61 protein-coding genes and 4 pseudogenes (1 of these 65 only partly in view) are annotated in these 54,245 nt (G+C 69.9%); 29 read left to right on the top strand and 36 right to left on the bottom strand.

What is annotated here, in order from left to right; translation table 11 throughout:
• Positions 1-78 carry the 3' portion of a hypothetical protein gene (locus tag M878_RS72695; RefSeq protein WP_023549488.1) on the top strand. 207 nt of this gene lie to the left of the window's left edge, so only the last 78 of its 285 coding nucleotides appear in the window; its start codon lies off the left edge, out of view; the stop codon is at positions 76-78.
• A 53-nt stretch (positions 79-131) separates the two neighbouring features.
• Here M878_RS72695 and tgmC read toward each other — a convergent pair whose 3' ends face one another.
• From tgmC to M878_RS72675, 4 genes are all read right to left on the bottom strand, one after another.
• Positions 132-1,256 carry an ATP-grasp peptide maturase system methyltransferase gene (tgmC, locus tag M878_RS72690; RefSeq protein ID WP_023549487.1) on the bottom strand — a complete coding sequence of 375 codons (1,125 nt, stop codon included), beginning with the start codon at positions 1,254-1,256 and terminating at the stop codon, positions 132-134.
• On the bottom strand, positions 1,253-2,221 hold the full coding sequence (gene tgmB / locus M878_RS72685) for an ATP-grasp ribosomal peptide maturase (RefSeq protein ID WP_023549486.1): 969 nt from the start codon (positions 2,219-2,221) through the stop codon (positions 1,253-1,255). The genes tgmC and tgmB overlap by 4 nt, the downstream gene beginning before the upstream one ends.
• Complete coding sequence (locus M878_RS72680) at positions 2,221-2,484, bottom strand: putative ATP-grasp-modified RiPP (RefSeq protein ID WP_023549485.1); 264 nt, start codon at positions 2,482-2,484, stop codon at positions 2,221-2,223. Before M878_RS72680 ends, tgmB begins: the two co-directional genes overlap by 1 nt.
• A 427-nt stretch (positions 2,485-2,911) precedes the next feature.
• Complete coding sequence (locus M878_RS72675) at positions 2,912-3,343, bottom strand: ATP-binding protein (RefSeq protein ID WP_031225533.1); 432 nt, start codon at positions 3,341-3,343, stop codon at positions 2,912-2,914.
• Between the two features lie 320 nt (positions 3,344-3,663).
• Here M878_RS72675 and M878_RS72670 point away from each other — a divergent pair, with 320 nt between their 5' ends.
• On the top strand, positions 3,664-4,842 hold the full coding sequence (locus M878_RS72670) for an NsdA family TPR-like regulatory protein (RefSeq protein ID WP_245238176.1): 1,179 nt from the start codon (positions 3,664-3,666) through the stop codon (positions 4,840-4,842).
• Positions 4,839-5,360 carry an NUDIX domain-containing protein gene (locus tag M878_RS72665; protein WP_023549482.1) on the top strand — a complete coding sequence of 174 codons (522 nt, stop codon included), beginning with the start codon at positions 4,839-4,841 and terminating at the stop codon, positions 5,358-5,360. Before M878_RS72670 ends, M878_RS72665 begins: the two co-directional genes overlap by 4 nt.
• Before the next feature lie 31 nt (positions 5,361-5,391).
• On the opposite strand, the gene M878_RS72660 is transcribed toward M878_RS72665, so the two are convergent.
• The 3 genes from M878_RS72660 to M878_RS72650 form a co-directional block, all read right to left on the bottom strand.
• Entirely contained in the window at positions 5,392-5,922 is a 531-nt protein-coding gene (locus tag M878_RS72660; protein WP_023549481.1) for a secondary thiamine-phosphate synthase enzyme YjbQ, read from the bottom strand.
• Between the two features lie 115 nt (positions 5,923-6,037).
• On the bottom strand, positions 6,038-6,520 hold the full coding sequence (locus M878_RS72655; protein WP_023549480.1) for a nitroreductase family deazaflavin-dependent oxidoreductase: 483 nt from the start codon (positions 6,518-6,520) through the stop codon (positions 6,038-6,040).
• On the bottom strand, positions 6,520-7,863 hold the full coding sequence (locus M878_RS72650) for an acyl-CoA dehydrogenase family protein (protein ID WP_023549479.1): 1,344 nt from the start codon (positions 7,861-7,863) through the stop codon (positions 6,520-6,522). Before M878_RS72650 ends, M878_RS72655 begins: the two co-directional genes overlap by 1 nt.
• A gap of 75 nt (positions 7,864-7,938) precedes the next feature.
• Here M878_RS72650 and M878_RS72645 point away from each other — a divergent pair, with 75 nt between their 5' ends.
• The 3 genes from M878_RS72645 (at position 7,939) to M878_RS72640 (ending at position 10,383) form a co-directional block, all read left to right on the top strand.
• Positions 7,939-9,111, top strand: coding sequence for a thiolase C-terminal domain-containing protein (locus M878_RS72645; protein WP_023549478.1), 1,173 nt, complete (start codon positions 7,939-7,941; stop codon positions 9,109-9,111).
• Between the two features lie 83 nt (positions 9,112-9,194).
• Entirely contained in the window at positions 9,195-9,620 is a 426-nt protein-coding gene (locus tag M878_RS48560) for a pyridoxamine 5'-phosphate oxidase family protein (protein ID WP_031225530.1), read from the top strand.
• A 97-nt stretch (positions 9,621-9,717) separates the two neighbouring features.
• Positions 9,718-10,383: a pyridoxine/pyridoxamine 5'-phosphate oxidase gene (locus tag M878_RS72640; protein ID WP_023549476.1), complete on the top strand. Its 666-nt coding sequence runs from the start codon at positions 9,718-9,720 to the stop codon at positions 10,381-10,383.
• Between the two features lie 66 nt (positions 10,384-10,449).
• Here the strand turns inward: M878_RS72640 and M878_RS72635 are convergent, their stop codons facing one another.
• From M878_RS72635 to M878_RS72625, 3 genes are read right to left on the bottom strand one after another with little or no spacing between them, the layout of a single operon-like run.
• The gene (locus tag M878_RS72635) at positions 10,450-11,316 is read right to left on the bottom strand and encodes a GNAT family N-acetyltransferase (RefSeq protein WP_023549475.1); all 867 of its coding nucleotides are present in this window, start codon (positions 11,314-11,316) and stop codon (positions 10,450-10,452) included.
• Positions 11,317-11,332: 16 nt separating this feature from the next.
• Positions 11,333-11,728, bottom strand: coding sequence for a Zn-ribbon domain-containing OB-fold protein (locus tag M878_RS72630; protein ID WP_031225529.1), 396 nt, complete (start codon positions 11,726-11,728; stop codon positions 11,333-11,335).
• On the bottom strand, positions 11,728-12,177 hold the full coding sequence (locus tag M878_RS72625; RefSeq protein ID WP_023549473.1) for a DoxX family membrane protein: 450 nt from the start codon (positions 12,175-12,177) through the stop codon (positions 11,728-11,730). The genes M878_RS72630 and M878_RS72625 overlap by 1 nt, the downstream gene beginning before the upstream one ends.
• 208 nt (positions 12,178-12,385) lie before the next feature.
• On the opposite strand from M878_RS72625, the gene M878_RS72620 reads away from it, so the two are divergent.
• The 3 genes from M878_RS72620 to M878_RS72610 all read left to right on the top strand — a co-directional run bounded on the left by M878_RS72620 (position 12,386) and on the right by M878_RS72610 (position 16,700).
• Positions 12,386-13,582, top strand: coding sequence for a flavin-containing monooxygenase (locus tag M878_RS72620; protein WP_031225528.1), 1,197 nt, complete (start codon positions 12,386-12,388; stop codon positions 13,580-13,582).
• A gap of 95 nt (positions 13,583-13,677) precedes the next feature.
• Positions 13,678-15,900, top strand: a complete 2,223-nt coding sequence (locus M878_RS72615; RefSeq protein ID WP_023549471.1) for an acetate--CoA ligase family protein — start codon at positions 13,678-13,680, stop codon at positions 15,898-15,900.
• The gene (locus tag M878_RS72610; protein ID WP_023549470.1) at positions 15,897-16,700 is read left to right on the top strand and encodes an enoyl-CoA hydratase/isomerase family protein; all 804 of its coding nucleotides are present in this window, start codon (positions 15,897-15,899) and stop codon (positions 16,698-16,700) included. The genes M878_RS72615 and M878_RS72610 overlap by 4 nt, the downstream gene beginning before the upstream one ends.
• Before the next feature lie 3 nt (positions 16,701-16,703).
• Here M878_RS72610 and M878_RS72605 read toward each other — a convergent pair whose 3' ends face one another.
• The gene (locus tag M878_RS72605; protein WP_031225527.1) at positions 16,704-17,633 is read right to left on the bottom strand and encodes a hypothetical protein; all 930 of its coding nucleotides are present in this window, start codon (positions 17,631-17,633) and stop codon (positions 16,704-16,706) included.
• Between the two features lie 82 nt (positions 17,634-17,715).
• Between M878_RS72605 and M878_RS72600 the strand changes: the two genes are divergently transcribed.
• Positions 17,716-18,315 (top strand): flavin reductase family protein, encoded by a 600-nt coding sequence (locus tag M878_RS72600; protein WP_023549468.1) that lies wholly within the window; start codon positions 17,716-17,718, stop codon positions 18,313-18,315.
• A gap of 28 nt (positions 18,316-18,343) precedes the next feature.
• Here the strand turns inward: M878_RS72600 and M878_RS72595 are convergent, their stop codons facing one another.
• Both M878_RS72595 and M878_RS72590 read right to left on the bottom strand, forming a co-directional pair.
• Positions 18,344-19,192, bottom strand: coding sequence for a helix-turn-helix domain-containing protein (locus M878_RS72595; RefSeq protein WP_023549467.1), 849 nt, complete (start codon positions 19,190-19,192; stop codon positions 18,344-18,346).
• Between the two features lie 18 nt (positions 19,193-19,210).
• Complete coding sequence (locus tag M878_RS72590) at positions 19,211-19,963, bottom strand: DUF6879 family protein (RefSeq protein WP_031225526.1); 753 nt, start codon at positions 19,961-19,963, stop codon at positions 19,211-19,213.
• 183 nt (positions 19,964-20,146) lie between these two features.
• Between M878_RS72590 and M878_RS72585 the strand changes: the two genes are divergently transcribed.
• The 4 genes and pseudogenes from M878_RS72585 to M878_RS48550 form a co-directional block, all read left to right on the top strand.
• Positions 20,147-20,356 carry a hypothetical protein gene (locus M878_RS72585; protein ID WP_023549465.1) on the top strand — a complete coding sequence of 70 codons (210 nt, stop codon included), beginning with the start codon at positions 20,147-20,149 and terminating at the stop codon, positions 20,354-20,356.
• A gap of 99 nt (positions 20,357-20,455) precedes the next feature.
• Positions 20,456-20,689 (top strand): DUF397 domain-containing protein, encoded by a 234-nt coding sequence (locus M878_RS72580; protein ID WP_023549464.1) that lies wholly within the window; start codon positions 20,456-20,458, stop codon positions 20,687-20,689.
• Between the two features lie 103 nt (positions 20,690-20,792).
• On the top strand, positions 20,793-21,266 hold the full coding sequence (locus M878_RS48555) for a hypothetical protein (protein WP_031225524.1): 474 nt from the start codon (positions 20,793-20,795) through the stop codon (positions 21,264-21,266).
• Positions 21,267-21,273: 7 nt separating this feature from the next.
• A pseudogene (locus tag M878_RS48550) lies at positions 21,274-21,732 on the top strand (flavin reductase family protein); the annotation flags it as partial.
• Between the two features lie 54 nt (positions 21,733-21,786).
• Here the strand turns inward: M878_RS48550 and M878_RS72575 are convergent.
• Positions 21,787-21,966, bottom strand: coding sequence for a DUF397 domain-containing protein (locus tag M878_RS72575; protein WP_023549461.1), 180 nt, complete (start codon positions 21,964-21,966; stop codon positions 21,787-21,789).
• Positions 21,963-22,832, bottom strand: a pseudogene (locus M878_RS72570) (helix-turn-helix domain-containing protein). Before M878_RS72570 ends, M878_RS72575 begins: the two are co-directional and overlap by 4 nt.
• 137 nt (positions 22,833-22,969) lie before the next feature.
• Here M878_RS72570 and M878_RS72565 point away from each other — a divergent pair.
• Positions 22,970-23,392, top strand: a complete 423-nt coding sequence (locus tag M878_RS72565) for an ATP-binding protein (protein WP_023549458.1) — start codon at positions 22,970-22,972, stop codon at positions 23,390-23,392.
• On the top strand, positions 23,373-23,669 hold the full coding sequence (locus M878_RS97650; protein WP_158692728.1) for a hypothetical protein: 297 nt from the start codon (positions 23,373-23,375) through the stop codon (positions 23,667-23,669). The genes M878_RS72565 and M878_RS97650 overlap by 20 nt, the downstream gene beginning before the upstream one ends.
• 20 nt (positions 23,670-23,689) lie before the next feature.
• Here M878_RS97650 and M878_RS72560 read toward each other — a convergent pair whose 3' ends face one another.
• The 3 genes and pseudogenes from M878_RS72560 to M878_RS72550 all read right to left on the bottom strand — a co-directional run bounded on the left by M878_RS72560 (position 23,690) and on the right by M878_RS72550 (position 25,334).
• Entirely contained in the window at positions 23,690-24,541 is an 852-nt protein-coding gene (locus M878_RS72560) for a helix-turn-helix domain-containing protein (protein WP_023549457.1), read from the bottom strand.
• Between the two features lie 23 nt (positions 24,542-24,564).
• The gene (locus tag M878_RS72555) at positions 24,565-25,098 is read right to left on the bottom strand and encodes a DUF6879 family protein (protein WP_023549456.1); all 534 of its coding nucleotides are present in this window, start codon (positions 25,096-25,098) and stop codon (positions 24,565-24,567) included.
• A pseudogene (locus M878_RS72550) lies at positions 25,073-25,334 on the bottom strand (hypothetical protein). The gene M878_RS72555 and the pseudogene M878_RS72550 overlap by 26 nt, the downstream one beginning before the upstream one ends.
• Positions 25,335-25,561: 227 nt before the next feature.
• On the opposite strand from M878_RS72550, the gene M878_RS72545 reads away from it, so the two are divergent.
• The 3 genes from M878_RS72545 to M878_RS72535 all read left to right on the top strand — a co-directional run bounded on the left by M878_RS72545 (position 25,562) and on the right by M878_RS72535 (position 26,708).
• On the top strand, positions 25,562-25,804 hold the full coding sequence (locus M878_RS72545; RefSeq protein WP_158692727.1) for a hypothetical protein: 243 nt from the start codon (positions 25,562-25,564) through the stop codon (positions 25,802-25,804).
• A 99-nt stretch (positions 25,805-25,903) separates the two neighbouring features.
• A complete protein-coding gene (locus M878_RS72540; protein ID WP_023549453.1) occupies positions 25,904-26,137 on the top strand; it encodes a DUF397 domain-containing protein in 234 nt (77 codons plus the stop codon).
• Positions 26,138-26,234: 97 nt separating this feature from the next.
• Entirely contained in the window at positions 26,235-26,708 is a 474-nt protein-coding gene (locus tag M878_RS72535; protein WP_023549452.1) for a hypothetical protein, read from the top strand.
• A gap of 29 nt (positions 26,709-26,737) precedes the next feature.
• On the opposite strand, the gene M878_RS72530 is transcribed toward M878_RS72535, so the two are convergent.
• Positions 26,738-28,057 (bottom strand): MFS transporter, encoded by a 1,320-nt coding sequence (locus M878_RS72530; RefSeq protein ID WP_209445553.1) that lies wholly within the window; start codon positions 28,055-28,057, stop codon positions 26,738-26,740.
• 71 nt (positions 28,058-28,128) lie between these two features.
• On the opposite strand from M878_RS72530, the gene M878_RS72525 reads away from it, so the two are divergent.
• A complete protein-coding gene (locus M878_RS72525; protein ID WP_023549450.1) occupies positions 28,129-29,136 on the top strand; it encodes a GlxA family transcriptional regulator in 1,008 nt (335 codons plus the stop codon).
• Here M878_RS72525 and M878_RS72520 read toward each other — a convergent pair.
• The 3 genes from M878_RS72520 to M878_RS72510 all read right to left on the bottom strand — a co-directional run bounded on the left by M878_RS72520 (position 29,126) and on the right by M878_RS72510 (position 32,501).
• Positions 29,126-30,178 (bottom strand): Zn-dependent alcohol dehydrogenase, encoded by a 1,053-nt coding sequence (locus M878_RS72520; RefSeq protein ID WP_031225522.1) that lies wholly within the window; start codon positions 30,176-30,178, stop codon positions 29,126-29,128. The two genes, M878_RS72525 and M878_RS72520, sit on opposite strands and share 11 nt — an antisense overlap.
• Complete coding sequence (locus M878_RS72515) at positions 30,178-31,326, bottom strand: acyl-CoA dehydrogenase family protein (protein ID WP_023549448.1); 1,149 nt, start codon at positions 31,324-31,326, stop codon at positions 30,178-30,180. Before M878_RS72515 ends, M878_RS72520 begins: the two co-directional genes overlap by 1 nt.
• Before the next feature lie 263 nt (positions 31,327-31,589).
• The gene (locus M878_RS72510) at positions 31,590-32,501 is read right to left on the bottom strand and encodes an SDR family NAD(P)-dependent oxidoreductase (protein WP_023549447.1); all 912 of its coding nucleotides are present in this window, start codon (positions 32,499-32,501) and stop codon (positions 31,590-31,592) included.
• A gap of 86 nt (positions 32,502-32,587) precedes the next feature.
• On the opposite strand from M878_RS72510, the gene M878_RS72505 reads away from it, so the two are divergent.
• Entirely contained in the window at positions 32,588-33,514 is a 927-nt protein-coding gene (locus M878_RS72505) for a cyclase family protein (protein ID WP_023549446.1), read from the top strand.
• Between the two features lie 257 nt (positions 33,515-33,771).
• Here M878_RS72505 and M878_RS72500 read toward each other — a convergent pair whose 3' ends face one another.
• The 5 genes from M878_RS72500 to M878_RS72485 all read right to left on the bottom strand — a co-directional run bounded on the left by M878_RS72500 (position 33,772) and on the right by M878_RS72485 (position 38,219).
• Positions 33,772-34,341, bottom strand: coding sequence for an ATP-binding protein (locus M878_RS72500; protein ID WP_023549445.1), 570 nt, complete (start codon positions 34,339-34,341; stop codon positions 33,772-33,774).
• Between the two features lie 18 nt (positions 34,342-34,359).
• A complete protein-coding gene (locus tag M878_RS000000101085; protein ID WP_023549444.1) occupies positions 34,360-34,494 on the bottom strand; it encodes a hypothetical protein in 135 nt (44 codons plus the stop codon).
• A gap of 397 nt (positions 34,495-34,891) precedes the next feature.
• On the bottom strand, positions 34,892-35,830 hold the full coding sequence (locus tag M878_RS72495) for an acyl-CoA dehydrogenase family protein (RefSeq protein WP_031225521.1): 939 nt from the start codon (positions 35,828-35,830) through the stop codon (positions 34,892-34,894).
• A gap of 62 nt (positions 35,831-35,892) precedes the next feature.
• Entirely contained in the window at positions 35,893-37,026 is a 1,134-nt protein-coding gene (locus tag M878_RS72490) for an acyl-CoA dehydrogenase (RefSeq protein ID WP_023549442.1), read from the bottom strand.
• On the bottom strand, positions 37,026-38,219 hold the full coding sequence (locus M878_RS72485) for an amidohydrolase family protein (protein ID WP_023549441.1): 1,194 nt from the start codon (positions 38,217-38,219) through the stop codon (positions 37,026-37,028). The genes M878_RS72490 and M878_RS72485 overlap by 1 nt, the downstream gene beginning before the upstream one ends.
• 124 nt (positions 38,220-38,343) lie before the next feature.
• Between M878_RS72485 and M878_RS72480 the strand changes: the two genes are divergently transcribed.
• Entirely contained in the window at positions 38,344-39,858 is a 1,515-nt protein-coding gene (locus M878_RS72480; protein ID WP_031225520.1) for a class I adenylate-forming enzyme family protein, read from the top strand.
• Positions 39,859-40,783: 925 nt separating this feature from the next.
• Here M878_RS72480 and M878_RS000000100105 read toward each other — a convergent pair.
• The 3 genes from M878_RS000000100105 to M878_RS72465 form a co-directional block, all read right to left on the bottom strand.
• Positions 40,784-41,176 (bottom strand): hypothetical protein, encoded by a 393-nt coding sequence (locus M878_RS000000100105; RefSeq protein WP_023549439.1) that lies wholly within the window; start codon positions 41,174-41,176, stop codon positions 40,784-40,786.
• 96 nt (positions 41,177-41,272) lie between these two features.
• A complete protein-coding gene (locus M878_RS72470; RefSeq protein ID WP_031225519.1) occupies positions 41,273-41,743 on the bottom strand; it encodes an NUDIX domain-containing protein in 471 nt (156 codons plus the stop codon).
• A gap of 2 nt (positions 41,744-41,745) precedes the next feature.
• On the bottom strand, positions 41,746-42,489 hold the full coding sequence (locus M878_RS72465; RefSeq protein WP_031225518.1) for a helix-turn-helix domain-containing protein: 744 nt from the start codon (positions 42,487-42,489) through the stop codon (positions 41,746-41,748).
• 107 nt (positions 42,490-42,596) lie between these two features.
• Here M878_RS72465 and M878_RS72460 point away from each other — a divergent pair, with 107 nt between their 5' ends.
• The 3 genes from M878_RS72460 to M878_RS72450 all read left to right on the top strand — a co-directional run bounded on the left by M878_RS72460 (position 42,597) and on the right by M878_RS72450 (position 44,439).
• Positions 42,597-42,839 carry a hypothetical protein gene (locus M878_RS72460; RefSeq protein WP_031225517.1) on the top strand — a complete coding sequence of 81 codons (243 nt, stop codon included), beginning with the start codon at positions 42,597-42,599 and terminating at the stop codon, positions 42,837-42,839.
• Positions 42,840-43,088: 249 nt separating this feature from the next.
• The gene (locus M878_RS72455) at positions 43,089-43,532 is read left to right on the top strand and encodes a glycine-rich domain-containing protein (RefSeq protein ID WP_031225516.1); all 444 of its coding nucleotides are present in this window, start codon (positions 43,089-43,091) and stop codon (positions 43,530-43,532) included.
• 70 nt (positions 43,533-43,602) lie between these two features.
• Positions 43,603-44,439, top strand: a complete 837-nt coding sequence (locus M878_RS72450) for a protein kinase domain-containing protein (protein WP_031225515.1) — start codon at positions 43,603-43,605, stop codon at positions 44,437-44,439.
• 101 nt (positions 44,440-44,540) lie between these two features.
• Here the strand turns inward: M878_RS72450 and M878_RS72445 are convergent, their stop codons facing one another.
• On the bottom strand, positions 44,541-44,930 hold the full coding sequence (locus tag M878_RS72445) for an ArsR/SmtB family transcription factor (protein WP_023549432.1): 390 nt from the start codon (positions 44,928-44,930) through the stop codon (positions 44,541-44,543).
• Between the two features lie 112 nt (positions 44,931-45,042).
• Between M878_RS72445 and M878_RS72440 the strand changes: the two genes are divergently transcribed.
• Entirely contained in the window at positions 45,043-47,019 is a 1,977-nt protein-coding gene (locus M878_RS72440) for a heavy metal translocating P-type ATPase (protein WP_023549431.1), read from the top strand.
• 144 nt (positions 47,020-47,163) lie between these two features.
• On the opposite strand, the gene M878_RS72435 is transcribed toward M878_RS72440, so the two are convergent.
• Positions 47,164-48,675 carry a zf-HC2 domain-containing protein gene (locus M878_RS72435; RefSeq protein ID WP_023549430.1) on the bottom strand — a complete coding sequence of 504 codons (1,512 nt, stop codon included), beginning with the start codon at positions 48,673-48,675 and terminating at the stop codon, positions 47,164-47,166.
• On the bottom strand, positions 48,672-49,241 hold the full coding sequence (locus tag M878_RS72430; protein WP_023549429.1) for a sigma-70 family RNA polymerase sigma factor: 570 nt from the start codon (positions 49,239-49,241) through the stop codon (positions 48,672-48,674). Before M878_RS72430 ends, M878_RS72435 begins: the two co-directional genes overlap by 4 nt.
• Before the next feature lie 336 nt (positions 49,242-49,577).
• Between M878_RS72430 and M878_RS72425 the strand changes: the two genes are divergently transcribed.
• Both M878_RS72425 and M878_RS72420 read left to right on the top strand, forming a co-directional pair.
• Entirely contained in the window at positions 49,578-49,958 is a 381-nt protein-coding gene (locus M878_RS72425; protein WP_023549428.1) for an STAS domain-containing protein, read from the top strand.
• A 191-nt stretch (positions 49,959-50,149) separates the two neighbouring features.
• Positions 50,150-50,662: an EF-hand domain-containing protein gene (locus M878_RS72420; protein WP_023549427.1), complete on the top strand. Its 513-nt coding sequence runs from the start codon at positions 50,150-50,152 to the stop codon at positions 50,660-50,662.
• Between the two features lie 12 nt (positions 50,663-50,674).
• Here M878_RS72420 and purU read toward each other — a convergent pair whose 3' ends face one another.
• Both purU and M878_RS72410 read right to left on the bottom strand, forming a co-directional pair.
• Entirely contained in the window at positions 50,675-51,556 is an 882-nt protein-coding gene (purU, locus tag M878_RS72415; RefSeq protein WP_023549426.1) for a formyltetrahydrofolate deformylase, read from the bottom strand.
• 41 nt (positions 51,557-51,597) lie between these two features.
• Positions 51,598-52,098 carry an SCO4402 family protein gene (locus M878_RS72410; protein WP_078630344.1) on the bottom strand — a complete coding sequence of 167 codons (501 nt, stop codon included), beginning with the start codon at positions 52,096-52,098 and terminating at the stop codon, positions 51,598-51,600.
• Positions 52,099-52,215: 117 nt separating this feature from the next.
• Between M878_RS72410 and M878_RS72405 the strand changes: the two genes are divergently transcribed.
• On the top strand, positions 52,216-53,541 hold the full coding sequence (locus M878_RS72405) for an ABC transporter substrate-binding protein (protein WP_023549424.1): 1,326 nt from the start codon (positions 52,216-52,218) through the stop codon (positions 53,539-53,541).
• Positions 53,542-53,556: 15 nt separating this feature from the next.
• On the opposite strand, the pseudogene M878_RS72400 reads toward M878_RS72405, so the two are convergent.
• Positions 53,557-54,245, bottom strand: a pseudogene (locus M878_RS72400) (hypothetical protein); the annotation flags it as partial.

The following is a 54,245-nucleotide window of genomic DNA, read 5'->3' as shown; positions in this document are numbered from 1 at the left end:
CAACAGCCCCAGAACTCCGGCAATGCCCACTCGGTCTCGCAGTACGACGTGGCCTGCACCCAGGTCTCGTCGCACTGACCGGGGACCGACCGAGGGAGAAACCTGTGTTACGGGCTCCCTGCTGGTAGTGCTCAGCCGGGCAGGTCCCAGGAGGGACCGTCAGGGGTGCCGATCCATACCCGCTGGGTGTTGTCGGTCTCCACGGTCATGCCGAAGTCGGACTGTGAAGGTGAGCCTGCACTCCGCCACGTGGTCAGGGCGTCTTCCACCTGGTCCCAGAGGTTGAGAGGGCCGTGCTGGTGCACGGTCCACCCGTCGGCGGCGGGTTCCGTCCATGCCTGGGATCCGGTGGCGACGTCGACGAGGATCACTCCGTCTCCGGTGGCCATGAGTTCGGCCGAGGGCGCGGCGAGTTGCGCGAGGAAGTGACCGGTCCAGTCGTCCAGGAGGGCCGGGTCCACGCGAGTGGCGCGGGTGTGGCCCGGGTGCTGGTGGAACGTGGGGCGGGGCGGTCGCTCGTGGGGGCGGGCGAGCATGTAGCCGATCTGGTCGTCGGCGAAGCGGCCGGTGGCGGTCCCGTCCTCGTTCATGGTGAGGCGGATGAGGCCTGAGGCGAGCATCCATCCGCCGATGGTGGTGGTGATGGTGCCACCGTCGCGGATCTGGTAGAGCCAGGCCGGGGGAATATGGCGGACGGCGCAGGTGGCCACGATGTGATCGTATTCGGCACCGCCCTTGTAGCCGGCGAGTCCGTCTCCGGTGATGAGGATGGGGTGGTGTCCGGCGGCGTGGATGCGGTCTGCGGCGAGAGCGGCCAGGTGGGGGTCGTACTCGATGGAGTACACCGCCTTGTCGCCGAGGCGGTGACACAGGATGGTGGTGGAGTAGCCGCTGCCGGTGCCGATCTCCAGCACCTTGTCCCCCTCGCGGATGCCTGCGAGGTCAAGCATGCGCACGATCAGGGACGGCAGTGTGCTGGACGAGGTGGGGCGACCGGTCAGAGGGCCAGGGGCGTCGGTCGCGGCGATGCCGTCGATCTGGGTGACCCAGGTGGTGTCCTGGTAGACGAGGCTCAGCCATTCGTCGTCGCCGAGCTGTTCGCGGTGGACGGGTTCCCACCCGGCGGTGGAGGGCCGGAAAACGGCCTCACCGAGGAAGAGTTCGCGCGGAACCGCGGAGAGGGCCCGTCGCCATACGGGATCGTCCACGTGGATGGCGCCGGCGAGTTCACGGCGCAGGGCGGCTGCGGTGGTCATGCGCTTCCTTCGCGGTGCTGGAGCTGATCGGCGATGGCGTGGGTGATCGGGGTGGTGATGTGGTCGGGAAACCAGGCCCATTGGCCGTTGGGGTTGCACTCATACCAGTGCCAGCCCCCGTCAGGGGCCAGGCCGAAGTCGAAGGCGCCGAAGACGAGGCCGAAGGCGTCGAGGTAGGCGCGTACGCCGTTGGCGATCTCCGGGGGGACTGGCACCGGCGAGTAGGTGAGCGCGTCGTAGTGGCGGCGCCAGTCCACGCCTGGTGAGCCGTCGATACGGACAGCGGTGAGGTGGTCGCCGACGGCGGTGAGCCGGATGTCGGCCGTCTTGCTGACCCGCTGCTGGAAGAGATGGGCGGTGTGCCGGATCCTGGAGTCGATCTGGTCGGGGGTGACGTCCTCGATCCACACGGTCAGGGAGCGCCCGGTGTCGTCGGTGCACTCGGTCTCCCTGAGCGGTTTGTAGATCACCGGCCCGTGGTTCGTGATGAAGTCCCGTGCCTGGATGGAGTCGTTGGTGATCAGGGTCGGGGGGACGGTGAAGCCGCAGCGGGCGGCGGTGGCGAGTTGTGCAGGCTTGTACTCTGCATCGCGGTTGCGCCAAGGATGGTTGACGTAGTGGGTGTCGGGGAGGGCGGCAAGGATGCCGCCGAGCCCGTAACGGGCCTCTTCGACCGCCCAACGGGCGGCCTGCGCTTCCAGGGCGAGGTCGGCGGTGTAGGGAGTGGGCCGCCGCCAGTACACCGAGCGGACGTTCCCCACGTCGAGGGTGCGGGACGCGGTGACGAGGGTGCCTCCGGGTCCGGTGCCGCCGAAGGTACAGGACAGGGTGATCTCGCGGGGGAAGTCGCCGGGGTCCAGGCGGACCACTGGTACACGGCGCCGGTTCAGTTCGGTGATCACTTCATCCGCGGTCACGTCGTCCAGGCGCGTGACGACGAGGACGGGCGGCCCACCCGCGGCCATCAGTCAGAGTCTCCCTGCTGGTCGCTGCCCTGGTCCGGGGTACCGTCCAGGCTGGTCTTCGTGCTCGTCTCCTGCGAGGTCTCCGACCTCTTGTGCCTGGCCCCCACAGGGATGGGCGCGCCGTCGGGGTCGACCCAGGTGACGATCTGCGTGTGCAGGTCGAGGACGGGCTGGGCGGCGGGCAGGACAGCCGCAGCGGGGTAGGCCCGCATGCGTCCGAGGCCCCAGGGCTTGACCTGATCCAGTGACGCCAAGGGCTGCATGAGTCTCCTCGTCTCTCAGTTGATCCAACAGTGGCAGCCGCCGTCCGGGGTTCCAGACGGCGAGAGGGGCCCGGGACCGACAGGGACAGTGCGGCCCATGGGCCAACCCGCCCGGGTGGGCGGATGGTTTGCGTGCCCACAGGCGGGGGCCGTCGGGGGCACACGGCTCGGATTCACTCCCCGCCCCGAGGCGGTCAGGGGGTGGTGTGCTGTGCGCGGCGGCATGCGGGTCTGTGAGGTCGGTCCGGTGCGGCGAAGGTCGTTGCATCCGGCTCCGCGCCCGGAGCCGAGTGCACGGCCAGCTCGGGCTTCGCGCGGATGCCGGTAGACAACATCGACACCACCAGCCCGAGCCCGGCGGCGACAGCGCCCAGGAGTCCAGCTCCGGCGACCACGCCATCGAACGACGGCATCCGGTGGCGGCCGGTCACCGGCCGTCCTCCACCTTCACCACGATCTCGGCCCACATTCGTTTCCCCCAGGGCAGGAGGTCGCTGCCCCATCGGTCGGAGAGCGCATCAACAATGAGCAGGCCGCGGCCGGAGACGTCCTCCACGGCCGCCTGCCGGAGTTCTGCCAGGCAGCGTGACCTGTCGACGACGGACACCCGTACCCGGTCGGTGCAGGGGCGCTCGACCTTCACGCGGATCGAGCAGCTGCGCCCATGTTTGAGGGCGTTGGTTGCGATCTCGGAGATAAGGAGTTCGGCCGTGTTGGCGGCTTCGTCGGAGAGGTTCCACGCGGCGCATGCGGTGCGGGCGAGGCGCCGGATTTCCGGGACGGCGGCTGCCTCGGAGCTCAACGTCACGTTGTAGCCGGGGTGGTCATTAACATGCGGCTGTACGGTTGCCATGGTCATCGTCAACGCCTTGGTCGGGGCGGAGGGGACCCCCCGCCGTCGTGCCTCGGGGAGAGACCTGCGGCAGGGCGGCCAGCAGGGAGGTGTCCACGGGTGCGTTTCCCTGGCGGCTGACAGACAGTCAACGACTCTGGGGACGGGCGGGGAGACTCCACAAGGTGACTCCAACCCGGAGTCACCCAGGGCCGTTGGGCATAGCATCGACTCGCCGCTACTCGTGGGAGTCGCAGATGAACCAGCAGTCACCGCCGGACCCACGCGCGATCACGGCTGGGCTACTCAGTGATGAGCGACTGCTCCGCGCCTGCGCCGAGCGGGACATGGGTGCCGTCTTCCGCATGCTCAACGGGAGAGGCGTAAGCACCCGGCGGATCGCTGCGGCCGTCGACATCACGCAGGGTCGGCTGTACGAGTACATGAACGGCAAGAGTCGGGTGGAAAGGCTAACGGTGTTCGAGCAGATCGCCGACGCCTTTCACATCCCCGGTCACCTGCTCGGGCTGGCGCGCCGGTCTTGGGAGCCGCCGCCGGCGAATGCCGAACATCAGCGGGCGGCCGATCATCCGCCGGATGGTGACGACTTGGAGGCGGTGGAGCATTTCCGCAGCGCGGACCGGCTGGCCGGCGGCGGCCGGTTGTACGGAGCGGTCGTGCGGCACCTCAGTGATCGGGTGGCGCCGCGCCTGGTCGACCTGCGCAGCGGGCCGCAGGTCTTCGCGGCAGCGGCAGCGCTCACGGAGATGGCCGGATGGATGGCCCACGACTCCGGGCACGACGACCGCGCCGCAGCGCACTTCGCCCGCGCCCTTCCTCTGGCCCGCGCCTCCGGTGACCTTTCGCTGGCCGCACACATCGCCGCCAGCAGCAGCCACCTCGCGCTGGAGACTGGCGACGCGACCGGGGCCGCGGGCTGGGCCCGGACCGGGCTCGCCCTCGCCGAACAGGGGCCACGAATTCCAGAGCTGGGCGCCCGGTTACACACCAGGCAGGCCCGCGCCCTGGCCGCCGCAGAGCAGCACACTCCGGCCGCCCGTGCACTCGAAGCTGCCCGGCGGGACCTGGACGGCGCATCCGACGCCGGACACCCGTGGTTGAGCCCGTTTGACGGCGCCGCCCTGGCCAGCGAGTCAGCGCTGATTCTGCGCGACTTGGAGCAGTACGACCAGGCGCTGACGCAGGCCGAACAAGCTGTCGCGCTGCGGGAGGCGGGCCGGGTCCGGTCACTCGCCCTGAGCCGGATCACGCTGGTGGACATCCACGTGCGCCGTGGCGATCTGGACGCCGCGGTGATCACCGGTCACGGCCTACTGAGTACCAGCCCGACCCTCGGGTCTGTCCGGGTCATGCAGCAACTCGATGAGTTACGGCGACTGTTGGTGTCGCATAAGGCATATCAGCCGGTACGTGAGTACCTGGTGAGGTTCGACGATGCGCGCAGGGCCAGAATGCTGCTGCTGGCCGATCTGATCCCGCTGTCACCGGGAGGCACCCCATCGTGAGGCCCACCGCTCCCGACCCCGCCGACACCGACGCCTGGAACGCCTATCTGGCCGAGGGCAACGCCAAGCAGGCCCGTAAGCGCGTCGCGGCTGACATACTGCTGCGCGATCCGGCGGGGCGTGTGCTCCTGGTGAACCCCACCTACAAGCCCGGCTGGGACCTGCCCGGCGGGATGGCTGAGGCGAACGAGTCACCAGAGGACACGGTGAGGCGCGAGCTGATCGAGGAACTCGGCCTACGGGTGACCGTACGCGGGCTGCTGGTGGTGGACTGGGTGGCGCCGCACGGCCCTTGGGACGATCAGATCGCCTTCGTTTTCGACGGCGGAACCCTGTCCCAGGACCAGGCCGACCTGCTGCGCCCCAGGGACGGGGAGCTGGCCGAGGCCGCGTTCGTCGCGCCCGACGAGGCCGGCGGCCGGCTCGGCGAGCGCATCCGGCGCCGCTATACAGCGGCGATGACGGCACTCACCTCCGGTCGAACGCTCTATCTCCACAACGGCGTGGTCCTTGACTGACCCACTGGACAGGCCCGCGACCGAGGTTGGGTCAGGCAGGGTGGCTCAGGTCGTCGTTGACGCGGACGAGGAGTTCACGGGTGCGGGGGCCGTCGTGTTCCGCCAGCATGATCGCCTGCCACTGCCCGAGGTAGAGCGCACCCTTGGTGACGGGGACGTGCAGTTCGGGGTGGGTGGCGATCACGGCGCGCAGGTGGGCGTGGCCGTTGTCCCGCTCGCCGTGCAGGGCCCGTTCTTCGGGGGTGCGGTCCTTGTCGTGGCGGTAGGGGTGGCGGCCGCTGTGCGGGAGGAGGCGTTCGAGGGCCTGGCCGGTATCGGTCTCCAGGCCGGCGTCGAGTTCGTTGACGAGCAGCCCGCAGGTGGTGTGCCCGCAGTACACGTGCACTGTCCCCTCGGTCACATCGGCCTCGGACACGAGCCGGTGCAGTTGCCCGGTCAGGTCCACCGTGCTCTCGGGGCCGTTGGTGGTCACCTTCAGCCGGGCCGTGAGCATGAGGCGGCTGCCCGGAGGCATGACCTGCCGGGAAATTACATCGATGCCGGCATCTGACACGGTGGTCATGAAGCCTCCAAAGCGACGGGGTTCGGGTCTCCTCCGTCCAGGTTGGATGCCGTCACGCTCACCGTCGCGGGCAATGGTCCGAACAGGTGAACCCCCATGACCCGTCGGACACACCTCAGCCGTCCTCGCGCGTCAGCCGGAAGACCCGGATCTCCCGGTCCACCCGCGCCTGGTACGTGGCGTACGGCGGCCAGAACGACAGGAGTGCCGTCCAGGCGGCGGACCGTTCCTGCCCCTCCAGCAGCCGGGCCGTGACGGGGATGTCCCGCCCCTTCCAGCTGATCGAGGCGTCCGGGTGGGTGAGGAGGTTGCGGGTCCAGGCTGGATGGCCCGTGCGGCCGAAGTTGGAGCCGACCAGGATCCAGCTCTTGCCGTCCTCCTCCGGCATGCAGGCCAGCGGGGTCCGGCGGGGCAGGCCGCTGCGGGCGCCGGTGGAGGTGAGGAGCACGCCGGGGAGCATCTGGGTGCTGAGCAGGAAACGGCCCCGGGTCAGCCGGTGCACGGTCCGGTCGAGTGCCGGGACCACATGCGGGGCGACCTTCGCGAAGGCGCGGGTGGATGACATCCGCTGCACGAGGCGGACCCCGAGGCCGGCCATCAGACGGCCACCTCGCCGCCCGCGAAGAGACCGGCAACCTCGGCGGCCCGGTCCCGCAACCGGTGCACCGGCCCGAACAGCAGCTCGTCCCCGGCCGCCCGCTTGAAGTACAGATGCGCGTCGTGCTCCCAGGTGAACCCGATCCCACCGTGCAGCTGAATCCCCTCGGCAGCGGCTCCCCGCAACGCCTCCAGCCCCTGGGCAAGCGCCAGCCCACCGGCCCCTCGCGCCTCCAGCCCCGGGGAGAACGCCTCCCCGCCGGACGCCGACGGCGAGAATGCCCCGCCGGGGCCACCCGCACCCGACGACGGAAGTAGTGCGGATGGTGCAGGTGGGAACGGCTCGGACGGCGAAGGCGAAGCCGAGGCGGAACCGGCCCCCACCCCAACCGCCCACGCCGCGTAATACGCCGCCGACCGCGCCGCCCGCACCCCCACATACACGTCGGCCAGCCGATGCTTCACCGCCTGGAAGGAACCGACAGGCCGCCCGAACTGCTCGCGCTGCCCGACGTACTCCACCGTCCGCTCCAGCACGCGCTCGGCCGCCCCGACGGCCTCACAGGCGAGCACGGCGGCGACCGACTCCCCCAGAGCGGCCAGCGCCGACAGCACAGCCTCGCCCTCCACCCCCTCCTCACCGAGCAACTCAGCCCGTACATCCCGGAGTTGGACCCGCCCCTGCGGCCGGGTGGCGTCGAGCGCGGTCTGTCGGGTCCGTACGACACCGGGCGCATCCCCCGCCACCAGGAACAGCCGGGTCCGGGACCGGGCGAAGCCGCCGGTGTGCGCGGCGACGAGCAGCAGTCCCGCGCTGTGCCCGTCCAGCACCTGGTCGACCTGCCCGTACAGCTGCCAGTCACCGTCGGCGCGCCGGGCCTGGACCCCGCCGGCGCGTCCGCCACCGGCCGCGAACCCGGCATTTGCGCAGGTCAGAGCCAGGGCAGTAGCGAGGCTCGGACCGGGGACGGCAAGCGCGGCGGTGAGGGCGCCGGCGGCCAGCCCGGGCAGCAGTTCGGCGCGCTGCGCCTCCGTCCCGAGGGCCAGGATCAGCGGCGCGGTGAGGACGGACGTGGCGAGCAGGGGGGAAGGGGCGAGAGAGCGGCCGGTCTCCTCGCAGGCCAGGGCAAGTTCGGTGGCCGAGCAGCCGACACCGCCGTACCGCTCGGGCAGGGCGAGCCCCGGCAGGCCGAGCTGGTCGGCGAGGGCGGTCCACAGAAGGGGGTCGTGTCCGGCCGGGCTGTCGACGGCGGTCCGCAGCTCCGCCGGGCCGCACCGCTTGTGCAGCAGCTCGCGCAGGGTGCGGCGGATCTCGTCCTGCTCGGCGGTGAGGCGCGTGTCCATGGCCTTCCCTCCATATCTGACGATGCGTCATATTAGGAGAGACACAACGATATGCACAGGGGGAGGAGCCCTCTCATGAGCCGCCGAAGCCGGAAGGTCGCCGTGGTCGGCGTGGCCCTCTCCGACTGCGGACGCGTCGACGACGCCACCGCCTACACCCTGCACGCGCAGGCGGCCCGCCGCGCCCTCGCGGACGCCGGTCTCGACCGCGCCCTGGTCGACGGCTTCGCCTCGGCGGGGCTCGGCACGCTGGCCCCGGTGGAAGTGGCCGAGTATCTGGGCCTGCGCCCCACCTGGGTGGACTCCACCTCGGTCGGCGGCTCGACCTGGGAGGTCATGGCGGCGCACGCGGCGGACGCGATCGCGGCGGGGCACGCGGGCGCCGTCCTCCTCGTCTACGGCTCCACCGCCCGCGCCGACATCAAGGCGGGCAGGAGGACCGGCGACCTGTCCTTCGGCGCCCGCGGACCCCTCCAGTTCGAGGTCCCCTACGGCCACACCCTGATCGCCAAGTACGCGATGGCCGCCCGCCGGCACATGATCGAGCACGGTACGGCCATCGAGCAGCTGGCGGAGGTGGCAGTCCAGGCCAGGGCCAACGCGGCGCTGAACCCGGAGGCGATGTTCCGCGACCCGATCACCGTCGACGACGTCCTCACCGGGCCGGTGATCGCCGACCCCTTCACCAAGCTGCACTGCTGTCTGCGCTCGGACGGCGGCGCGGCGGTCCTGCTGGCGGCCGAGGAGTACGTACGGGACTGCCGTACGACCCCCGTCTGGATCCTCGGCACCGGCGAGCACGTCTCGCACGCGGCGATGTCCGAGTGGTCCGACTTCACCGTGTCCCCGGCGGCGGTGAGCGGCCGCCTCGCCTTCGACAGGGCAGGCGTGCGCCCGGCCGAGATCGACTTCGCCGAGATCTACGACGCCTTCACCTATATGACCCTGGTGACCCTGGAGGACCTGGGCTTCTGCGGGAAGGGCGAGGGCGGGGCGTTCGTGGAGAAGGGCCGGCTGCTGGTGCGGGGCGGGGACCTGCCGGTGAACACGGACGGGGGTGGGCTGTCGGCCCAGCACCCGGGCATGCGGGGGCTGTTCCTGCTGGTCGAGGCGGTGCGGCAGCTGCGCGGGGAGGCCGGGGAGCGGCAGGTGCGGCGGCGGGACGGAGACGTGCCACGGCTGGCCGTGGCGTCCGGGACCGGAGGTTGGTTCTGTTCGTCCGGGACGGTGGTGCTCGGCCGGAACTGATCGGCCGGGGAGCCGTACGGGAAGACGGCTCGTACCGGCCGGTGTTGTCGCCGGGCACGGACGAGCCGCAGGAGGAGACCGAGATGGCGCTGACCCGCGAAGAGCGAGAGGCGTTCCTGGCCGAGCCGCACATCGCCGCCCTGGCGGTGGACGCGGGCCCTGGGCGCGCACCGCTGGCCGTGCCGATCTGGTACTGGTACGAGCCCGGCGGCGACGTGTGGATCATGACGGGGCGGGAGTCCCGCAAGTACGCCCTGATCAGCGCGGCGGGCCGGTTCACGCTGATGGTCGAGCGGGTGGAGCCGACGATCAGGTACGTGTCCGTGGAGGGCCCGGTCGTGAAGACGGCTCCGGCGACGTTCGACGGGCTGCGGGAGATCTCGGCGCGCTATCTGCCGGCCGAGAAGGTGGACGGCTACGTCGACTTCGCCTGGAAGAACCACGGGGAGCAGGTGGTGGTCCACATGCGTCCCGAGAGGTGGGTGTCGTCGGATCTCGGCCAGGTCTGAGCGTGCGGGGGCAGGTGTGAACATGCGAGGCCGGATGTGAGTGCGGTGCGTGCGAGGCCAGATGTGAGCCTGCGGGGGCGGATGTGACCATGGAGACATGGGAACTGATCTCCCGGCGCTGCTGAGGTCGCTGCGGGTGTGGGACGCGGAGACGACGACGCTGCCCGCCTTCGACCCGGACACCTCCCCGCCGACCCCGCTGGCCCTGTTCACGAGCTGGTTCGCGGACGCGGTGGCGGCCGGGCAGCCGGAGCCGCACACCATGTCGCTGGCCACGGTGGACGAGGAGGGGAAGCCGGACGTACGGATCGTGATGCTGCACGGCGCCGACGCGGACGGCTGGTCCTTCGCCACGCACGCCACGAGCCGCAAGGGCCGGGCCCTGATCGCCCACCCGTACGCGGCCCTGGCCTTCTACTGGCCGGCGCTGGGCCGCCAGGTACGGATGCGCGGACCGGTGACATCCGCGCCCTCCGAGGAGAGCCAGGCGGATCTGCACGCCCGTTCCACGGGTGCCCTGGCCGCCGCGCTCACCGGCCGGCAGAGCGAGGAGCTGTCCTCGCTGGACGAGCTGCGGCGGGTATCACAGGCCGCCTGGGAGCGGGCCCGCGAACACCCCGCCGAGCCGTCCCCGACCTGGACCCTGTACCGGTTGCGCCCGCATACGGTGGAGTTCTTCCAGGGCGACCCGGACCGGCGGCACGTACGCCTGGAGTACCGGAGCACGGAGTTCGGCTGGAGCCGGGGCTTGCTGTGGCCGTGAGCCGACGGTCCCGCCGGACGAGCCCGGTCACTCGAAGGCGTGGCAGTCCCTTTCTCCGCACCCACCTCACCCCTCCGCGGCCCCGAAGCGCCACACCGTGAAGTCCGCCACCGGCCGGTAGCCGATCCGCTGGTACAGGCCGTTGCTCGTCGGGTTGGCGAGGTCGGTGAAGAGGACCACCTCCGAGGCGCCCTTCTCGCGTGCGGCCCGGCTCGCCTGAGCCGTGGCCGCGCCCGCGTAGCCGCGGCCGCGCAGCCCGGCCGGGGTGTAGACGGGGGCGATGCGGACCTGGCCGGCGACCACCGGGGTGGCCGCGGCCATGGAGACGGGCGTGCCGTCGGCCTCCTCCCAGAGGGTCACGCCACCGTGGGCGAGGCGGACTTCGGCCCACTCGGCCGGGTCGAGCCCGACGCCGAGTCCGACGTCTTCGTTGAAGTCGAGATACCAGCGCTCCAGCAGCTCGCGGTCCGCGGCGACCGCGCTCCGCGCCCGGCCCCGCGGCGCAGGCTCAGGGGCGGTCAACTCGACGAGCCCGTAAAGGCGTTGCCGCTGGTGGACCGTACCCGCCGTACCGGTGAGCCGCTGCCAGGCCGTCGCGAAGGCCTCCGCCGTCTCCCGCGGGCCGGAGACCCCGGACGTCGGGCGGCCCAGCTCCGTGAGCCGGACCGCCAGGGCCTCGGCCTCCGGTGGGGCGAGCGGGCCGACGTGGACGGGGAAGGGCGGGGTGTGGAGCAGGGCCGCGCGGACCGTGCCGTCGTCCAGGACGCCGAAGAGCGGGGCCTCGGCGCCGTAGAGGTGCGGTCCACGGCGGCGCAGCGCGTCCGTCACGGTCAACGTCACCGTGTGCAGGGCCGGTTGGGAGCGCAGGAAGTCGCCCGCGTGGGAGAGGAACGCGTCGAGGTCTTCGGTGAGGTGCCAGTTCTCTGGGCGCATACGCCCAGGATCGGGCTCAGCGGCCGGGCTCGAACACCGGTTTTCCGTCCCGGAACGTCACCCGCAGGGCCATCCCGGCCCTCAGGGATCCCTCCGCGCAGTTCACGACCTCCGTCATCATCCGCGGCCCCTCCGCCAGATCGACCACCGCGGCCACATAGGGCGCACGGTCCCCGAAGGGCGGAAGATCGTTGCGGTGCACGGTGGACCAGGTGTAGAGCGCGGCCAGGCCGCTCGCCTCCTCCCAGGTCACCTGCTCGCTCCAGCAGTGCGGGCAGAACTCGCGGGGGTAGTGGTGGGCCCGGCCGCAGGCCCCGCAGCGGCGGATCAGCAGCAGGCCCCGCGCGGCCGCCTCCCAGTAGGGACGCGTGAAGGCGTCGGGCTCGGGGACGTCGTACCGTACCGCCCCCATCAGGACCACCCCAGCCAGGCGTCCAGCGACCAGGTCTGCCAGGACATGCCGAAGAAGCCGACCAGCGAGATCAGCGCCATCATCGAGTTCTGACCCTGCTCCGCCCAGTCGTGGATCATCAGAACGAAGTAGATCGCGTTCAGCAGCAGGCCGCCCAGCAGCGCGACCGGGGTCAGGAAGCCGAGGATCAGGCCGAGGCCGAGGGAGAGTTCGGCGTAGGCGACGAGGTACGCCATCAACCTGGGATGCGGCTTCACCATCGACTCGAAGCCGGTGCGCACCGGCGCCCAGCGGTGCTTCTCGGCGACCCCCGCCGCCCAGGCGATGCCGCTGCCGCGCTCGAACCAGGCCTTCTTGTCCTTGTGCCGCCAGCTCTCCAGCCACCACAGACCGAGGCCGATCCGCAGCGCCGCCAGCCATTCCGCGCCGTCGAGCCATATGGAGTCCATAGATCTGACGGTACGTCAGATACGAGGGATTGCCGAGCCTCCCGGCAGGGGTCAGCGGTATCCGTCGGGGAAGTAGTGCGCACTTTCGCCTTATCCACGTGGGCTACGTCACTTGCAGCGCATACTTCTCCACACGCGTGATCAATCCGCAACCAATTCCGGTCTTGACCGAGACCCATCAACCGGATGTGTGATTACGCTCCGGAACATGGCCGTCTCTCGCTGTGCCTCCGTGCATCTCACCGCCACGCCCGCCGACCGCCCGGTCTACGTCATAGGCGCCGGTCCGGGCGGTCTGGCCGCCGCGTACGCGCTGCGGGCACGGGGCATACGGGCCGTGGTGCTGGAGAAGGCCGACCGTCTCGGCACCTCCTGGCGCGGCCACTACGACCGCCTGCGGCTGCACACCACCCGGCGGCTGTCCGCCCTGCCGGGTCTCAAGATCCCCCGCAGGTTCGGGCGCTGGGTCTCCCGGGACAACGTGGTGCGCTATCTGGAGAGGTACGCCGAGCACCACGAGCTGGAGATCGTCACCGGCGTGGAGGTCTTCCGTGTCGAGCGCGCCGAGGACGGCGACGGCTGGCTGCTGCACGCCTCCGGCGGGCGCGAGCTGACCGGCAGCGCGGTGGTCGTCGCCACCGGCTACAACCACACCCCGCGCGTCCCCGACTGGCCGGGCCTCGCGGATTACGGCGGGGAGTTCCTGCACGCCGGTCACTACCGCGACGCCGAGCCGTACACCGGCCGGGACGTCCTGGTCGTCGGGGCCGGCAACACCGGCGCCGAGATCGCCGTGGACCTGGTGGAGGGCGGGGCCGCACGGGTGCGGCTGGCCGTCCGCACCGTCCCGCACCTCGTGCGCCGTTCGACACTCGGCTGGCCCGCACAGTACTCGGGTGTGCTGGTACGACGGCTGCCGGTGCGCCTCGTGGACCGGCTGTGCCGGATGCAGGCGAAGGTCGCCGTGCCGGACCTGTCCGTCCAGGGACTGCCCCGCCCGGACACCGGCCTGTACAGCAGGGTCCTGGAGGGCGCCGTACCGGTGCAGGACGTCGGCCTGATCGACGCCGTACGCAAGGGGAAGGTGGAGGTCGTGGCCGCCGTCGAGTCCTTCGAGGACGGGAACCCCGGAAAGGTCGTCCTCGCCGACGGCAGCCGTATCGAGCCGGACGCCGTGATCGCGGCGACGGGGTATGTGCGGGCGCTGGAGGGTCTGGTCGGGCATCTCGGGATACTGGACGACCGGGGCAGGCCGGTGGCGCACGGCGGCCGTACGTCCGCGGAGGCGCCCGGTCTGTACTTCACCGGTTTCACCAACCCGATCAGCGGAATGTTCCGGGAGATGGCGCTGGACGCCGGGAGAATCGCGAAGGCGACGGCAAGGCATCTGCGCACCCGTCAGTAACTTTGAACGTCCGACCAGTTCCTGACCTTGCGTCAGTTCAGTAATCTGACAGAGCGTCAGTTTACTTGTGCTGTCTCACAGGAGCGGGCGGACCGATGCTTGGATCAACCCACGGCACCCTCACCACCGACTCCCGCCGGGCCCGCGTGATCGCCTGCGGCGAGCAGCGGCCCGGACCTGTCGTCCATGACCAGGTCGACGACCTGGACGTCAGCGGGCGGCCGCTGTACGCGGACGTACCGGACCTGACCCGCTTCTTCCGGCCCGAGTCGGTCGCCGTGATCGGCGCCTCGGACGCGGAGGGACGGCCGAACACCGGGATCACCCGGCAACTGCTGGACTGGGCCGAGCGGGTCGGCGCGCGGGTGCACCCCGTGCATCCGGCCCGCCCGTCGGTCTTCGGCATCCCCTGTGCCGCCTCCGTCGCCGACCTGCCCTCCGGACAGATCGACCTGGCCGTACTGCTGGTGGCCGACCCGCTGCCGGTGATCGAGGAACTGGCGGACGCCAAGGTGAAGTTCGCGGTCGCCTTCGCCTCCGGATTCGCCGAGACCGGGGAGGCGGGCGCGGAGGCCCAGCGGCGGCTCGCGGAAGCCGTACGCCGCTCCGGTCTGCGCCTGCTCGGCCCGAACACCAACCTGAACGCCTTCGAGCGCTTCCGGGAGGACCTGGAAGGCCCGGCGATCGCCCTCATCACCCAGTCCGGCCACCAGGGCCGCCCGGTGTTCTCGCTCCAGGAGCTGGGCATCCGGCTCTCGCACTGGGCGCCCACCGGCAACGAGGCCGACCTGGAGACCGCCGACTTCCTCTCCTGGTTCACCGAGCAGCCCGAGGTCGGCGCCATCGCCTGTTACGTGGAGGGCCTGAAGGACGGCCGCGCCTTCCTGCTGGCCGCCGACCGCGCCGCCCGCCGCAAGGTCCCGGTGGTCGCGGTGAAGGTGGGCCGCACCGAGGCCGGTGCCCGTACGGCCGCCTCGCACACCGGCAAGCTGACCGGCGCCGACGACGTGGTGGACGCGGCGATGCGCCAGTTCGGGGTCGTACGGGTCGACGGTCTCGACGAACTCCAGGACACAGCCGCCCTGTTGGCCCGGGCGCGGGCTCCGCTCGCGGACGGGGTCGCGGTGTACTCGATCTCCGGCGGGACCGGCGCCCATGCCGCCGATCTCGCCACGGCGGCCGGGCTACGGCTGCCCCGCCTCTCCGAGGCCAGGCAGGCAGAGCTGCATCAGTGGATCCCCGAGTATCTGAGCGTGGCCAACCCGGTGGACAACGGCGGGCATCCGGTGGGCGACTGGCGCGGCCGCAAGATCCTGGACGCGCTTCTCGCCGACCCGTCGATAGGGGTCCTGATCTGCCCGATCACCGGCCCCTTCCCACCCCTCAGCGACAAGCTCGTGACGGACCTGGTCGCGGCGGCCGAGGAGACGGACAAGCTGGTGTGCGTGGTGTGGGGCTCACCGGTCGGCACGGAGCCGGCGTACCGCGAGACCCTGCTCGGCTCCTCCCGAGTGGCCACTTTCCGCACGGTGGGCAACTGCCTGACGGCGGTGCGCGCCTGGCTGGACCACCACACCTTCGTGACCGATTACCACTCCCCCTTCGACGAAGCCCCGCGCACCCCCTCCCCCTCCTTCCGCAAGGCGGAGGCCCTGATGCGCCCCGGCCAGCAGCTCAGCGAGCACGCGGCCAAACAACTGCTCCGCGCCTACGGCATCCGGGTCCCGCGCGAACAGCTGGTGACCAGCGCAGCAGCGGCCGTACGCGCCGCCGCCCAGGTCGGCTACCCGGTGGTGATGAAGGCCTCCGGCGCGCAGATCGCCCACAAGACCGAACTGGGCCTGGTGAAGATTGGGTTGACCTCCGCCAGCCAGGTCCGCGACGCCTACCGCGAGCTGATGGACATCGCCCGCTATGAGGGAGTCTCACTGGACGGGATCCTGGTGTGCCAGATGGTCGAACAGGGCGTGGAGATGGTCGTCGGCATGACGCACGACGACCTGTTCGGCCCGACGGTGACGGTCGGCCTCGGCGGAGTCCTGGTGGAGGTCCTGCACGACGCCGCCGTACGCGTCCCCCCGTTCGGCGAGGACCAGGCCCGCGCGATGCTCACCGAACTGCGCGGCCATGCCCTGCTGGACGGCGTCCGCGGCCGCCCGCCGGCCGACCGGGACGCCCTGGTGGAGGTCGTCCTGCGGGTCCAGCGCATGGCGCTGGAACTGGGCGAGTCTGTCGCCGAGTTGGACATCAACCCGCTGATGGTGCTGCCGCGGGGGCAGGGGGCGGTGGCGCTGGACGCCCTGGTGGTGTGCAAATGAACGATCTCCGGCGAAATGATCTCCGGCGGGAGGTCCGCGACCAGGCCCTCTATCTGACGCTGAACCGCCCGGATTCCCTCAACGCCCTCACTCCGGCCATGCGGGACGACCTCATCGCCCGCCTGACGGAGGCGTCGGAGGACCCGGACGTACGGGCGGTGGTCCTGACCGGCACGGGCCGCGGCTTCTGCGCGGGAGCGGACCTACGGAGCACCAGCACCAGCACAGGCAGACGGCTGCCCGGAGACGTGGCCCGCACCATCCGCCTCGGCGCCCAGCGCCTGATCGCGGCCGTCCTGGACTGCGAGAAGCCGGTGCTCGCCGTGGTGAACGGCACGGCGGCGGGCCTGGGTGCGCATCTGGCGTTCGCCTGCGACCTGGTCCTGGCCGCCGAGTCGGCCCGTTTCATCGAGGTGTTCGTACGGCGGGGCCTGGTACCGGACGCCGGCGGCGCCTACCTCCTCCCCCGCCTGCTGGGCCCCCACCGGGCGAAGGAGCTGATGTTCTTCGGCGACGCGCTCCCGGCGCCGGACGCGGAACGCCTGGGCCTGATCAACAGGGCCGTCCCGGACGATGAGTTGCAGAAAACGGCCCACGAATGGACAACCCGCCTGGCCTCCGCCCCCACTCGCGCCCTGGCCCTGACCAAGCACCTCGTGAACACCTCCCTCGACACGGACCGGCCCACCGCCTTCGCGGCGGAGGCCTGGGCCCAGGAGATCAACATGACGACGGAGGACGCGCGGGACGGACTGCGGGCGTTCGTGGAGCGGCGGGGGCCGGAGTTCCGGGGCCGGTGAAGGTCAGGGCCGGTCGGCGCGGTCCAGGATCCGGAGGGTGCCGGCGTCCGGGTCGCCGAAGAGGACGAACAGCCGAGGGGCGTCCTCGGTGCCACTGACGGACCAGTGGGTGTCGAGGCCGCAGTCACCGTCGAGGTGCACAAGGACCCCGGCGCGGTCCTGGTGGTCCGTGCCGGGGTCGGGCTCCCAGGTGCCGGGGCCGGCGCAGACCACGTAGCTCTGGTAGTCGTCGGCCGTCCAGTCGTGGCCGACGGGCTGGGTCGGGAGTCTGCGGGCGCTGGCCCGGCCGCCGGGTTCCAGGCGCAGTTCGGCGCCATTCTCACCGCGCCAGACTCCGGCGAGCTGGGCGGGGGTCAGCCTGGGCGGCTCGTACGCCTTGATCAGCCCGGTCACGGTGGCCAGGACCCCGCCGCCGAGGGCCAGGGCGAAGAGGCCGGCACAGACGACTGCCGAGCGCCACCACAGGCCCCACGACGACCAGGAACGTGTGCGGACGTAGGTGATGCCGAGCGCGGGCAGCAGACCCAGGGCGGTGAGGTCCGCGACCGTGGTGACGAACGGCCAGTGCCACAGCGTCGTCGTCACCGCGCCCCAGCCGACGGCCCCCGCCACCGCTCCGGCCAGGCGCCAGGCCCACTCGGGCCCATCGAACCGCCGGAGCGCCGACCGGGTCAGCGCGAGGGCGGGCAGCGTCAGCAGGACCGAGACGAACAGGCCCAGCAACGGCAACAGCAACGGCGCGAAGATCAGCAGACAACCCACCCCGAAGGCCCCGCCGACACCCGCGCCGTACTCATCCTGACCGAGAGTCGAGATCAGCCACAGCACCCCGGCCGCCGGCAGCTGCGCCGCGTTCACCGGAATCGCGGCGGCCAGATCATTCCGAAGGACCCGGCCCGTCCGGCCCCCCTCGCGCACGTTCCCCCACCCCATGCCCGCACCCTATGAAGTGCCTGTACGGAGCCGTCCACGGGGCTTCCTATCTGACACATAGTCAGCTTCAATGAATGACGTGATGGGACACGCAGGGGCGGCGGCCGCCGCCGTCCGGTATCTGAGGCCGAGGGCCGTGGAGCCGTTGCCACGGCCGGAGTTGCGGTGCGTACGGCAGGACGAACGGGCCCCGGTCGACCCGGCCGAGTTCCGGCGGGTGCTGGGAAGCTTCGCTTCCGGGGTCACGGTCATCACCGCCCCGGCCGCCGAGGGCGAACCGGGCCCCGCCGGCTTCGCCTGCCAGTCCTTCGCCTCCCTCTCCCTCGAACCGCCCCTGGTCTGCTTCATGGTGGGCCGCACGTCGACCACCTGGCCCCGCATCGCCCGCGCCGGCGTCTTCTGCGTCAACGTCCTCGGCGCCGGCCAGGGCGAACTGTGCCGGGCCTTCGCGGTGAGCGGCGCGGACAAGTTCGCGGGGGTGCCGTACGACGCGGCTCCCGTCTCTGGGGCGCCACGGTTGACCGGCGCCGTGGCCTGGGTCGACTGCACGGTCCACGCGGTGCACACCGGCGGCGACCACCTCATTGTCGTGGGCCGGGTAATGGCCCTCGGCACGGAGGGGCTGACCGACCCACTCCTCTTCCACCGGGGGCGGTACGCCCGGCTTGCTCCCCAGGCGTGACGATCAGCGCGCCTCTCGGCCGCCAGCCTCAGACCTTGATGCCCCGGCGGACGCGGGCGATCACCTGCTGAGCGTCGGCGCCGAAGACGGCCGACTCCGCGAAGGTGTCCCAGACGCGGCGGTAGAGAGCGATCGTTTCGGCGTCGTCCAGCCAGAGCGCCGCGTGCCAGTCTTCGACGGTGACCAGCCGGTCGTCCAGGATCCAGAACCCGTTCGCCGGCGGCAGACGCAGCGCGGCGTCCCAGGGCACGATCCCGAGATGGACGGTGTCCATTCCGACCACTCCCAGCAACCGGTCCAGTTGAGCTGCCAGCACCTCCGGCGGACACACCTGGGCCCGCAGCGCGCCCTCCCACATGAGCGTCCTCAACTGCCTGCCAGGCTGGTACAGCCATTCCTGCCGCTTCATACGGGCTCGCACCGCGTCCTCCGCGTCCCGTGGAGAGTGTCGGAATTCCGCGTAGCGCTCAAACAGGTTCCGGGCGTAGTCAGCGGTCTGAAGCATGCCGTTGACGGTGAAGTTGTCCCACACATGCAAGGTCCGGGACTCCGCGATGAGAGTGTTCCACTCCTCTTGCACCGGTGCGTGCCCTGCCGCCAACCGGCGCCGCCAGGAGCGAATATGGCTCTCGAAGCCCTTCAGCCGGGCGCGCAGTTCAGCGAAGAGTGCAGGCTGCCCCACTGCCTCTGCCCATGCCCGGAGGTCGTCGTCCGTGGGTGTCTGCCTGCCGTTCTCCAGCTTGCTGACCTTCGACTGCGGCCACCCCAGCCGTTGGGCCAGTTCCGTACCGGTGAGCCGACCATCGGGGCACTCGATGCGCAGTTCCCTGAGCCTACGGCCCAGTTCCGCACGCGCCCTCTGATAGTCCGTGCTCACCGGTACCCGCTCTTGCTCCTACGCGTCGCTGTCCATCTCCGCCGTGAACTGCTTCCACGGTACGGCGTGATGCCAGGCAGCATCCCGCACCATGCAGCAGCGCACCACCTCTGCGGGTTCGGTGATCAGGTCCACGTGCGTGAGCTGATCGTCGTCATCGAACCTCAGGAGCGCGATGAGGCGGCTGTCGAACAGCCAGAAGTCCTCTGCGGGGAGCCTGAGTCCGTCCGCGTCGGCGCGCCATAGATTGCGGATGTCCTCGCCCATGCCGCTGTTCCGCTTGGCGTTGTCGAGGAGGTAGAGCTGACCTGTGGTGGGCGGTTGGTCCACAATGCGTACACGTTCGACGCGCTTGCCCAGGGCGGTCTGCTCGCGGATCGTCTTGCAGTACGGATGGTCGAACGTCCAGTTGACGTGTCCGGTCTCCACGAACTGACGGTAGGTGTCAGTCCCTTCGTCACTCGCGTACCGCCGCCGTGTCTCCAGACGCCATGCGGTGTGCTCGAACTTGTTGAACAGACCGCTGAACTCATCCAGTCCGATCGTCCGCACCTTCCTCGTCCGCTCCTTCGGGGTCCAGTCCACCAGAAGGTCCCGTGGCACCACCACGGCGACCTCCCCCTCCGAACGGTGCTGAAGTTGTGCGATGTCCGCCGGATCGGTGAGCGGAGGACCGTGCACGACCACCTCCCCGCTGTCCAAGTCCTCATGCACAGATGGGCATCCGTCCTCACCACTGCCCGTCCCGTTGAACCGCAACCTGCGCGCCACGTACGACCCCCTTGGGGCTCGACAATGTTGGTAGACACAGCATGTCGGTGCCTCTGAGTGAATGTCCATGCATCCAGAGTGACCACGCGAGAATAACTGAGAATATTCCGCGCTGTACTTCTTTCCCTCCTCCTACGGTCATCCCTCGAAGCCACACCAACTCGGGGAGACACGGTGACACCCATGGCCAAGGCGAAGCAGAAGCCTTCGGCGCGGTTGCCCAGCGGCTACGACGCTTGGCTGTTGGACTGCGTACCGGCCACCGGCTGTGACGTGTGTGCCGCCAACTGGCGGCAGCTGGCCGCCTGCAAGCAGTCCGGTGACGTCGCGCAGGCCGCGCGCCACGCCACCGAGATCCGCGACCACACATCAGGCGTCCACGGAAGGCCGTAGACCGGGCACCCGCGCCCAACTCTCATCTCTTGGACTCCCGCCCGCCATGGGCGGCGGCGGTCAGTCATGGCCGCGACAGCGAGCAGGAAGGTGCAAGTGATGCTGAACGGAATCGATCTGTACGCGCTCGACCTCAACGGGGCCTCGTTCGTGAAGGCTTGCGGCGGCAACACCCACCCGGACGGCGAGTCGTGCGTGACCCTGGCCCGGATCGCAGACGACGCCTGGGCCCTCGGTGACAGCAAGCGGCCACAGGCACAGCCACTGCGGTTCACCACGGAAGAACTGACCGTGGCCGGGATCGACCCGGCACGGTTCGGCCTCCCCGCCTGAGGCAACCCAGGCAACGCCTCACCCCCGGCCGGTCCCGGCACGGCACACGCCCGGCCAGGACCGGCCGGATCCACGAACACCCACGCCCCGAACTGGACGACCCGTGCACCACCACGGCTACCTGTGGACCGGCCCCAAGACCCGCTTCGACCAAGAAGCACTACGACGCCCACCCCACCCCCAGCCGCCTCCGGCAGGAAGCAGACCCGAACTGATCCAGCGCTACCGCGAGATGGCCACGGAGTTCCCCACGTCGGACCTGCCGCCACTGGAAACGGCGAACTGGCTCGTCAAACCACCCTCACTGGTACACGGCACATGGCCGGAACCGAAACCAGCGGCAGCATGGCTGAGCGACCGATTGACCGAATACGCACCCCGGTTCGCCTCCCATGCCGAGCGGGACGCCAGACGCCTCACCGCCCTCGTCACCTCCGCCCACGAACGACTGGCATCAGGCCATGACGTCTCCCTCGGCTTCTACCTCGAACACCCCTCCTACCTCTCCCTGGCCCTGGTGACCTGCTCCCCGAACCACGAGAACCGCGAACTCCCGTGCCCTCTGACCCAGGGGTAATCCGCCGGGAAGCTTCGCTTCCGGGGTCACGGTCATCACCGCCCCGGCCGCCGAGGGCGAACCGGGCCCCGCCGGCTTCGCCTGCCAGTCCTTCGCCTCCCTCTCCCTCGAACCGCCCCTGGTCTGCTTCATGGTGGGCCGCACGTCGACCACCTGGCCCCGCATCGCCCGCGCCGGCGTCTTCTGCGTCAACGTCCTCGGCGCCGGCCAGGGCGAACTGTGCCGGGCCTTCGCGGTGAGCGGCGCGGACAAGTTCGCGGGGGTGCCGTACGACGCGGCTCCCGTCTCTGGGGCGCCACGGTTGACCGGCGCCGTGGCCTGGGTCGACTGCACGGTCCACGCGGTGCACACCGGGGGCGATCATCTCATCGTCGTGGGCCGAGTGAACGCCCTCGGCACGGAGGAACCGACCGACCCACTCCTCTTCCACCGGGGGCGGTTCGCCCGGCTTGCTCCCCAGGCGTGACGATCACCGCGCCTCTCGGCCTACCCCATGCAGGGCATACCGACAGTGAACGGCCTACGCGAACTGCTGGAGAAAGGCCTGCCAGCTGACGCGGGAGACGGTGAGGACGGGGCCGGCGGGGTGCTTGCTGTCTCGGACGGCTCGGCCGCCGTGAGCCGTGTCGGCGACCTCGACGCAGGCGTTCTCCTGGCCCGAGTACGACGACTTCCAGAAGGGGCTTATGACCTCGGTCACGATGCGTCTTCCTTCAAGCTCCGCAGTATGCCCCGGACGAGCTTCGCGCTCGCGTCCGGCGCCAATGCTGACGATCGTAGTAGGTCGTATGCATTGGCGTAAGCGGCAAGGTCCTCAGCCCCTTCGAGGACCGACGTGCCTCGCAGATTGTCCATGGCGACCGCTTCAACCGTCGGTTCCTCGTCGAAGCTGAAGGAGTAGAAGGCGGAGGAGTAACCGGCCAGGACGCCCGCACTGAACGGCAGCACCTGCACGGTGACGTTCTTCCGCTTTCCGATCTCAAGGATCGCGGACAACTACTCCCGATGGATCTCGACGCTCACCAACGGGTGCGCGACGACCGCTTCCCAGAGGATGGCCGTGTACGACGCTCCGCCCTCTTCGATCTTCGCCTGCCGCCCCACGCGCACCTTCACCAACTCGGCGACTCGTTCCGGATCGATGCAGTGAGGACCGTCGGCGATAACCGCCTCCGCGTAGGCCTGTGTTTGCAGGAGCCCTGGCACCATGACCGGCTGCCACTCGCGGATGTATGTCGCGTCGTCCTCCAGCGCGATGTGGTCGACGTAGTCTGGCCGCAGGTGTTCGGCATGCTCAAGCCACCAGCCCCGATTCTTCGAGTGTTTGGCCAAGTCCTCCAACTTGGCGCGCACTTCCGGATCCGTGACGTCATACGCGTCCAGCAACAGCCGAACCTCAATGACGCGCGGAGTGGCATGCCCACTCTCAACACGACTGATTCGGGCCTGACTTGATGCGATCACCTCGGCTGCCTGCGGCTGGTCCAGTTTGGCGGCCTGCCGGTACTGCCTGAGCGCCGTGCCCAAACGCCTGCTGCGTACCGTCGGCCGTCCACCTGCGGGCATGGGGCCTCCCCTCTCCTTCGGCAACCATGCCACACCGACCACCAATACCGAGCCCCATCACACGATCGAGTGACACGTGTGCATATATTTCTTGGTTTGGATTGTGCGAGTTCCGGATCCAGTTCTAGCTTCAGCCCATGCCCGCAACCGAAACCTTCCGCATCCCCAAGCGCAGACAGCACGTGTCAACCGCCCGTCAGCGCATCCACAAGGCCCTCGCGGACTGGGGGATCACGGATGAACTCGCCTACGCCGTCACCCTGTCAGCGAGCGAACTGGTCGCCAACGCCGTAACGCACTGCCGGACCTCCTACGCCCAGGTCGAGGTCACGCTCACCCTCAGGGAAGCGGAGCTGCTACTGGAGATCTCGGACCCGGACAGGAACACACTTCCCCAGCGCCACGACTCCGGCCCGGACGAGGAAGGCGGACGCGGACTCGCGCTCGTGGAGGTGTTGGCCGATGCCTGGGGTTGCCGACAAGAGCCGTACGCGAAGTGCGTGTGGGCTCTCTTCGCGCTGGTCAGGATGGAGGGAGCCCATGTTCCGTCTGGTTTATGACGCTCTCGCCCGCCTGTTCGTCAAGCCGCGCTCCGGCAACACCTCGGTAGCCGACTTGGAGATCGCGCGAGAGGTACAGACACCTGACCCGTACGTATGGCGGCTCCCCAGCCCTTACGACGCCCGCTGGCGCCGCTGGTCCAAGCGCTCCCGCGCGGCTGGCCATCGCCTGCCGTTTCCGCACGACGAGGAGTGCTGGCAATCCCCTCCCCCAGCACTGGCACCCCTCTGGGAATCCTCCGACGACGTGGTGCGGCCGTACGTACTCAAGCGCTGAAGCTGCACACAGCGCCCGGATCAGCGCAACGCGTCGATGGCCCTCACGATCAGTGCGCGGGCGTCCGCGCCGTACACCGCCATGGTCCGGAGCTGCTCGAACGCCTTTATATAGAGCGCGATCTCGGAGGGCTGGGTGACGTTCACCTCGGCGGAGACCAGCTCGACAGCCGCGAGGGTTTCGTCGTGCACGTTGAACGTTTCCTGCGGCCACATCACACGCTCGCGCGTCGCCGTCGGGATGATGCCGAACGACACCTGCGGGAGCGCCCCGGCGGTCAGGAGATAGCCCAGCTGCGCGGCCATCGCCTCGGCGTCACCGAGTCGGTAGTAGAGCACCGCCTCCTCGATGAGGAACACGAACCGATGGCCAGGCTCATGGATCACCTGCGACCGCTGCACACGTGCCGTGGCAGCCTCCGCCGCGTCGTCGGGAACCCCATGAAAGCGTGCGCTCATGCTGAGCAGTGCCCGTGCATATCCCTCGGTCTGTAGCAACCCGGGGACCAGGACGGGGGAGTACACACGCAGCAACCCGGTTGACCGGTACAGCTCGACATAGCTGTCCTGCAACTTGGACAACCCTGTGCGCACGCGCTGCCGCCACTCGCGGTACAGGGATTCCGCGTGCTGTGAGGCTGCGATCAGGTCTGCGGCCTGGTCGGTTGCGCCGGTCGCCCGGCACCACAAGCGGATGTCCGTGGGCGACGGCGGAGTGCGGGCGTTCTCGATGCGTGAGGTCTTGGCATGGTGCCAACCACACTCGCTAGCCAGCTCGTTGACCGTCAGGCCGGCGTTCTTCCTCAGGTCACGTAGTTGCCGCGCCACGTTCTCGCGCGCGGCTTGTGCCGAGGAAGACGGAGAGATGGTCATGAGCTGGCCAGCTGTGCTTTCTGTCAGTGGATCTCGTACGTATCGTGCGGGATGGCGCGTTCCCAGACCGCCTCGAAGGCGTCCGAGCACTGCTTGACGATGCTCGGCTCGGTGCGCAACTCCTTGGCCGGCTCAGACCATTCTCCGACGCCGGTGAAGTGGTTGAACAGAACCTGTGTCCGATCGAAGATCCACAGATCGACGCCCGGAAGCATCAGGTCGACTGCTCGCCGGCGGGGAAGCCACCGCACCTGCTCGCCGGCCGCCACGTTGACATCCGTACTCGCGTGCTCGTAGCGGATGTAGTCGGTGACCGGTTCCGAGACGATACGGGCACGCCGTACGACGACGCCGCGAGCGACCGCGCGGGAGATCAAGTCGACCCAGGGAGCCCAGTACTCCGAGGTGGGATCGGTGTCCCTCCGGCCCGTGGCCAGCCACGTGTTGAAGTCGTCCGCCTCGTCGCCGACGGCGTACTGATCGCGCATTTCGAGGTGCACGGCGGAGCGCTGCGCGGCCCCCATGAGTTCGTCAAAGTCGGGCACGTTCTGCGGCATCACAGGCCTCCCTCAGCATCGGCACCAGGCGGGCGGGCGGGAATGCGGATCACGGTCTCATGGCCAGGAATGCCTTCCGCGTGCCCGGGCGCGGTGTTCTTCACGCATTCCGCTCGCGTCTCCTCGTCGGCTGTGTAGCTCTGGAGCACGATGTCCGCGTTGTCCACATCGACCCACGCGGTCGGTGACCCGTCCCTTCCCGTCTCCGGGTCGATCCCGATGAACTGTAAGCGCATAACGACCTCCCTCTCTGTCGTGCACCGATGTGCATAAATTTCGTTGCTGATCCGGCCGCCGTCAAGACCATGAAGCAGCCACATAGCCAGTCAGAGGAATGCACGCACATTGATGCACATCACTGGATGCGCAGCGCAGCTCACTCCTAGCGTGGGGTGGCAAGACAGAACCCCGGCGAGGCAGCGGAGCCTCCCGAGGCATGGCCGACGCTGCTGAGGAGCGCCGCGTGAGGCAAAGTACAGCCCAGCCACCAGGCAGCGAAGAACCCGACCAACGCAAGCGTTCGGCGCAGTTACCCAGCGCCTACAACACCTGGCTGTTGGACTGCGTACCGGCCACCGGCTGTGACGTGTGTGCCGCCAACTGGCGGCAGCTGGCCGCCTGCAAGCAGTCCGGTGACGTCACACAGGCCGCGCGCCACGCCACCGAGATCCGGGACCACACATCAGGCGTCCACGGAAAGCCGTAGACCGGGCACCCGCGCCCAACTCTCATCTCTTGGACTCCCGCCCGTCATGGGCGGCGGCGGTCAGTGATGGCCGCGACAGCGAGCAGGAAGGTGCAAGTGATGCTGAACGGAATCGATCTGTACGCGCTCGACCTCAGCGGTGCCTCGTTCGTGAAGGCTTGCGGCGGCAACACCCACCCGGACGGCGAGTCGTGCGTGACCCTGGCCCGGATCGGAGACGACGCCTGGGCACTCGGTGACAGCAAGCGGCCGGAGGCGCAGCCGCTGAGGTTCACCACGGAGGAACTGACCGTGGCCGGGATCGACCCGGCACGGTTCGGCCTGCCCGCCTAGGCAACACCCCCCGCACTCCCGGCCGGTCCTTGCACGGCACACGCCCGGCCAGGACCGGCCGGATTCACGAACACCGACGCCCCGAACTGGACGGCCCGTGCACCACCACGGCTACCTGTGGACCGGCCCCAAGGCCCGCTTCGACCAGGAAGCACTGCGACGCCCGCCCCACCCCCAGCCGCCTCCGGCAGGAAGCAGACCGGAACTGATTCAGCGCTATCGCGAGGTGGCCGCGGAGTTTCCCACGTCGGACCTGCCGCCACTGGAAACGGCGTACTGGCTCGTCAAACCACCCTCGCTGGTGCGCGGCACATGGCTCGAACCGAAACCGGCGGCGGCATGGCTGAGTGACCGATTGACCGATTACGCACCCCGGTTCGCGTCCGATGCCGAGCGGGACGCCGGACGCCTCACCGCCCTCGTCGCCTCCGCCCGCGAGCGGCTGGCATCAGGCGGTGACGTCTCGCTCGGCTTCTACCTCGAACACCCCTCCTACCTCTCCCTGGCCCTGGTGACCTGCTCCCCGAACCACGAGAACCGCGAACTCCCGTGCCCTCTGGCCCAGGGGTGATCCGCCGACACCCCCCTTTCACTCCCCTTTCAGGCCGCCGCAGGCACAGGAACCACCGGCCGTCGCCTGATCACCAGTGCCATCAGCGCCGCCGCCGCGCACAGCGTGCCGGAGGCGTACCAGACGAGGTCGTAGGAGCCGAAGACGTCGCGGGCGAGGCCGCCGAGGTAGGCGACGAGGGCCGCGCCGATCTGGTGGGAGGCGAGTACCCAGCCGAAGACGATGGCACTGTCCTCGCCGAACTGCTCCCGGCACAGGGCCAGGGTGGGCGGCACCGTGGCGACCCAGTCGAGGCCGTAGAAGACGATGAAGAACAGCATCGGGGGGTGGACGGCTGGGCCCAGCAGCATCGGGAGGAAGAGGAGGGAGAGGCCTCGCAGGGCGTAGTACACCGCCAGCAGGCGGCGGGGTTCGAAGCGGTCGGTGAACCAGCCGGAGGCGATCGTGCCGACGACGTCGAACACGCCGATGACCGCGAGCAGCGAGGCCGCCGTGGTGACGGGCATGCCGTGGTCGTGCTCGGCGGGCACGAAGTGGGTCTGGATCAGCCCGTTGGTGGAGGCGCCGCAGATCGCGAAGGTGCCGGCGAGCAGCCAGAAGGTGCCCGTGCGGACCGAGGCGGACAGAACCGTCAGCGTGCGGCGGGCCGCGCCCGACACCGGCGGGGGCTTGGGGATGAACTCCCGTGCTCCGTACGGCGCCGCGCCTATGTCCGCCGGGTGGTCCCGGAGGAGGATCCACACGAAGGGGGCAACGGCGAGGGCCGCCAGGGACACGGTCACAGCCGCCGGGCGCCAGCCGTGGTGCTCGACCACCCAGGACAGCAGCGGCAGGAAGATCAGCTGGCCGGAGGCGGACGCGGCGGTGAGGATGCCGCTGACCAGTCCGCGCCGCTCGGTGAACCAGCGGTTGGTGACCGTCGCCGCGAAGGCCAACGCCATCGAGCCGGAGCCGAGACCGACCAGCAGGCCCCAGCACAGCCACAGCTGCCAGGCCGCCGTCATCCACACGGTCAGGCCCGAACCGGCCGCGATCACGACCAGCGCGACCGCGACCACCCGGCGGATGCCGAACCGGTCCATCAGCGCGGCGGCGAAGGGCGCGGTCAGGCCGTAGAGCGCGAGGTTGATGGAGACGGCCGCACCGATCGTGCCGCGCGACCAGCCGAACTCCTGGTGCAGGGGGTCGATGAGCAGGCCGGGCAGGGAGCGGAAGGCGGCCGCGCCGATGATCGTGACGAAGGTGACGGCGGCGACGAACCAGGCGCGGTGCACGCGGCGGCGCCGGGCGGGCGGGGCGGCCTGGACGGGGGCTGCGGACGAGGCTGCGGCTGGGCTTGTCTGAGTCACGTCATAGAGCGTCCATTTTCCGGGTCCGCGCATCGAGTGGCCCGAAGGTCATCATTCGCTAGGATCGGGCCATGGCTGTTGTCGCTGAAGAATCCGAGGGTTTCCGGCCGCACCGGATCGTCGTCCTCGCCCTCGACGGCCTTCTCCCCTTCGAACTGGGCATCCCGCACCGTATCTTCGGCCGGCCGAAGGACGAGCGGGGGCGGCTGCTGTACGAGGTCGTGACCTGCTCGGTACGGCCGCCCGGTCCGGTCGAGACCGACGCCGACTTCGCCGTGCACGTCCCGCACGGCCCGGAGGCGCTGGCCGAGGCCGACACGGTGATCGTCCCGGCGTCGTACGAGCTGGGCCCGGTCTTCGAGGAGGGCCGGCTCACCGGCGAACTCGCCGCCGCCCTCGCCCGTATCCGCCCCGGCACCCGGCTCGCCTCCATCTGCACCGGTGGCTACGTCCTCGCCGCCGCCGGATATCTCGACGGCCGCCCGGCGACCACGCACTGGGCCGACGCCGAGCGCTTCCAGCGGCTGTTCCCGAAGATCAAGGTCGACGCGGACGTGCTGTTCATCGACGACGGCGATGTGCTGACCTCGGCCGGTGTGGCCGCCGGGATCGATCTGTGCCTGCACATGGTGCGCCGCGACTTCGGTACGGCGGTCGCCAACGACGTCGCCCGGCGTACGGTCGTACCCCCGCACCGCGACGGCGGCCAGGCCCAGTACATCCACCGCCCGGTCCCGGACCCGCAGCTGGCCACGACGACCGCGGCCCGCGCCTGGGCGCTGGGCCGGCTGCACGAGCCGATCCAGCTGCGGGACATGGCCGAACAGGAGGCCATGTCGGTACGGACCTTCACCCGCCGCTTCCGCGAGGAGGCCGGGGTCAGTCCCGGCCAGTGGCTCACCCAGCAGCGCGTCGAACGCGCCCGCCATCTGCTGGAGACCACGGACCTGTCCATCGACCAGGTGGCCCGCGAGGCGGGCTTCGGCACGGCCCAGTCGATGCGCCAGCATCTGCAACAGGCGCTGGGCGTGACGCCGACCGCCTATCGCAGGACTTTCCGGACCGGCGTCAGAACGTGAGCACGGCCCGCGCCACCCGCCCCGCCTCCGCGTCCGCGCGGGCCTTGGCGAAGTCCTCCACCGGGTAGACGGCCGTCACCAACTCGTCCAGCAACAGGCGCCCTTGGCGGTACAGCCCGGCGTACAGGGCGATGTCCCGCTGGGGGCGTGAGGAGCCGTAGCGGCAGCCGAGGATCGACTTGTCCAGGTAGAGGGAGGAGACCAGGAAGGACGCCTCCGCCGTGGCCGGCGGGACACCGAGCAGGATCGCCTGGCCGTGCCGGTCGAGGAGGTCGATGGCCTGCCGGATCAGCTCCACCCGGCCGACGCACTCGAAAGCGTGGTCGGCGCCCGTGGGCAGGATGTCCCGCACCCCCTCCGTCGAGGTCAGGAAGTCGGTGGCGCCGAACTGCCGGGCCGCCTCCTCCTTGGCCGGATTGGCGTCCACGGCGACGATCCTGAGCGCGCCAGCGAGCCGGGCGCCCTGCAGCACGTTCAGTCCGATGCCTCCGGTCCCGATGACGACGACGCTGTCCCCGCGGTCCACCCGGGCCCGGTTCAGCACCGCGCCCACGCCCGTGAGCACCCCGCACCCGATCAACGCGGCGGACTCCAGGGGGACGTCCTTCGGGATCGGTACCGCCTGTACGGCCTTGACGATCGTGCGCTCGGCGAACGCCGAGTTGGAGGCGAACTGGTGCACCAGCCCCGCCGTGCCGCGGGTGAACGGCTTCTGCGGCCGCCCGATGGCCTGCCGGCACATCGTCGGCCGCCCCCGGTCGCACTCCGGGCACGTGCCGCAGTTGGCGAGCGTGGACAGCGCCACATGGTCGCCGGGCGCGACATGAGTGACCCCCGCGCCGACCGCCTCGACGACCCCGGCCCCCTCATGCCCCAGCACCACCGGCACCGGGAAGGGGATGGTGCCGTCCACCACGGACAGATCGCTGTGGCACAGCCCGGCCCCCGCGATCGCCACCAGCACCTCGCCGGGCCCCGGCTCGCGCACCGCCAGGTCCTCCACCACCTGGACCCGCTTGCCGTCGAACACCACACCACGCATCACACGGCCCCCTTGGGCTCTCTGGGCAGACCGAGCACGCGCTCGGCGATGATCGTGCGCTGGACCTGGTCCGAGCCGCCGTAGATGGTGTCGGCCCGGGAGAAGAGGAACAGGTGCTGGCCGGCGTCGAGTTCGTACGGCGCCGAGGGCGACCAGTCCGAGGGGCCGACGGTGGCCGCCGCGCCCCGGACCTGCATCGCGAGCTCCCCCAGCCGCTGGTGCCAGCCGGCCCACAGCAGCTTGGCCACACTGGGCGCGCCGGGGTCGGCCGAGCCGCCGAGGGTGCGCAGGGCGTGCCGGCGCATGGTCCGCAGCTCGGCCCACTGCCGTACGAGCCGCGACCGTACGACGGGGTCCTGCACGGCGCCGCTGTGCACGGCTGCCTGTACGACAGCCGCCAACTCCTCAGCGAATCCGATCTGTTGGGCGAGAGTCGACACTCCGCGCTCGAACCCGAGCAGACTCATGGCCACCCGCCACCCCTGCCCCTCTCCCCCGACCACGTGCTCCACGCGCGCGTACGCCCCGTCGAAGAAGACCTCGTTGAAGTCACTGGTACCGGTCATCTGCCGGATGGGGCGGACCTCGATACGGCCGGGCTGGTCCATGGGGACGAGCAGGAAGCTGAGTCCGTGGTGGCGGCGGGAGCCGGGGTCGGTACGAGCCAGTACGAAGCACCAGTCGGCCTCATGGGCGAGCGAGGTCCAGATCTTCTGCCCGCTGATCCGGTACCCCTCCCCCTCCCGCACTGCCACCGTCCGCACCCCGGCCAGATCCGAACCGGCCCCGGGCTCGCTGTAGCCCTGGCACCACAACTCCTCGCCGGCCGCGATCGGGGGCAGGAAGCGGGACTTCTGCTCATCGGTGCCATGTGTGATGAGCGTGGGGGCGAGCAGATTCTCACCGATGTGCCCGGACCGCGGGGGCGCGGGCGAACGGGCGTACTCCTCGGCCCAGACGACCTGTTGAGTGAGCGTGGCGCTGCGGTTGCCGTATCCGGACTCCGGCCAGCCGATCCCTATCCAGCCGGATCGACCGAGGGTGCGTTCCCAGGTACGTCTGTCCGTCACCGGGTCGGCGTTGGCTGCCAGCCAGGTGCGGGCCTCGGCCCGGAATCCCTCGTCCTCTTCACTGAACCCGAAGTCCATGGTGGACCGCCCTTCGATTGGGTGCCCTGTGCCGCCGCGAGCCGAAGGTTGGGGCGCTCGCCGGCGCTGGCCGGGTGCCGCTGCGCCCACCCGTGCCGCCTGGGGGTCCCCCCAGGGCCTTGAGGCTCTGGGGGAGGCACGACTGCCCGCAGCTGGGGCGCGAATGCGGGTGCGGCGACTGCACCCCCCCCCAGGGGCGCGGGGAACTGCGCGACCAGCCACACACGGCCCGCAGCCGCCGAGTCACAACACGCCCCGAGCTATTAGGCATTCGGCCGAGAACCAGCACGCGCCGCCTCTTCCATCGCCGCCAACTGCACAAGCATCGGCATCGGATCCACCCCCACCGCCTCCGGCAGCAACTCCGCGATCGCTTCCGGCGTCCAACCGCCGGCGGCATACGCTGCGCGGAGTTCCCTCGGCTGGGCCCACACCGCGATCTTCGGCCCCGCAATGGTGTACACCTGCCCGGTGATGCCCAGCGCAGCGGCTCCGTCCGACAGCAGGTACACCACCAGCGCCGCCACATCCTCCGGCTCGCCGATCTCCGCCAGTTCCATGGGCACGTTCGCCGACATCCGGGTGCGCGCCACCGGCGCCACCGCGTTCGCGGTCACCCCGTACTTGTGCAGGCCCAGCGCGGCGCTCCGGACGAGCGAGATGATCCCGCCCTTTGCCGCGCTGTAGTTGGCCTGGGACACCGACCCCTGGTGGTTGCCGCTGGTGAAACCGATCAGCGTGCCGCAGCGCTGCCCCCGCATCACCGCGGACGCCGCCCGGAACACGGTGAACGTGCCCTTGAGGTGGGTGGCGATGACCGGATCCCACTCCTCCTCGGTCATGTTGAACAGCATCCGCTCGCGCAGGATCCCGGCCACGCACACGACACCGTCGAGCCGTCCGTACGACGCCAGGGCCACATCGACGACCCGCTGACCGCCCGCCATCGTGGAGATGTCGTCGGCTACCGCGACCGCTTCCCCGCCCGCCGCCTCGATCTCCTTGACGACGGCCTCGGCCACCTCGCTCGTGGGCGAGGCGCCGTCCACGGCGACGCCGTAGTCGTTGACGACGACCTTCGCGCCCTCCGCGGCCGCCGCCCGCGCGACCGCCCGGCCGATACCGCGTCCGGCACCGGTCACGGCGACGACCTTTCCTGCCAAGAAGTTCCCCACGCCCGGCCCCTTCCCGCGGTTTCTGACGGTCCGTTAGATTCTATGGCGCGTCGGACGCGCGGACACAAGCCCCGGGGAGGCACCGGATGGCACTGCCGGAGGAGTTCCACGAGATCGCCAAGCGGGTGAACAACTGGGGGCGTTGGGGGGCGGACGACGAGATCGGCACGCTGAACCTGATCACCGACGAGGTCGTACGCACGGCGGCCGCCACGATCCGGACCGGCCGCCGCATTCCCCTCGCCCTCCCCCTCCAGCAGGACGGGGTACAGACCGGGATGATCCGCGGCCGCGTCAACCCCCTCCACGCCATGGTCCAGATCAACCAGGAACTCTTCGGACCCGGCACGGTGGCGTGCAGCGACGACGCGGTGACCATGGGGCTGCAGGCGGGCACCCACTGGGACGCGCTCACCCATGTCTCGCACTCCGGGAAGCTCTACAACGGCCGCCCGGCGCACACGGTCACCGCGCACGGCGGCGCGGAGTTCGGCGGGATCGACAAGGCCCGGCACATCGTCTCGCGCGGGGTGCTGCTGGACGTGGCACGCGCGCGTGGCGTGGACCGGCTGGCGGGGAATCACGCGGTGACGCCGGAGGATCTGGAGCGGGCCGAGGAGTTCGGCGGGGTCCGGGTGCGGGCCGGCGACATCGTGCTGGTCCGCACCGGGCAGGTGCAGCTGTATCTGGCCGGGGACAAGCACGGGTACGGCTATCCGTCGCCGGGGCTGTCCATCCGTACACCGGAGTGGTTCCACGCGCGCGATGTCGCGGCGGTCGCGAACGACACGCTCACTTTTGAGATATTTCCACCCGAGTCGGAGAATCTCTGGTTGCCCGTGCACGCCCTGGACCTGGTGGAGATGGGGATGCTCCAGGGCCAGAACTGGAATCTCGAAGAGTTGTCCACAGCCTGTGGAGAAGAGGGGCGGTACGCGTTCCTGCTGTCGGCGATGCCCGAGCCGTTCGTCGGCGCGACGGGAACACCCGTGGCACCCGTGGCCGTCCTCTGAGAACCGGACGCGGGGCGTTGGCCGGCCGGCGGCGCGTCCCCTCACCGTCACGCGCACGCGCCGCCCACCGGGTGCGACCCACACTCGGCGAGGGCCGCCGTCGCCCGGGCCCTCGCCGTCCCCTCGCGGCGAATCGTCGCCCACAAGCGTGTGCAGGCGGTCACGGGTCGTCAACGCCGGTACGGCGATTTGTTACGTACGCCCTGTTCGAGGCGCCCGCGCACGGAGGCATCACCGGCGCACCACCGCGCCGGGTGCTACACCGCCTCGAAGGCGAGCCCCTCGTACGCGGACAGTCCGCCCCCGTACGCCATCGTTGCGCTCTCCCGGGGCTTCGAACAGCGGTCCAGTTCACACCAGATGCTCTTGCCGGCACCCTCCGGGCTCCAGCCCCAGCGATCGGCCAGGCAGTCGACGAGGGCCAGACCACGGCCGCCGGTGGCGTCACCGCCGGCGCAGCGCGGCACGGGGGCGCGGGAGCTGCAGTCGGCCACCTCGACGCGCACCGTGGCGACCACGGGCGGTTCGGCCTCCTCAGCCTCCTCGGCCTCCTCAGCCCGCTCGGCCTCATCAAGGGCCTCGGCACTCTCGACCGCCTCCACCTCCGCCGCCGCGTCCGCCTCCGCTTCCGCGCCCGGCAGGGAGAGCCGCAGCACGGCCGCGCGGCCGGTGTGCACCACCGCGTTGGTCACCAGCTCGGAGACGAGCAGGATCAGGGTCTCGGCCAGCGGCTCGTCGGCCGCTATCCCCAGCCCGGCGAGACGCGAGCGGGCCCACCTCCTCGCCCGCCCCACCTCCGTGGGGTCGGGCCGGATCTCCAGCTGCACTTGAAGCACCTGCACCGCTCACACCATCCGAACCGGCGGACACATGACCCCACGCCACCAGGTCGCCACCGCCGAAGCCGCGACGACGATCGCGAGGGCCACGATCGTAGCCATTTTCTGCATGGCCAGAACAACGGCCAGAGCAAGGGTCACGGAACGTGATTCCCTTTGGAGCCAGCATGGTTGACGTACAGTCACCCCAACAAGCGCTTCGGGCATATTCCAGCGCGAAGGAGTACGCGTGAGGCATACTGTGCGACGCTCTTGCCGGGACATCGAACAGGCGACGACCGCAGCCGCCACCGCACCGCGAGAAGCGCCGCGCACCGCGCGACCCGGCACTGCCCCAGGGGCATCACCGGCCCGGCCCGTGCTCGCAGCCACTCGCATCCCACACAAGGTACCGGAGGGGACCGCCGACTCCGGGCCGTGACGAGTCTCGCGAAGGACACAACCGGGTATCGACGCAAAGTGATACCGGCATGCCACGATCCGCGACATCTTGGGCCAGGGCTTTGCTACTGCCGCAGCCCAGGGAGTTGCCGGTGTCTCAGGCCGCCAGTCGCGCCGCGAGGAGTTCCTCACTCTCCGTACTCCCGCCGCCACGGTGGGCCCGCACCCAGGCCCGTTTCAGATGCAGGTGTACGTCCGCCTCCCAGGTGAAACCCATGCCGCCGTGCACCTGGAGGCAGTCCCGGGCGCCGTGTACAGCGGCCTCGTCGGCGAGCAGGCGGGCGGCGGCGATGTCGGCGGGATCGGCGGTGACGGCGGCCGCGTAGACGGCGACACGCGCGGTCTCGGTGCGCACCAGGAGGTCCGCGCAGAGATGTTTGACGGCCTGGAAGGCGCCGATCGGCTGACCGAACTGCTCTCGTGTCCGGGCGTGTTGCACGGCCAGCTCTCCTACCCGTACGGCGGTGCCGAGCTGCTCGGCGGCGGTGAGCAGGTCGGCCAAAGGGGCTGCGGCGGCGGCATCGCGCGCGGCGGGGACGCGGTGCAGCGGCGTCAGCGGGTCCAGTGAGCGCAGCGGCTCGGCACCCCGGGTGTCCCCCGTGTCCGCCGCGTTCCCCGTGTCCGCCGTGTTCCCCGTGCCTCCCGTGTCTCCCGTGTCCCCGAGGACGACGTCCGCCGCCTCCAGCCACTCCACCAGTTCCCCGTAGACCGCCGCCACGACCGTCTCCCCGGTGGCCGCGCCCGGTACGGTCCCGGCGGCGAGGTGGGTCGCCACGAGCGGTCCGGGCAGCAGGGCACGCCCCGCCTCCTCGAAGGCCAGCACCGCTTCGGGCAGCCCCAGCCCGACCCCGCCGTCCGCCTCGGGCAGCCGCAGGGCGAAGAACCCGGCGTCCCCGAGCGCCCGCCACAGCTCCCGGTCGAGCCGCCCCGGCGTGTCGACGGCCGCCCGCAACGCCTCCCGCCCGAACCGCCGCTCCAGCAACTCCCGTACGCCCGCCTGCAACGCCCGCTGATCCTCGCTGAGTTGGAACCGCACGCTCATCTCTCCTTCGGGTATCTCTCCTTCGGGCAGGCACCGCGAACAGCGAGCGCACGCGTTCATCTCCCCTTCGGCAGGCCCAGAATCCGCTCGGCCACGATGGTGCGCTGGATCTGGGAGGTTCCGGCGGCGATCGTGTACGACAGAGCGGACAGGCGGTCGAGGACCCACGGCCGGTCCAGGTCGAGGGCGCCCGGGCCGAGTACGTCGGCCGCGGTGTCGTACAGCTCCTGACGGGCGTGCGAATAGCGGAGTTTGAAAACCGAACCCCCGGCCCCCGGTACCCCGCCGCTCGCCTCCGCCTCGCTCACGTTCCACTGCGTCAGCCGCCACAGCGCCCGGAACTCCGCCTCCAGCCGCCCGAGCCGGCGCCGCAGCACGGGATCGTCCCAGCGGCCGTTCTCCCGTGCGGCGCGGGCGAGTTCGCCCAGTACCCGGCGGCAGGCGACCACCTCGCCGACGAAGGCCGTGCCGCGTTCGAAGGACAGGGTCACCATGGTCACCCGCCACCCGTCGTTCTCCGCGCCGACCCGGTTGCCGACCGGCACCCGGACCTCGTCCAGGAACACATCGGCGAACTCCGCCGACCCGGCGAGCGTGCGCAGCGGCCGTACGGTGATGCCGTCGGCGTCCATGGGCATGGCCAGCCAGCTGATGCCCCGGTGCTTGGGTGCCGTCGGGTCCGTGCGGACCAGCAGCTCACACCAGTCGGCCACCTCCGCGTGCGAGGTCCAGATCTTGGACCCGCTCACCACATAGTCATCGCCGTCCCTCCACGCGCGCGTGCGCAGCGCGGCGAGGTCGGAGCCGGCACCGGGCTCGCTGAACCCCTGGCACCACACCTCCTCGCCACGCAGGATCGGCGGCAGCCAGCGAGCCCGCTGCCCGTCGGTGCCCTCGGCCGCGATGGTCGGCCCGGCGTGCAGCAGCCCGACGAAGCCCGCGCCCACATAGGGGGCGCCCGCCTTCTCGGTCTCCTCCAGGAAGATCAGCCGGGTGGTCGGCGAGGCGTCCCAGTGGACGTCGGCGTATCCGGCGTCGTACAGCATCCGCTGCCAGCCGAGGTCGTAGGCGCGGCGGCCGGGCCAGTCGTCCGGGGGCGGCTTGGCGGGCAGGGTGGGCAGCACCTTGGCGAGCCACTCCCGCAGCCGGGCCCGGAACTCCTCCTCCTCGGGCGTGTACGAGAGGTCCATCACCGGTCGAGGTCCAGGCCGAGCATGCGGATGGCATTGCCCCGCATCAGCTTGTACACGGTCTCGTCGTCCAGGCCCTTCACATGGTCGAGGGCGACCTCCTTGGTGTGCGGGAAGGTCGAGTCGACGTGCGGATAGTCGGTCTCGAAGGTGGCGTTGTCACGGCCGACGACGTCGATCGAGGCGACACCGTGTCTGTCACGGAAGAAGCAGCAGAAGATCTGCCGGTAGTAGTACGTCGAAGGCGGCTCGGGGATCAGGTCCCTGACGCCGCCCCAGGCCCGGTGCTCCTCCCACACGTCGTCGGCCCGCTCCAGGGCGTACGGCACCCAGCCCATCTGGCCCTCGGAGTAGGCGAGTTTGAGCTGCGGGAACCTCACCAGGACACCGCTGAAGAGGTAGTCCATCATCGAGGCCATCGCGTTGTTGAAGCTGAGCGAGGCCTGGACGGCGGGCGGGGCGTCCGGGGAGGCGGCCGGCATCTGCGAGCTGCTTCCGATGTGCATGTTGACGACCGTGCCCGTCTCCTGGCAGACGGCGAAGAACGGGTCCCAGTAGCCGGAGTGGATGGAGGGCAGCCCGAGATAGGTGGGGATCTCCGAGAAGGTCACGGCCCGCACCCCGCGCTCGGCGTTGCGCAGGATCTCGGCGACGGCCAGCTCCACGTCCCACAGCGGAATGAGGCACAACGGGATCAGCCGCCCCGCGCTGTCCCCGCACCACTCCTCCACCATCCAGTCGTTGTAGGCGCGTACGCAGGCGAGGGCGACCTCCTTGTCGTGCGCCTCGGCGAAGGTCTGCCCGCAGAAGCGCGGGAAGGTCGGGAAGCAGAGGCTCGCCTCGACGTGATTGAGATCCATGTCGGCGAGGCGCGCCTTCGGGTCCCAGCAGCCGCGCCGCATCTGCTCCCGGGTGATCCCCTCCAGCGTCATCTCGTCCCGGTCGAAGCCGACGGCTGCGATGTTGCGCTTGTACGGGAACTTCAGGTCCTCGTAGATCCACCAGTCCGTCGGCTGGCCCGCCGGGTCCATGGTGATCTGGTACTTGCCTCCGACGTAGGCGAGTTCGCCGATCCCGGCGGTGAGCGGCTTCGGCCCCCGGTCCCGGTACCGGGCCGGCAGCCAGGTCTCGAAGAGGTGGGCGGGCTCGATCACATGGTCGTCGACGCTGATGATGCGGGGCAGTTCGGTCATGGTTCCCCTCGCGTTCCCCTCCGTCGGACAGTACTCGGTCGGGCAGTATGTATCTGATGGTCCGTCAGTTAGCATGCCACCTGACGGTTCGTCAGCCAAGCGCCAAGCCAGTCAGGGGGCACACGTGAACGAGACCCCGCATTCCCTGAGTTCCGCCCGCACGTTGTGGGACCTGGTCGTCCGTCGCGCCGCCCTGACCCCCGGCCGTCCCGTCCTCCTCCAGGGCGGCCGTCAGCTCACTTTCAGCGAACTGCGCGCGCGTGCCGAGCGGGTGGCGGCCGGTCTGTACGACAGGGGCGTGCGTCCCGGCACGGTGGTCGCCTGGCAGTTGCCGACCCGCATCGAGACGGCCCTGCTGTCCTTCGCGCTGGCCCGCCTGGGCGCCGTACAGTCCCCGGTGATCCCCTTCTACCGGGACCGGGAGGTCGGCTTCGCGCTCCGGGAGTCGAAAGCGGAGTTCTTCGCGGTACCGGGCGTGTGGCGCGGCCACGACCACACGGAGATGGCCCGCCGGCTGGGTGCGAGGGGGATCTTCGAGGCGTACGACGACGACTCCCTGCCGGACGGCGACCCGTCGAAGCTCCCCGCCCCGCCCGCCGAGGGCACCTCGGTCCGCTGGATCTACTGGACCTCGGGCACCACCTCCGACCCCAAGGGGGTACTGCACACCGACCGCTCCCTGATAGCGGGCGGCTCCTGCCTGGCGCACGCACTGCGGCTGACGCCCGAGGACGTGGGCTCGATCGCCTTCCCGTACGCCCACATAGGCGGCCCCGACTATCTGGTGATGCTCCTGCTGTACGGCTTCCCGGCGGTGATGTTCGAGCACTTCTCGCTGCCGGACGCGCTGCCGGAGTACCGGCGGCACCGGGTGACGGTGGCCGGCGGCTCCACGGCCTTCTACTCCCTGTTCCTGGCCGAGCAGCGCAAACAGCCGGGCGAGAAGGTGATCCCCTCCCTCCGCCTACTGGCAGGCGGCGGCGCACCGAAGCCCCCGGAGGTCTACCACTCGGTGGTCCGCGAGATGGGCGTCCAGCTCACCCACGGCTACGGCATGACCGAGGTCCCGATGATCACCATGGGCGATCCGCGGGACACCCCGGAGAACCTGGCGACGACCGAGGGCCGCCCGCCGGCCGGCATGGAGATCCGGATCGTGGACGGCGAGATACGACTGCGCGGGGAGGCCGTCTGCCAGGGCTATCTGGACCCCGCCCAGACGGCCGCCGCCTTCGACGCCGACGGCTTCCTGCGCACGGGCGACCTGGGCCATGTCACGGACTCGGGCCACCTGGTCCTCACCGGCCGCCTGAAGGACGTGATCATCCGCAAGGGCGAGAACATCTCGGCCAGGGAGATCGAGGACTTGCTGCACCGCCACCCTCTGGTGGGCGACGCAGCAGTCATCGGCCTGTCGGACGCCGAACGAGGCGAACTGGTCTGCGCGGTGGTGGAACAGCCGCCGGGATCGCCCGAGTTGACCTTGCCGTCGATCGTCTCCTACCTGCGCTCAGCAGGCCTGTCCGTCCACAAACTGCCGGAGCGGCTGGAGGTGGTGGAGGCGCTTCCGCGTAATGACACGCTGCGGAAGGTGCTCAAGTACAAGCTGAGGGAGCGGTTTTCGGGTCCGCTCGCTTAGGCCGCTCGGGCAACCTACCTCGTCCCAGCCCACCTGGAGCGGAGCGGGTACAGCCTACCGGCCTCCCGCCTCGCGTGGGGGCTGTGGTCCACTCGGGGTCCACTGGCTCCGTGGCGCCCAAGATCACCTTTCGGATCAAGCGTGGTCCACGGCCCGCGCCGACTCCGCAGAAGCCTAATGCGGTGCCGGTCCCATCCGCGATCGCGGTCTTCGCTGGTCCCCGAGTCTCTGATCACCTGCCGCGTTTCCTTGGCGTAACGGGATAAGCGGGCTCCTGCACCTTCTGATCCGTAGGACTGGGCAGACTGTTGAGCCGTCACTTCGCCGCCGTTCGGGCTGATTGGCGGTGCTCGTGATCGTTTATCTCTGCGTGCCGTCGATGCCGTCATCCATCTGTGCGTTGCAGTTGCCGTCAGCACCAAACCCTGGGCCGCAACAGCGGTAGTTCAAGACCGCTCCGTCGGCCGGTCGAGCAACACACCTCGCTTACGCTGTGGAACCACCCGCCTCACTGCGTCAGTCGAGATTGGTCAGGGCAAATCCTTCATTTGAGCAGCCTCTTCCAGCACATCCATGAAATACGTCAAGGATCCCAAGGCCGCTAGGAGACCGGACAAAGACCAAAGCGTGAAGAACTTGAAACCATTCTTCCTTGACCCTGGCTTCCGACTCCCCCTCTTTGCCATTTGGCGGCAAATTCGTCAAAGCGCACCTCCTCCGCCGCGCCATGGCCAATGATTCAGCCAGGCCAACGCGATCAGCAGGAGCGAAACTGGCTTGCATCCCTTCTCCCAAAAGGACGCTTCATACTCTTCAGGATGGTCCTGGGATTCCCATTCCTCGCCACCTTCAGACTCGACACGCGCGCTTGCATCACCAGTTTGGATCCCAGACACAAGATCAAGCAGCGCTTTGCTCGAAGTATTTAGCCCCTCCGAATTTTCTTTTCAGCTGAGCAGTTCGGTGACGAGTTGGTCCAGTTCCTCGGCGTCGGGCGAAGAGAGTAGGAGGTGTCGCGCAGGCTAGGACGGATCTGGATGTGGCTGCTGTCCTCGTCGAACTTCAGGTCCGCGATGCGCCGGGCCTCAGCCTCCCCGAGCTCAGCGATCTGCACGTGCTTGAGGTTGGCCGGATCGAACTCTGGGATGGGCAGCTCCCACACGGCCTTGTCGATATGCCTTGTCGCGCAGGCAGCAAGCGTCGAGACATCCCTTAGCGGGTGAAGCCGCATCTTCAAGCCCGCGATCGCTGTGGCTGTGATTATCGACGCCGCTTCGGTGATAAAGCTACTGACGGTCGACTGCGGTACGGCAATCACCGGAACCGAGCATCCTAAGATCGTGTAGCGACGGATGGTTGTGTTCAGCGGCCTCGGTGCTGTCGTTGCTGGCAGGATTGTCGTACATCTACGAGGTCAGCCGAGGTAGGGCCGCTCACGGTCCTCCAGGAAGTGACGGATCCGGAGCCGCTGTGTGTGGTGCATCGGCAGTTGATCGATCTCCGCCGGCTGGACGAACCGCAGCTCCGTGGACTCGTCCGAGATCGCGAGCCGGCCGCCGACCACACGAGCGGTGAAGCACACGTTGAACTGCCTGCGTACCTCACCGTCCGAGTAGGCGATGATGTGGCGAGGGTCGGTGTACATGCCCACGAGCCCGGTGATCTCGACGTCCAGACCCGTTTCCTCCTTCACCTCGCGGACGGCTGCTCCCGGGAGTGAGTCGGTCATCTCCATGCCGCCGCCAGGTAGGGCCCAGAGATCGTTGTCCGTGCGGCGCTGAAGGAGCACTCGCCCTTCGTCGTCGGTGACCACGGCGGACGCGGCGACCACCATGCTGTTCGGCTCCGGTGCCGCCGGGTCGTCGTAGTACTCGGTCCGTGCCATGGTCACCCTTCTCGTACCGGCGTCGCGGTCTCCCACACCGCGTCGAAGCTGCTGGCGTAGGTGTCGAACATGCCGCCCGCTCCGTTGCGCCGAAGATGCCACACAGGCGCACCGTAGGCGTTCACGCCCCAGATATGGGCATTGACCAACACCTGGTCGTCCGCCCGATAGATCGAGTTGTAGAGCGTGGTGGCATGGGTCCGTACCTCGATGCCAGGTACCCCGGCGAGAGGGCGATAGTGCATGAGGGCGAGTCGGCAACGGGACTCGATACCGTGGCCGAACCTCTCTTCGCCGCCGCGCTGTTGGACATTCGTGCTGTCCGGGTCGCCGACCGCGATACGGACCGCACACCCGTCGGCAGCTCGCTCTCGCAATACCTCGTTGAGCCGCGGGTATGCCTCGTGCAGGAAGACTGCGGCGTACACGAGCACGTCGATGTGCTCGCGAGCCTGGGTCAGCAGGTCCACGAAAGCGGAGACAGGGACGTCCGCCCGCTGGTCGTAAATCGCCACAAGTTCCGGACTGACAGCACGGGCAGGGCGCGCCTGCCTGAGCGATGGCCATAGAGCGTGCACATCTTCTCCTAGTGTTTCCGCTGCCAGCATGGCCGTGGCACGACGCGGCGTACGCCCCAGATTCACCCATCGCTCAACGGACTTCGGATCGACTTCGACCTTGTCCGCGAGGGCGGCGTACGTCCATCCGCCGGCCGCCATGGCAGCACGTAACCTCTCGTTCGGCATCTCAATCTCCCCCAACACTCGGGGACGGCACCAGGGACGTTCTACCCGACGCGGGACGTCCCGAAGTGGTGTTTGTCGGAGGTTCCGACGTCCCGATGGGCGGCAGGATGCTCGTCCGCATGGCGAGCAACCAGCAGACCAGACCAGGCATCGGCGAACTGGCGAAGGACACCGCCAGTGGACGAATCGGCGTCGTCATGGGTGAGGTCGGCGCCAGGGTGCAGATAAGGCCCGTCGCTGGCGGCGTCGAGTGGGACGCCCTGCCGGACAACGTGATGGCCCTGACCGCGCGGGAGGAATTGAGCGCCCGCCTTGCCATCCGTAACGGCAGCAGCCGGGACGGCCTGTGATGCGCGACATCGACCAGTACGCGGGGGTCCTCTTCATCATCATGATCAGCGGGTCCTGTGGCTTGGTGATCGGCATGGCCCTCGGTATCAGCCAGTAGACCGGCCGCCCCGAACGGGGTGCCACCTTCCTTGGCTCCCCCTTCCCCGTTCGGGGCCGGCCTTCCAACCCACTCGGTCGTCCTGGTCCACGCCTCGGCGACCGATGGAGGCGCAAGTGCCAGAGCACAGCGACACTCAAGGAGTCTTCGTATGACAGCAACGGCAAACGACCAGAGGACGGGTCGCGCGATGGCTGGTGAGGAGCTGTTCGACAGCCTCACCCACTTCGTGATCGTCCACAACGGGCAGTCGTCCGAGCGGGCGGCACGGATCGCGGACCAGGCGGTGGCCTTCCTGGTCACTGCGGCAACCGCCACTGTCCCCATGGTCCCGTCGGACGACGTGGACCTCGGACTGCACGCGCTCATCCTGCATACGAAGGAGTACGCCGCGCTCTGCGACCGGTACGCGGGCCGCTTCCTGCACCACAACCCGATGCCGGGCGGGGGAGCGCGTGACCCGGAGAAGGTCGCCGCCTCCGCGCACGCGATGAAGGCGGCCGGGTTCATGGTCTTCGACGACCTGTGGACCGTGAACGGCACGAACCTCGCGCAATGCGACTCGGACTGCGGCCGTCCGTACGGTCAGGCGTAGCGACACGACACCAGCGACGCGGCCGGCCTCGATGCGGGGTCGGCCGCGTTGCCCGGAAGGAGAACAGACGTTGTCCGGGACACCCCCTGAACTGCCGATTGTCGTGCTCGACGCACTCATGCCCAAGGCTCAGCGCCTGGTCGTCAATCGCCGGGGCTCCATGGTCTGGGAGGTCGAGAGCCATCGGGGCCACTACGCCGTGAAGGTCGGATACCCCATCGAGGCAACGGCCGACTGGCCTGCCCAGCCGTGGACAGCGCTCGCCCCCGCACGCGAAGGCGCCGTACTGCACCGCCTGGGCTTCCATGACTTCGCGTACGGCGAATGGGAGGGAGGCACCTGGAACTTCCAGCCGTGGCGGGAAGGACCGGACCTCCACCAGCTGTGGGAGCCCTGCCGTGCGCCGGACTCGCGCATCGAGCCGCACACCAGCGTGGCCCTGAGCTGTGTGGAGGCGCTGGCCGAACTGCACTCCCAGGGTTGGGCTCACGGCGACGTGCAGCCCGCGCACTTCATCATCGGGCCGGAACGGACCCATCTCATCGACTTGGCCTTGGCGCGCGGTGGGCACGTGCCCGAGGGGTACGACTTCCCGTTCCGCGGCTGCCTCGTCCACTACGAGGCGCCGGAGATTGCGCGCAGTGTGCTCGCGACCGGAGAGGCGCAGGCCACACCAGAAGCCGACATCTACGCACTCGGCGCGTCACTGCTCATCTCCGCCACGGGCTGGCGGGCGGTCGAGTACCCGGACGACGCTCCGCGCCACGTGCAGAGGCAGGCCGTAGCGGACGGCAGGCGGCGGCCGGTGAAGGTGCAGGGCGAACTGGGTGAGCTGGTCGAAGCCATGCTCAGTCATGCCCCCGAAGACAGGCCAACGATCTACGAGGTCGGTAAAGCCTTGAGTTGAGCGCGCCGACGCCGCGCACGGAGAACGCCGACCACACGCAAAGGCCGGATCACTCCTCAGCCTGGACAGCATTCCGGGTGGTCCGGTCGCGGAAGCCCAGTTCAGGCAGTCGCCGTCTCGGTCTCCGGGCTGACGGTGCCGGAGGTGTCGCTGAGGCCGAGGCGCAGGTGTTCCACGTGGTAGATGGCCTGGTCCAGAAGTTCAGCGACGTGGTTGTCGTACAGCGAGTACACCACCGAGCGGCCCTGGCGGGTACCGACGACAAGGCCGAGGTTGCGCAGCAACCGCAGTTGGTGAGAGCAAGCGGACTGCTCCATGCCGACCTCGGCGGCCAGTTCAGTCGCCGGCAAAGAGCCTTCGCGCAGCCGGGCGAGGATGAGCAGCCGTGACGGGGTCGCCAGCGCCTGAAGCGTGGTGGCGACCTTGGCGGCATTCGCGGCGTCCAGCCGTGCGCGGGGGACGCTTCCAGGCTGTGCGGCTCCATGACCCATGCACCCATGCTACGGCACCATCTATGAATACATGAATGCCTCTTCATTCGATCCTGTTACGGTGGTGGGGTCGACCCGCCGCGTCCCCAACCTGGGAAGGGCTCCGTCCCCCATGTCTTCCACTCTGATCCGCCCGACCGAGACCGGCGCCGCCCGCGAGAAGGTGACCCCCCGGCGGCGCACGCGGATCTTCGCGCTGCCTGAGGCCCGATGGGCACTGGGTGCGCTGGTCTTGTTCCTGCTCGCACTGCCGCTGTATCTGTCCGGGGCGCCTGCGTGGTCGTGGGGGTCGTTGTTCGCGGCTGTCTACGTCACCGGTGGCTGGGAGCCCGGCTGGGCCGGTCTTCAGGCGCTGAAGGACAAGACCCTGGACGTAGATCTGCTCATGGTCGTCGCCGCGCTCGGAGCGGCGGCCATCGGCCAGGGTCTGGACGGAGCGTTGCTGATCGTCATCTTCGCCACCTCCGGCGCCCTGGAGGCGGTCGCCACCGCCCGGACCGCGGATTCGGTGCGCGGTCTACTCGACCTCGCCCCCGCTACTGCGACACGTCTGCTGGACGACGGCGGGGAGGAAAGCCTGCCCACAGAGGAACTACACGTGGGTGACACGATCTTGGTGCGCCCCGGTGAGCGGATCGGTGCCGATGGCCGGGTACTGGAGGGGACCAGCGAGGTTGATCAGGCCACCATCACCGGTGAACCGCTGCCCGTGGCCAAGGAGGCCGGGGACGAGGTCTTCGCCGGCACCCTGAACGGAACCGGCGCGCTGCGGGTGAGGGTCGAGCGGGACCCGTCCGACTCCGTGATCGCCCGGATCGTGGCCATGGTCGAAGAAGCCTCGGAGACCAAGGCGCCGACCCAGCTGTTCATCGAGAAGGTGGAACAGCGCTACTCGCTCGGAATGGTCGCGGCTACGGTGGCGCTGTTCGTGCTGCCGCTGCTCTTCGACGCCGATCTACGATCCACGCTGCTCCGCGCGATGACGTTCATGATCGTCGCCTCTCCGTGTGCCGTGGTCCTCGCCACCATGCCGCCGCTGCTGTCGGCCATCGCCAATGCCGGACGTCACGGTGTACTGGTCAAGTCCGCGGTGGTCATGGAACGCCTCGGGCAGGTGGACGCGGTCGCCCTGGACAAGACCGGCACGCTGACCGAGGGAACCCCGCGCGTCACCGACATCCGCCCGCTGGCCGCCTCGGGTCTGACCGTGGACGAGCTGCTGCGGCTGGCGGCTGCGGCTGAGCACCCCAGCGAGCACCCGCTGGCCCGCGCCATCGTGGACGCCGCCCGCATCCGCAACCTGGACATTCCCCTGGTGGAGGACTTCACGTCCACACCGGGCGCCGGCGTGAGCGCCAAGGTGAACGACCGCACTGTCATGGTCGGCAGCCCTACCCGCATCCTGGACGGCAGCACCGGTCACCCGGCCGTCGCCGTGGCCGCCGGCATGGAGCAGGAAGGCCGCACCGCTGTGCTGGTCACCCTCGACGGCACTCCGGTGGGAGCACTGGGAATCGCCGACCGCCTGCGCGAGGAGGCCGCCGCCACCGTTGCCGCCCTGGGCGAGCTGACCGGCACCGCCCCCGTGCTGGTGACCGGCGACAACCCGCGCGCAGCGTCCCTGCTCGCAGCCGAGGTCGGCATCACCGACGTCCGCGCGGGTCTCCTCCCGCAGGACAAGGTCACCGCCGTGCAGGAGATGGAGCGGGCGGGCCGCAAGGTGCTTGTGGTCGGCGACGGCGTCAACGACGCTCCCGCGCTGGCTGCCGCCCACGCCGGCATCGCCATGGGCCGCGCCGGCTCCGACCTCGCCCTGGAGACCGCCGACGCGGTCGTGGTGCGCGACGAGCTGGCCACCATCCCCGCCGTCGTTCGCCTCTCCCGTCAAGCGCGCCGCCTTGTCGTGCAAAACCTGGTCATCGCCGCGCTGTTCATCAGCGGCCTGGTCATCTGGGACCTGTTCGGCACCCTGCCCCTGCCGCTCGGCGTCGCAGGGCACGAAGGCTCCACCGTGGTCGTCGGCCTTAACGGCCTGCGCCTGCTGGCCGACGCCGCATGGAAGCAAACACGTCCCAAGGGGCACCAGTGATCATTGCAGAGCGGCAACCCGCCTTCCCGCCTCCATCCACCTGACGGCCGGGGAATCAGCGTGCAGGAATGGCCAGGCGCCGCATGGGCAGCTCGTGGCGGACGTGAAGCAGGCCGGCCGCCGACAGCCCACCCCTGCATCCGGCTACATCCGGCTCAACCCCGCCGTGGCGAACAGGACATCCCTGATCGCCTCACGGTCGCCGACCTGTCCCGCCGCGGCCTCCTCCGGACGGATGTGGCCCGCGGCCAGCTGGCAGAACTCCGTGTCGTCGAGGGCCACATGGGCTACCTCCAGGTCCGCGGAGGCGACCGCCGCCGGTGAGTCCAGCGGGATCAGCCACTCGCCGCCCGCCGCGCCCTCGATCTCCAGGCGCAGGCTGCGGCCGGGCTCGCCGGCCAGGCTGAGGTGGCGGCCGCGCGCCGGTGACGCCAGCCCGGACTGTCGGCGTCTGGCCAGCGCGGCGGGAAGCATGCGGGCCGTGAGGTCGATCATCTTGTTCAAGTGGCGTGGCGCGGGCGGCCGGTACGGGTAGTCGACCGCCTCCGCGATGTCCTCGGCGTGCATCCAGCAGGCGAAGGCCCGGTCCAGCATCGCGTCGTGCAGCGGCAGTTCGAAGTCGCCGTACGACACCGCGAGTCCGCCGGCATGGCCGCCCGTGAAGGACACCGTGCGCACCAGACTGTGGCTCTGCTCCCGCCAGGGACCTCGTACCGAACGGTTCGGCGGGAAGGGGGAGTTGCGCCAGAACGCCTCGGTTCGTTCGGCCGGGCCCGGCGCCTGGCGGTCCGGCTGCCGCTCCGCCGCCCCGGCGATCTCGGCGTAGGGGTCCCCCCGCTCGAACGAAGCCGAGAGTGGGGGAGGGTCCTCCAGGCCGAGCGCGACCGCGATCAGCCCGTCCACGGACAGCAGATGCGCGATCACGCCGGCCACGGTCGTACGCCGGCTTCTCTCCGTGTCGGCCTCGAACCATCGCAGCCGCACCGGCGCATGCCACTCGGCGTCCCCGAAGTCCTGCAGCAGGGCGTCCAGTCGCGCGGTCTCGGCGTCGTACGCCGCCGCCCACTCCGGGACCGGGATGCGTGGCGGCCGGCGCTCCAGGCAGTTCTCCAGGACGCGGTCGCGCAGCCCCGGGTCCAGGTCGAGGCTCTCCGACTGGTGCAGCAGGCCGACCGCCTCGCGCAGCCGGCGAGCCTCGTCGGCGCAGCTTCCGCAGGAGCCCAGGTGCTCCTCGACGGCCTCCGCCTCGGCCGCCGAACAGGCGGCCAGCGCCCAGGCGCCGAGCAGCGACTTCAGGACGTCGTGCGGCAGGTCGAGCGGCACGGGCGGGAGGTCGGCGAGGTCGGGCAGCGGAAGCCCGGTGTCCTCGACGGAGGCGCGGGGCGTCGGTATGCGCGCCGGCCCGTCCGGCTCGGGCTCGCCGGTCCCGGCCGGCATCCGCCCCGAGCCGTCGCCGGCACCGTCGCCGAAGCGGCCGTGCCCACTCCGGTCGCCGGGACCCGCGTACCCCTCGCGGTCCTCACGGTCCTCGTACGGCGGCCGCTCGCGGCCCTCGGCTCCCGGTCCGTCCCTGTGCCCCTCTCCGTAACCTTCTCCGTGCCCTTCTCTCTGTCCCTCGTGGTCGTCGGGTGCCTCGAACCGTCCCGCTCCGCTCACACCGCACCTCCGTGTTCCGGGGGTGCCGCAGCGTCGTGGGCGGTGGAGAGCAGTTGCAGGCCGAGGCGGAGCCGGCGGCGGGCCTCGTCCTCGGTGACACCGAGGTCGACGGCGGTCTGGCGGTAGTCCCGGCGCTGGAAGTAGGCGAGGTCGAGGGCGGCGCGCAGCGGGGCGGGCATGGAGTGGACGATGTAGTCGGCGCGGGCGGCGACCGAGGCGTGGCGCACCTTGCGCTCCAGGTCCGCCAGGGAGCCGCCGCCCGCCGGCAGCGCGGCGGTCTCGCTCGCGCGCAGCCGCTCCACGGCGAGCCGGTGGGTGACCCCGGCTACCCAGGTGCGCAGCGGGCCCTGCTTCGGGTCGTAGCTCTCCGGGTGTTCCCAGACGTGGGCGAAGACGTCGCGGGTGAGGGTGTCGGCTGCTTTCTCCTCACCGAGGACGCGGTGGGCGAGGCCGTGCACGAGCGAGGCGAACCGGTCGTACAGCTCGCCCAGGGCGGCCGCCTCGCCGCGGGCGAGCCGCTGCTGCATCTTGCGGTCCCAGCGGGGTGGTACGTCCTTCTTGGCCATGCGGTCCCCTCCCCTCATGCGTGTCCGGTCCGTCCAGCCTGTCTGCACCGTCTTCTCGAATGTAGTCGGCACCTCTGACAGTGCACGCCCCTTTGTGTCAATGTGCGCTCCCCGGTGCGCCGCAGGTGATAGTGCCCCCTTCACATAACCTGCACACAAGGAGTGCGCAGGTCTGATCGAACAGGATCGGTAGTGACCGAAACAAGCCCCTTGTCGATCACGTCTAGTTTGCTGCCCGACGTTTCAGGGAACCGCCGCTGGGCAGCCACGCGGAAGCAAACGTAGGAACCGCTTCCGTTTCCTGGCGGTTCCGTGAGTTCCGGCGAGCGGAGGGGCATGGCCGTGGCATTCAACGTGACCGGCGTCGAACAAGGCGAGTGGGCCGTGCTCCGGGTGACCGGGGAACTGGACCTGATGACCTCGCCGATATTGCGTCAACGTGTGCACGACGTCGTCGCCGAGGGGCACCACAGCCTTGTCGTGGACCTCTCGGATGTGTTCTTCTGCGACTCCAGCGGGGTCGGCGTCCTCGTCGCCGCCCGCCGGCTGATCCGCTCCTGTCAGGGCCGGCTCCGGCTCATCCTGCCCGACCGGGGCGCCGACGACGGCTCGCACGTCAACCGGGTCCTCGGCGCGCTCGGCGTACGCCGGCTCTTCGACGTCCGCCCCGACCTGGAGGCCGCGACGGCCGACGAGGCGGGCCCGCTCTCCGCCTGACCACGGCGCGCCGCCGGAGCCCGCGCATTCGCGACAAGGCCACACTGTTGTCGCAGAATTCCCCCGGTCTTGCCACAACCGCCGGATTTCCGCCGTCCGACGGCCACCTGCGTCATACGCTCCCTGCCAGGTGAGTCACGCACACGTACGCCACACCCGTACGACGCACACGTAAGGCGGTCCGAACACACATGGTCAACACCGAGTACGGGCGCCGGATCGCCGCCCGCTTCGCCACCTTCGACCAGGACGGCAACGGCCGGATCGACCGCGAGGACTTCAGCGCGGCGGCCAAGGCGCTCCTCGCCGAGTTCGCCGTGACCGCCCGCTCCGACAAGGGGCAGGCGCTGTACGCCGGCGCGGAGGCGTTCTGGCAGGGCATGGCCGGGATCGCGGACCGGGACGGCGACCAGCGGATCACCCGCGAGGAGTTCGTCACCGGCGCGGTCAAGCGGCTGCGCGACAACCCAGGCCGCTTCGCCGAGATCGCCCGCCCGTTCCTGCACGCGGCACTGGCGGTGGCGGACGAGGACGGGGACGGCCGGATCAGCGTCGCCGACACGGCCCGCGTCCTGCGTGCCCTTCACGTCCAGGCGGACACCGCTCGCACCGCGGCCGAGTCCCTGGACGCGGATGCCGACGGCACGATCACGGAAGCGGACCTGGTCCCGGCCATCGCCCGCTACTTCACCATCGCCGAGTAGCCGCGTCCGCTCTCAGGCGAAAACGACCGTACGGCGGCCGTTGAGCAGAATCCGCCGCTCCGCGTGCCACTTGACGGCCCGCGCCAGCGCCTGGCACTCCACATCGCGCCCGATGGCCACCAGTTGGTCGGGCGTCACGTCGTGCCCCACCCGCTCGACCTCCTGCTCGATGATCGGCCCCTCGTCGAGGTCGGCCGTCACATAGTGGGCCGTGGCGCCGATCAGCTTCACACCGCGCGCGTGCGCCTGGTGATACGGCTTCGCGCCCTTGAAGCTCGGCAGGAAGGAGTGGTGGATGTTGATGATCCGGCCGCTGAGCTGCTTGCACAGATCGTCCGAGATGACCTGCATATAGCGGGCCAGGACGACCAGTTCGACGCCCTCTTCGCGAACGACCTCCAGCAGTCGCGCCTCGGCCTCCGACTTCGTGTCCTTCGTCACCGGGATGTGGTGGAAGGGGATGTTGTAGGAGCCCACCAGCTCCTCGAAGTCGGTGTGGTTCGAGACCACGCCCACGATCTCCACCGGCAGCGCGCCGATCCGGGCCCGGAACAGCAGGTCGTTCAGACAGTGCCCGAACTTGCTGACCATCAGCAGGATCCGCATCTTCGCGTCGGCCCGGTTGAGCTGCCAGTCCATGTGGAAGGAGTCACCGATCGCCGCGAAGCTCGCCCGGAGCTTGTCCACCGTCACCGGAGCCTCGGCCGAGAAGTGGACGCGCATGAAGAACAGACCCGTGTCGTGGTCGCCGAACTGCTGGCTGTCCTCGATGTTGCAGCCGGTCATGAAGAGGTAGCTCGACACGGCGTGCACGATGCCCTGCTTGTCCGGGCAGGAGAGGGTGAGGACGTACTGGTCGGCCGGTGCGGCGGCGGCCGCGGACTGCTCGTTCATGCACTACAGGTTCTCATGGCGGCCGCCCGCACCGCCCCCGCCTACGCGGTCCGCGTCATGATCTGCAGTACTTCCAGACTGCGCGGCGGCGTGTCGGGGTCGTCGCCGTCACTCGCCGCAAGGCGTATGTGAGCGTCCCGCGCCGCCCGTACCGCATCCGGCCACCCCTGGTGGTCGAGGTACGCGGCGACCGGCGCGTCGGGGCCGACCTGGTGCATGATCCGCAGCACCCGCAGCACGGCGGTGTCCACGAGCGCCGCCTCCTGCGAGTCGCGGAAGATCGTGCCGACGTATTTCTCCGCGGACCAGTTGTCCAGCCAGGTGTCCTCCACCAGCCGGTAGACGGCGTCGGTGACGTCGCCGTACCCGTCCACGCCGGCCAGCCAGACGTTCCGCTGGAAGTCCTGGTCGGAGAGCATGTGCAGCGCCGAACGCACATTGCTGCGCCAGCGCCACCACGGCATGTCGCTTAGAGGCATGCCGCCCATGGTGGAGGAGCGACGGCCGCGACGGGAAGAGTTCTCCGAACCTTGCACAGTCATCGATCGTACGTTCCTCGTCACACCGACCTCACCGACCCCCGCAATTCACCCGGGCGTCACCTTTCATTGACCCGAGGTCACTCCTCGGTTCGCGGTGTGAGGGAATCGTGCGGGAGCATGACCGGCAGGCGACGCACCCTTCGTACCTTCCTCCATTCCACCTCCCGCCCCGGCAGAGCCACCGCCATGACCGCGGGCGCCGTGGCCCTCTGTGCGTCGCTCACCGCCGGATGCGGGGTCATCCCCGGTGCCACGGGGGGCTCCGGGGACGACCCGGTCAAGGTCATGACGTGGGCCCCGCAGGACACCAACTCGACCAACAAGCCCGGCATGCCCGCGATGGCCCTCGCCTATGCCAAGTGGATCAACGCGCACGGCGGCATCAACGGCCACAAGCTCCAGGTCCTGACCTGCAACGACCACAACGACGCCGTGGACGCCGCCAAGTGCGCCCGGCGCGCGGCCGACGAGAACGTGGTCGCGGTCGTCGGCTCCTACAGCCAGTTCGGCGACTCCTACCTCGCCCCGCTGGAAGGCGCCGGCATCCCCTACATAGGCGGCTACGGCGTCACCAACAGCGAGTTCACCGGCCAGATGTCGTACCCGGTCAACGGCGGCCAGCCCGCCCTGCTGGCCGGTCTCGGCAAGGCCCTCGGCGCCGCCTGCGGCACCGTCTCCCTGGTCCGCCCGGACAGCATCGCCGGCGACGAGCTGCCGGTGCTGCTCGACTCCGGGCTGAAGGCGGGCGGGCACGCGAACGCGGACGACCACCTCGCCGCCGAGGACGCCACCGAGTACAGCGACCAGTCCGATCACGCGCTGGCGGACGCCACCAGGAGCGGGCCGAAGAAGGGCTGTGTGGTGCCCGCGCTCGGGGACCGCACCGACACCTTCATGGACTCCTTCCGCCGGGCCCGCGAGAACTACCCCGCCGTACGGCTCGGGACCGTGCTCGGCAGTGTCGACCAGACGGTGATCAACGCCACGGGCGGCGCGTCCGGGCCGTACGAGGGCGCGTACATCACCGGCTGGTACCCGCCGGCGTCCGACGCCCGCTGGGACACGATGAAGAAGGTGATCAACGAGGAGGCCTTCGGCGACAACCGCATCGACCCCGCGGACGCCGGAGTGCAGACGACCTGGATCGCCTACACCGTGCTGAAGGCCGTCCTGGAGAAGATCGGCGACGGCGACGTGAGCGCCGACAGCGTGCGGCACACCCTCGACGGCGGTCTGCGGGTCTCCACCGGCGGTCTCACCCCGACCCTGCAGTGGCCCTACGAGGGCAAGCTCGCCGCGGTCGGCTTCCCGCGGATGGTCAACGCCGACGTCACCCTCCAGGTGGTGCAGGACGGCCAGCTGGTCGCGGCCCGCACGGGCATCGGCGGCCGGAGCGGCATCAGCGACATGACCGACACGCTGGACGGCGCCGACGTGCAGTGACGCCGGCGCCGCCCGTCACAGCTGGACGGGCTCGCGCTCGGTCAGGCCGTACTTCCGGGCGATCGCGTTCCACAGCGCCGCCGCCTTCACCTTCTGCGCGCTGGCGGTGCCGCTCGCCCGGTTGCCGGCCTGGGCCTCGTTCGTGCTGCGGGCGTGGCCCTTGCGGCAGACCTTGTTCCCCTTCGCCTGCCCGGCCCAGGCCGCGTAGTGGTTGTCTGCTGCGGCGGACGCCTGCCAGGCCTTGGTCAGCGCGTCGGTGAGGTCGCCGTTGTTCGGCAGCTTGTCGACGCTCAGCTTGCCGAGCCGGGTGACCAGCTCGCCTCGCTGATTGGCCGCGGCGTGCAGGTCGGAGGCGGCCCCGTCGAGGTTGTCGCACTGCTTGACGTCGGCCACGGCCTTGATCACCGAGGCGCGGCTGCTGCCGCTGTCGGAGAGCAGCTTGTCCAGCTCGACCGCCTGTGCCCGGGCCGGATCGGCGCCCGGCGAGGACGAGCCCGGCGCCGGGGACGTGGCCGCGACGGTCTTGTTGTCGTTGCCCTGGTCCTTGCCGCCACCGTCGCTGAGCAGCACTCCGGCGCCCACCCCGACGACGACGATGCCGACCCCGACGGCGGCGATCAGCGGCACCCGCGACTTGCCGCGGGGCGGGTCGTCGTCGTAGGCGGGCTGGTGCGACGGCTGCGGCGCGCCGTACGCGGGCTGCT

Origin of the sequence: Streptomyces roseochromogenus subsp. oscitans DS 12.976, assembly GCF_000497445.1 — a bacterium.
GTDB lineage: Bacteria > Actinomycetota > Actinomycetes > Streptomycetales > Streptomycetaceae > Streptomyces > Streptomyces oscitans.
The sequence above is the reverse complement of the archived record's forward strand: the minus strand, read 5'-3'. Positions and strand labels throughout refer to the sequence as shown.

Bases quoted from the DNA above. Each gene is read 5' to 3' on its own strand.
- M878_RS72505 (WP_023549446.1), top strand. From the start codon at position 32,588: ATGGCACTGCCGGAGGAGTTCCACGAGATCGCCAAGCGGGTGAACAAC.
- M878_RS72490 (WP_023549442.1), bottom strand. From the start codon at position 37,026: ATGGACCTCTCGTACACGCCCGAGGAGGAGGAGTTCCGGGCCCGGCTG.
- M878_RS72540 (WP_023549453.1), top strand. From the start codon at position 25,904: ATGCTGAACGGAATCGATCTGTACGCGCTCGACCTCAGCGGTGCCTCG.
- M878_RS72410 (WP_078630344.1), bottom strand. From the start codon at position 52,098: ATGACTGTGCAAGGTTCGGAGAACTCTTCCCGTCGCGGCCGTCGCTCC.
- M878_RS72470 (WP_031225519.1), bottom strand. From the start codon at position 41,743: ATGGCACGGACCGAGTACTACGACGACCCGGCGGCACCGGAGCCGAAC.
- M878_RS72405 (WP_023549424.1), top strand. From the start codon at position 52,216: ATGACCGGCAGGCGACGCACCCTTCGTACCTTCCTCCATTCCACCTCC.
- M878_RS72655 (WP_023549480.1), bottom strand. From the start codon at position 6,520: ATGGCCGGCCTCGGGGTCCGCCTCGTGCAGCGGATGTCATCCACCCGC.
- M878_RS72425 (WP_023549428.1), top strand. From the start codon at position 49,578: ATGGCCGTGGCATTCAACGTGACCGGCGTCGAACAAGGCGAGTGGGCC.
- M878_RS72650 (WP_023549479.1), bottom strand. From the start codon at position 7,863: ATGGACACGCGCCTCACCGCCGAGCAGGACGAGATCCGCCGCACCCTG.
- M878_RS72465 (WP_031225518.1), bottom strand. From the start codon at position 42,489: ATGCCGAACGAGAGGTTACGTGCTGCCATGGCGGCCGGCGGATGGACG.
- M878_RS72660 (WP_023549481.1), bottom strand. From the start codon at position 5,922: ATGACCACCGTGTCAGATGCCGGCATCGATGTAATTTCCCGGCAGGTC.
- M878_RS72485 (WP_023549441.1), bottom strand. From the start codon at position 38,219: ATGACCGAACTGCCCCGCATCATCAGCGTCGACGACCATGTGATCGAG.
- M878_RS72560 (WP_023549457.1), bottom strand. From the start codon at position 24,541: ATGACCATCTCTCCGTCTTCCTCGGCACAAGCCGCGCGCGAGAACGTG.
- tgmC (WP_023549487.1), bottom strand. From the start codon at position 1,256: ATGACCACCGCAGCCGCCCTGCGCCGTGAACTCGCCGGCGCCATCCAC.
- M878_RS72600 (WP_023549468.1), top strand. From the start codon at position 17,716: ATGGGACACGCAGGGGCGGCGGCCGCCGCCGTCCGGTATCTGAGGCCG.
- M878_RS72455 (WP_031225516.1), top strand. From the start codon at position 43,089: ATGACAGCAACGGCAAACGACCAGAGGACGGGTCGCGCGATGGCTGGT.
- M878_RS72430 (WP_023549429.1), bottom strand. From the start codon at position 49,241: ATGGCCAAGAAGGACGTACCACCCCGCTGGGACCGCAAGATGCAGCAG.
- M878_RS72640 (WP_023549476.1), top strand. From the start codon at position 9,718: ATGGGAACTGATCTCCCGGCGCTGCTGAGGTCGCTGCGGGTGTGGGAC.
- M878_RS72625 (WP_023549473.1), bottom strand. From the start codon at position 12,177: ATGGACTCCATATGGCTCGACGGCGCGGAATGGCTGGCGGCGCTGCGG.
- M878_RS72515 (WP_023549448.1), bottom strand. From the start codon at position 31,326: ATGGACTTCGGGTTCAGTGAAGAGGACGAGGGATTCCGGGCCGAGGCC.
- M878_RS97650 (WP_158692728.1), top strand. From the start codon at position 23,373: ATGTTCCGTCTGGTTTATGACGCTCTCGCCCGCCTGTTCGTCAAGCCG.
- M878_RS72680 (WP_023549485.1), bottom strand. From the start codon at position 2,484: ATGCAGCCCTTGGCGTCACTGGATCAGGTCAAGCCCTGGGGCCTCGGA.
- M878_RS72565 (WP_023549458.1), top strand. From the start codon at position 22,970: ATGCCCGCAACCGAAACCTTCCGCATCCCCAAGCGCAGACAGCACGTG.
- M878_RS48560 (WP_031225530.1), top strand. From the start codon at position 9,195: ATGGCGCTGACCCGCGAAGAGCGAGAGGCGTTCCTGGCCGAGCCGCAC.
- M878_RS72635 (WP_023549475.1), bottom strand. From the start codon at position 11,316: ATGCGCCCAGAGAACTGGCACCTCACCGAAGACCTCGACGCGTTCCTC.
- tgmB (WP_023549486.1), bottom strand. From the start codon at position 2,221: ATGGCCGCGGGTGGGCCGCCCGTCCTCGTCGTCACGCGCCTGGACGAC.
- M878_RS72445 (WP_023549432.1), bottom strand. From the start codon at position 44,930: ATGGGTCATGGAGCCGCACAGCCTGGAAGCGTCCCCCGCGCACGGCTG.
- M878_RS72670 (WP_245238176.1), top strand. From the start codon at position 3,664: ATGGGTGCCGTCTTCCGCATGCTCAACGGGAGAGGCGTAAGCACCCGG.
- M878_RS72580 (WP_023549464.1), top strand. From the start codon at position 20,456: ATGCTGAACGGAATCGATCTGTACGCGCTCGACCTCAACGGGGCCTCG.
- M878_RS72630 (WP_031225529.1), bottom strand. From the start codon at position 11,728: ATGGGGGCGGTACGGTACGACGTCCCCGAGCCCGACGCCTTCACGCGT.
- M878_RS72610 (WP_023549470.1), top strand. From the start codon at position 15,897: ATGAACGATCTCCGGCGAAATGATCTCCGGCGGGAGGTCCGCGACCAG.
- M878_RS72420 (WP_023549427.1), top strand. From the start codon at position 50,150: ATGGTCAACACCGAGTACGGGCGCCGGATCGCCGCCCGCTTCGCCACC.
- M878_RS72525 (WP_023549450.1), top strand. From the start codon at position 28,129: ATGGCTGTTGTCGCTGAAGAATCCGAGGGTTTCCGGCCGCACCGGATC.
- M878_RS72440 (WP_023549431.1), top strand. From the start codon at position 45,043: ATGTCTTCCACTCTGATCCGCCCGACCGAGACCGGCGCCGCCCGCGAG.
- M878_RS72615 (WP_023549471.1), top strand. From the start codon at position 13,678: ATGCTTGGATCAACCCACGGCACCCTCACCACCGACTCCCGCCGGGCC.
- M878_RS72675 (WP_031225533.1), bottom strand. From the start codon at position 3,343: ATGACCATGGCAACCGTACAGCCGCATGTTAATGACCACCCCGGCTAC.
- purU (WP_023549426.1), bottom strand. From the start codon at position 51,556: ATGAACGAGCAGTCCGCGGCCGCCGCCGCACCGGCCGACCAGTACGTC.
- M878_RS72585 (WP_023549465.1), top strand. From the start codon at position 20,147: ATGGCCAAGGCGAAGCAGAAGCCTTCGGCGCGGTTGCCCAGCGGCTAC.
- M878_RS72645 (WP_023549478.1), top strand. From the start codon at position 7,939: ATGAGCCGCCGAAGCCGGAAGGTCGCCGTGGTCGGCGTGGCCCTCTCC.
- M878_RS72605 (WP_031225527.1), bottom strand. From the start codon at position 17,633: ATGGGGTGGGGGAACGTGCGCGAGGGGGGCCGGACGGGCCGGGTCCTT.
- M878_RS72520 (WP_031225522.1), bottom strand. From the start codon at position 30,178: ATGCGTGGTGTGGTGTTCGACGGCAAGCGGGTCCAGGTGGTGGAGGAC.
- M878_RS72460 (WP_031225517.1), top strand. From the start codon at position 42,597: ATGCTCGTCCGCATGGCGAGCAACCAGCAGACCAGACCAGGCATCGGC.
- M878_RS72555 (WP_023549456.1), bottom strand. From the start codon at position 25,098: ATGCCGCAGAACGTGCCCGACTTTGACGAACTCATGGGGGCCGCGCAG.
- M878_RS72620 (WP_031225528.1), top strand. From the start codon at position 12,386: ATGGCCGTCTCTCGCTGTGCCTCCGTGCATCTCACCGCCACGCCCGCC.